This window comes from Nonomuraea fuscirosea, from assembly GCF_035917475.1.
Taxonomy (GTDB): Bacteria; Actinomycetota; Actinomycetes; order Streptosporangiales; family Streptosporangiaceae; genus Nonomuraea; species Nonomuraea fuscirosea.
The window spans coordinates 11,426,014-11,483,377 of record NZ_CP109074.1 but is presented as its reverse complement, the minus strand read 5'-3'; the positions used below and the strand labels follow the sequence as shown (position 1 = coordinate 11,483,377).

Annotated in this window: 55 protein-coding genes (2 of these 55 running past the window's edge); 27 read left to right on the top strand and 28 right to left on the bottom strand. The window is 69.6% G+C overall.

The features are described from left to right. On the top strand, positions 1–91 hold the end of the coding sequence (locus OIE67_RS53015; protein ID WP_326634783.1) for a hypothetical protein. 899 nt of this gene lie to the left of the window's left edge; 91 of the gene's 990 nt are visible here — the last part of the coding sequence; its start codon lies off the left edge, out of view; it ends in the stop codon at positions 89–91. A 168-nt stretch (positions 92–259) separates the two neighbouring features. Here OIE67_RS53015 and pafA read toward each other — a convergent pair whose 3' ends face one another. The 3 genes from pafA to OIE67_RS53000 all read right to left on the bottom strand — a co-directional run bounded on the left by pafA (position 260) and on the right by OIE67_RS53000 (position 3,697). Further along, positions 260–1,618 carry a Pup--protein ligase gene (pafA, locus tag OIE67_RS53010; protein WP_326634782.1) on the bottom strand — a complete coding sequence of 453 codons (1,359 nt, stop codon included), beginning with the start codon at positions 1,616–1,618 and terminating at the stop codon, positions 260–262. A gap of 68 nt (positions 1,619–1,686) precedes the next feature. Then, on the bottom strand, positions 1,687–2,997 hold the full coding sequence (locus OIE67_RS53005; protein WP_326634781.1) for an acyltransferase family protein: 1,311 nt from the start codon (positions 2,995–2,997) through the stop codon (positions 1,687–1,689). 91 nt (positions 2,998–3,088) lie between these two features. Then, positions 3,089–3,697: a TetR/AcrR family transcriptional regulator gene (locus OIE67_RS53000; protein ID WP_326634780.1), complete on the bottom strand. Its 609-nt coding sequence runs from the start codon at positions 3,695–3,697 to the stop codon at positions 3,089–3,091. 87 nt (positions 3,698–3,784) lie between these two features. Here OIE67_RS53000 and OIE67_RS52995 point away from each other — a divergent pair, with 87 nt between their 5' ends. From OIE67_RS52995 to OIE67_RS52985, 3 genes are all read left to right on the top strand, one after another. Further along, complete coding sequence (locus OIE67_RS52995) at positions 3,785–4,519, top strand: SDR family NAD(P)-dependent oxidoreductase (protein WP_326634779.1); 735 nt, start codon at positions 3,785–3,787, stop codon at positions 4,517–4,519. Between the two features lie 95 nt (positions 4,520–4,614). Then, entirely contained in the window at positions 4,615–5,112 is a 498-nt protein-coding gene (locus OIE67_RS52990; RefSeq protein WP_326634778.1) for a SigE family RNA polymerase sigma factor, read from the top strand. Further along, positions 5,109–6,164: a hypothetical protein gene (locus tag OIE67_RS52985; protein ID WP_326634777.1), complete on the top strand. Its 1,056-nt coding sequence runs from the start codon at positions 5,109–5,111 to the stop codon at positions 6,162–6,164. Before OIE67_RS52990 ends, OIE67_RS52985 begins: the two co-directional genes overlap by 4 nt. A 63-nt stretch (positions 6,165–6,227) precedes the next feature. Here the strand turns inward: OIE67_RS52985 and OIE67_RS52980 are convergent, their stop codons facing one another. Continuing rightward, positions 6,228–6,794 carry a neutral zinc metallopeptidase gene (locus OIE67_RS52980; protein WP_326634776.1) on the bottom strand — a complete coding sequence of 189 codons (567 nt, stop codon included), beginning with the start codon at positions 6,792–6,794 and terminating at the stop codon, positions 6,228–6,230. 403 nt (positions 6,795–7,197) lie between these two features. Continuing rightward, complete coding sequence (locus OIE67_RS52975; protein WP_326634775.1) at positions 7,198–7,524, bottom strand: hypothetical protein; 327 nt, start codon at positions 7,522–7,524, stop codon at positions 7,198–7,200. 332 nt (positions 7,525–7,856) lie between these two features. Here OIE67_RS52975 and OIE67_RS52970 point away from each other — a divergent pair, with 332 nt between their 5' ends. Continuing rightward, entirely contained in the window at positions 7,857–9,092 is a 1,236-nt protein-coding gene (locus OIE67_RS52970; RefSeq protein WP_326634774.1) for a serine hydrolase domain-containing protein, read from the top strand. Positions 9,093–9,305: 213 nt separating this feature from the next. Next, positions 9,306–9,914 carry a flavin reductase family protein gene (locus OIE67_RS52965; RefSeq protein ID WP_326634773.1) on the top strand — a complete coding sequence of 203 codons (609 nt, stop codon included), beginning with the start codon at positions 9,306–9,308 and terminating at the stop codon, positions 9,912–9,914. A gap of 163 nt (positions 9,915–10,077) precedes the next feature. Here OIE67_RS52965 and OIE67_RS52960 read toward each other — a convergent pair whose 3' ends face one another. Then, positions 10,078–10,389, bottom strand: a complete 312-nt coding sequence (locus OIE67_RS52960; RefSeq protein ID WP_326634772.1) for a hypothetical protein — start codon at positions 10,387–10,389, stop codon at positions 10,078–10,080. 1,264 nt (positions 10,390–11,653) lie between these two features. Between OIE67_RS52960 and OIE67_RS52955 the strand changes: the two genes are divergently transcribed. From OIE67_RS52955 to OIE67_RS52935, 5 genes are all read left to right on the top strand, one after another. Further along, entirely contained in the window at positions 11,654–11,905 is a 252-nt protein-coding gene (locus OIE67_RS52955) for a hypothetical protein (RefSeq protein WP_326634771.1), read from the top strand. Continuing rightward, complete coding sequence (locus OIE67_RS52950; protein ID WP_326634770.1) at positions 11,902–13,962, top strand: hypothetical protein; 2,061 nt, start codon at positions 11,902–11,904, stop codon at positions 13,960–13,962. Before OIE67_RS52955 ends, OIE67_RS52950 begins: the two co-directional genes overlap by 4 nt. Before the next feature lies 1 nt (position 13,963). After that, a complete protein-coding gene (locus OIE67_RS52945; RefSeq protein ID WP_326634769.1) occupies positions 13,964–14,539 on the top strand; it encodes a hypothetical protein in 576 nt (191 codons plus the stop codon). Positions 14,540–14,842: 303 nt separating this feature from the next. Beyond that, on the top strand, positions 14,843–18,265 hold the full coding sequence (locus OIE67_RS52940) for an ADP-ribosylglycohydrolase family protein (RefSeq protein ID WP_326634768.1): 3,423 nt from the start codon (positions 14,843–14,845) through the stop codon (positions 18,263–18,265). A gap of 102 nt (positions 18,266–18,367) precedes the next feature. Beyond that, the gene (locus OIE67_RS52935; protein WP_326634767.1) at positions 18,368–18,730 is read left to right on the top strand and encodes a hypothetical protein; all 363 of its coding nucleotides are present in this window, start codon (positions 18,368–18,370) and stop codon (positions 18,728–18,730) included. Here the strand turns inward: OIE67_RS52935 and OIE67_RS52930 are convergent. The 3 genes from OIE67_RS52930 to tgmB form a co-directional block, all read right to left on the bottom strand. After that, entirely contained in the window at positions 18,652–18,924 is a 273-nt protein-coding gene (locus OIE67_RS52930) for a PadR family transcriptional regulator (protein WP_326645766.1), read from the bottom strand. The two genes, OIE67_RS52935 and OIE67_RS52930, sit on opposite strands and share 79 nt — an antisense overlap. 312 nt (positions 18,925–19,236) lie before the next feature. Further along, positions 19,237–20,421 (bottom strand): protein-L-isoaspartate O-methyltransferase family protein, encoded by a 1,185-nt coding sequence (locus OIE67_RS52925; protein WP_326634766.1) that lies wholly within the window; start codon positions 20,419–20,421, stop codon positions 19,237–19,239. Then, positions 20,418–21,407: an ATP-grasp ribosomal peptide maturase gene (gene tgmB / locus OIE67_RS52920; RefSeq protein ID WP_326634765.1), complete on the bottom strand. Its 990-nt coding sequence runs from the start codon at positions 21,405–21,407 to the stop codon at positions 20,418–20,420. Before tgmB ends, OIE67_RS52925 begins: the two co-directional genes overlap by 4 nt. Positions 21,408–22,173: 766 nt before the next feature. Between tgmB and OIE67_RS52915 the strand changes: the two genes are divergently transcribed. Continuing rightward, on the top strand, positions 22,174–22,401 hold the full coding sequence (locus OIE67_RS52915) for a winged helix-turn-helix domain-containing protein (protein ID WP_326634764.1): 228 nt from the start codon (positions 22,174–22,176) through the stop codon (positions 22,399–22,401). A 772-nt stretch (positions 22,402–23,173) separates the two neighbouring features. Here the strand turns inward: OIE67_RS52915 and OIE67_RS52910 are convergent. Then, positions 23,174–23,716: a hypothetical protein gene (locus OIE67_RS52910; protein ID WP_326634763.1), complete on the bottom strand. Its 543-nt coding sequence runs from the start codon at positions 23,714–23,716 to the stop codon at positions 23,174–23,176. A gap of 55 nt (positions 23,717–23,771) precedes the next feature. On the opposite strand from OIE67_RS52910, the gene OIE67_RS52905 reads away from it, so the two are divergent. Next, entirely contained in the window at positions 23,772–24,275 is a 504-nt protein-coding gene (locus tag OIE67_RS52905) for a hypothetical protein (protein ID WP_326634762.1), read from the top strand. Between the two features lie 129 nt (positions 24,276–24,404). On the opposite strand, the gene pcp is transcribed toward OIE67_RS52905, so the two are convergent. The 6 genes from pcp to OIE67_RS52875 all read right to left on the bottom strand — a co-directional run bounded on the left by pcp (position 24,405) and on the right by OIE67_RS52875 (position 30,422). Next, positions 24,405–25,049, bottom strand: a complete 645-nt coding sequence (pcp, locus tag OIE67_RS52900; RefSeq protein WP_326634761.1) for a pyroglutamyl-peptidase I — start codon at positions 25,047–25,049, stop codon at positions 24,405–24,407. Between the two features lie 23 nt (positions 25,050–25,072). Continuing rightward, positions 25,073–25,549, bottom strand: a complete 477-nt coding sequence (gene rraA / locus OIE67_RS52895) for a ribonuclease E activity regulator RraA (protein ID WP_326634760.1) — start codon at positions 25,547–25,549, stop codon at positions 25,073–25,075. A 154-nt stretch (positions 25,550–25,703) separates the two neighbouring features. After that, a complete protein-coding gene (locus OIE67_RS52890; RefSeq protein WP_326634759.1) occupies positions 25,704–27,302 on the bottom strand; it encodes a hypothetical protein in 1,599 nt (532 codons plus the stop codon). A 203-nt stretch (positions 27,303–27,505) separates the two neighbouring features. Continuing rightward, a complete protein-coding gene (locus tag OIE67_RS52885; RefSeq protein WP_326634758.1) occupies positions 27,506–28,135 on the bottom strand; it encodes a TetR/AcrR family transcriptional regulator in 630 nt (209 codons plus the stop codon). Positions 28,136–28,146: 11 nt separating this feature from the next. Continuing rightward, complete coding sequence (locus OIE67_RS52880; RefSeq protein ID WP_326634757.1) at positions 28,147–28,797, bottom strand: hypothetical protein; 651 nt, start codon at positions 28,795–28,797, stop codon at positions 28,147–28,149. A 752-nt stretch (positions 28,798–29,549) separates the two neighbouring features. Then, on the bottom strand, positions 29,550–30,422 hold the full coding sequence (locus tag OIE67_RS52875) for a helix-turn-helix transcriptional regulator (RefSeq protein WP_326634756.1): 873 nt from the start codon (positions 30,420–30,422) through the stop codon (positions 29,550–29,552). A gap of 132 nt (positions 30,423–30,554) precedes the next feature. Here OIE67_RS52875 and OIE67_RS52870 point away from each other — a divergent pair, with 132 nt between their 5' ends. Continuing rightward, positions 30,555–31,484 carry an NADP-dependent oxidoreductase gene (locus OIE67_RS52870; protein ID WP_326634755.1) on the top strand — a complete coding sequence of 310 codons (930 nt, stop codon included), beginning with the start codon at positions 30,555–30,557 and terminating at the stop codon, positions 31,482–31,484. Positions 31,485–31,518: 34 nt separating this feature from the next. Beyond that, entirely contained in the window at positions 31,519–32,571 is a 1,053-nt protein-coding gene (locus tag OIE67_RS52865; protein ID WP_326634754.1) for a Kelch repeat-containing protein, read from the top strand. Positions 32,572–32,613: 42 nt separating this feature from the next. Here the strand turns inward: OIE67_RS52865 and OIE67_RS52860 are convergent, their stop codons facing one another. Next, positions 32,614–33,642: a GlxA family transcriptional regulator gene (locus OIE67_RS52860; protein ID WP_326634753.1), complete on the bottom strand. Its 1,029-nt coding sequence runs from the start codon at positions 33,640–33,642 to the stop codon at positions 32,614–32,616. Between the two features lie 115 nt (positions 33,643–33,757). On the opposite strand from OIE67_RS52860, the gene OIE67_RS52855 reads away from it, so the two are divergent. Beyond that, complete coding sequence (locus OIE67_RS52855) at positions 33,758–34,711, top strand: NADP-dependent oxidoreductase (protein WP_326634752.1); 954 nt, start codon at positions 33,758–33,760, stop codon at positions 34,709–34,711. Positions 34,712–34,794: 83 nt separating this feature from the next. On the opposite strand, the gene OIE67_RS52850 is transcribed toward OIE67_RS52855, so the two are convergent. Beyond that, the gene (locus OIE67_RS52850) at positions 34,795–34,956 is read right to left on the bottom strand and encodes a hypothetical protein (RefSeq protein WP_326634751.1); all 162 of its coding nucleotides are present in this window, start codon (positions 34,954–34,956) and stop codon (positions 34,795–34,797) included. A 274-nt stretch (positions 34,957–35,230) separates the two neighbouring features. On the opposite strand from OIE67_RS52850, the gene OIE67_RS52845 reads away from it, so the two are divergent. Further along, complete coding sequence (locus OIE67_RS52845) at positions 35,231–35,725, top strand: MarR family winged helix-turn-helix transcriptional regulator (RefSeq protein ID WP_326634750.1); 495 nt, start codon at positions 35,231–35,233, stop codon at positions 35,723–35,725. After that, complete coding sequence (locus OIE67_RS52840) at positions 35,722–37,032, top strand: alpha-amylase family protein (protein ID WP_326634749.1); 1,311 nt, start codon at positions 35,722–35,724, stop codon at positions 37,030–37,032. The genes OIE67_RS52845 and OIE67_RS52840 overlap by 4 nt, the downstream gene beginning before the upstream one ends. Positions 37,033–37,102: 70 nt before the next feature. On the opposite strand, the gene OIE67_RS52835 is transcribed toward OIE67_RS52840, so the two are convergent. Further along, complete coding sequence (locus tag OIE67_RS52835; protein ID WP_326634748.1) at positions 37,103–37,615, bottom strand: NUDIX hydrolase; 513 nt, start codon at positions 37,613–37,615, stop codon at positions 37,103–37,105. A 179-nt stretch (positions 37,616–37,794) separates the two neighbouring features. Next, positions 37,795–39,189, bottom strand: a complete 1,395-nt coding sequence (locus OIE67_RS52830) for an ATP-binding protein (protein ID WP_326634747.1) — start codon at positions 39,187–39,189, stop codon at positions 37,795–37,797. Between the two features lie 156 nt (positions 39,190–39,345). Between OIE67_RS52830 and OIE67_RS52825 the strand changes: the two genes are divergently transcribed. From OIE67_RS52825 to OIE67_RS52815, 3 genes are all read left to right on the top strand, one after another. Next, on the top strand, positions 39,346–42,855 hold the full coding sequence (locus tag OIE67_RS52825) for an nSTAND1 domain-containing NTPase (protein ID WP_326634746.1): 3,510 nt from the start codon (positions 39,346–39,348) through the stop codon (positions 42,853–42,855). A gap of 91 nt (positions 42,856–42,946) precedes the next feature. Then, positions 42,947–43,531: a hypothetical protein gene (locus tag OIE67_RS52820; protein ID WP_326634745.1), complete on the top strand. Its 585-nt coding sequence runs from the start codon at positions 42,947–42,949 to the stop codon at positions 43,529–43,531. After that, entirely contained in the window at positions 43,528–45,987 is a 2,460-nt protein-coding gene (locus tag OIE67_RS52815) for an NACHT domain-containing protein (RefSeq protein WP_326634744.1), read from the top strand. Before OIE67_RS52820 ends, OIE67_RS52815 begins: the two co-directional genes overlap by 4 nt. A gap of 2 nt (positions 45,988–45,989) precedes the next feature. On the opposite strand, the gene OIE67_RS52810 is transcribed toward OIE67_RS52815, so the two are convergent. Beyond that, positions 45,990–46,505: a hypothetical protein gene (locus OIE67_RS52810; protein ID WP_326634743.1), complete on the bottom strand. Its 516-nt coding sequence runs from the start codon at positions 46,503–46,505 to the stop codon at positions 45,990–45,992. A gap of 110 nt (positions 46,506–46,615) precedes the next feature. Here OIE67_RS52810 and OIE67_RS52805 point away from each other — a divergent pair, with 110 nt between their 5' ends. From OIE67_RS52805 to OIE67_RS52785, 5 genes are all read left to right on the top strand, one after another. Beyond that, complete coding sequence (locus OIE67_RS52805; protein WP_326634742.1) at positions 46,616–47,506, top strand: helix-turn-helix domain-containing protein; 891 nt, start codon at positions 46,616–46,618, stop codon at positions 47,504–47,506. Between the two features lie 51 nt (positions 47,507–47,557). Continuing rightward, complete coding sequence (locus OIE67_RS52800; RefSeq protein WP_326634741.1) at positions 47,558–48,157, top strand: dihydrofolate reductase family protein; 600 nt, start codon at positions 47,558–47,560, stop codon at positions 48,155–48,157. Positions 48,158–48,235: 78 nt separating this feature from the next. Then, positions 48,236–48,628, top strand: a complete 393-nt coding sequence (locus OIE67_RS52795; protein WP_326634740.1) for a hypothetical protein — start codon at positions 48,236–48,238, stop codon at positions 48,626–48,628. Between the two features lies 1 nt (position 48,629). Then, positions 48,630–50,717 (top strand): DUF4132 domain-containing protein, encoded by a 2,088-nt coding sequence (locus OIE67_RS52790; RefSeq protein WP_326634739.1) that lies wholly within the window; start codon positions 48,630–48,632, stop codon positions 50,715–50,717. 187 nt (positions 50,718–50,904) lie between these two features. Then, entirely contained in the window at positions 50,905–52,203 is a 1,299-nt protein-coding gene (locus tag OIE67_RS52785) for a serine hydrolase domain-containing protein (protein ID WP_326634738.1), read from the top strand. A 13-nt stretch (positions 52,204–52,216) separates the two neighbouring features. On the opposite strand, the gene OIE67_RS52780 is transcribed toward OIE67_RS52785, so the two are convergent. The 6 genes from OIE67_RS52780 to OIE67_RS52755 form a co-directional block, all read right to left on the bottom strand. Continuing rightward, positions 52,217–53,437: an RNA polymerase sigma factor gene (locus tag OIE67_RS52780; RefSeq protein WP_326634737.1), complete on the bottom strand. Its 1,221-nt coding sequence runs from the start codon at positions 53,435–53,437 to the stop codon at positions 52,217–52,219. Positions 53,438–53,450: 13 nt separating this feature from the next. Then, complete coding sequence (locus tag OIE67_RS52775) at positions 53,451–53,828, bottom strand: YciI family protein (protein ID WP_326634736.1); 378 nt, start codon at positions 53,826–53,828, stop codon at positions 53,451–53,453. A gap of 17 nt (positions 53,829–53,845) precedes the next feature. Continuing rightward, positions 53,846–53,992, bottom strand: coding sequence for a hypothetical protein (locus OIE67_RS52770; protein WP_326634735.1), 147 nt, complete (start codon positions 53,990–53,992; stop codon positions 53,846–53,848). Continuing rightward, positions 53,971–54,243, bottom strand: coding sequence for a hypothetical protein (locus OIE67_RS52765; protein ID WP_326634734.1), 273 nt, complete (start codon positions 54,241–54,243; stop codon positions 53,971–53,973). The genes OIE67_RS52770 and OIE67_RS52765 overlap by 22 nt, the downstream gene beginning before the upstream one ends. A 103-nt stretch (positions 54,244–54,346) precedes the next feature. Then, positions 54,347–55,498 (bottom strand): esterase/lipase family protein, encoded by a 1,152-nt coding sequence (locus OIE67_RS52760; RefSeq protein WP_326634733.1) that lies wholly within the window; start codon positions 55,496–55,498, stop codon positions 54,347–54,349. 442 nt (positions 55,499–55,940) lie between these two features. Further along, positions 55,941–56,258, bottom strand: a complete 318-nt coding sequence (locus OIE67_RS52755; protein WP_326634732.1) for a hypothetical protein — start codon at positions 56,256–56,258, stop codon at positions 55,941–55,943. Positions 56,259–56,380: 122 nt separating this feature from the next. Between OIE67_RS52755 and OIE67_RS52750 the strand changes: the two genes are divergently transcribed. Next, positions 56,381–57,325, top strand: coding sequence for an acyltransferase domain-containing protein (locus OIE67_RS52750; protein WP_326634731.1), 945 nt, complete (start codon positions 56,381–56,383; stop codon positions 57,323–57,325). Positions 57,326–57,338: 13 nt separating this feature from the next. On the opposite strand, the gene OIE67_RS52745 is transcribed toward OIE67_RS52750, so the two are convergent. After that, positions 57,339–57,364: the 3' portion of a DUF418 domain-containing protein gene (locus OIE67_RS52745; protein WP_326634730.1), read on the bottom strand. Its footprint extends 1,090 nt past the window's final position; 26 of the gene's 1,116 nt are visible here — the last part of the coding sequence; its start codon lies off the right edge, out of view — the gene reads right to left on this strand; it ends in the stop codon at positions 57,339–57,341.

The window sequence follows — 57,364 nt, the reverse complement described above, 5'->3', positions numbered from 1 at the left end:
GCTAAAACGGCTGACGGTGGTTCAGCCGCCGTGGTTGCAGCGCATCTGTGACCGGGTGAAAGACCGTCCGTACGCGGACCCGTTCTGGTAGACGTCAGACCTCGCAGCTCTGACCCTCCTCAGCTGTCGCGGAGGGTTACTTGACGGCGAACTGCGGGGACGCCCTGTGGAGATCAGGCGTGCTCTCGTCTCAGGTGGGTGGGCGTTCGTCGATGAGGAGCGAGCTGGTGCTCGTTCCCCACGCTCATCGCCGGCCTGGTCACATGTCCGCGATGAGCTTGTCCACTCGCTCGTCCACGCTCCGGAACGGGTCCTTGCACAGCACGGTCCGCTGCGCCTGATCGTTCAGCTTCAGGTGGACCCAGTCCACGGTGAAGTCGCGCCGCTTCTCCTGCGCCTTGCGGATGAACTCACCGCGCAACCGCGCCCGGGTCGTCTGCGGCGGCACCGACTTCGCCTCGAAGATCTTGATATCGGCGGCCACCCGCTCCACGGCCCCGCGCCGCTGCAGCAGGTAGAACAGCCCCCGATTGCGATGCACGTCGTGATAGGCCAGGTCGAGCTGCGACACTCGCGGAGACGACAGCGGCAGATCGTACTTCTTGCGATAACGCTCGATCAGCTGGTACTTGATGACCCAGTCGATCTCGCGGGACACCAGCCCCAGGTCCCCGGTCTCCACCGCGCGCAAAGTGCGTTCCCACAGGTCCAGCACCCGGTGGGTGATCGGGTCGCCGCCGTGCCGGTCCACGAAGTCCATCGCCTTGCCCAGGTAGTCCTGCTGGATCTCCAGGGCCGACGCCTCGCGTCCGTTCGCCAGCCGGACCCGCCGCCGCCCGGTCATGTCGTGGGAGACCTCGCGGATCGCCCGGATCGGGTTCTCCAGGCTCAGGTCGCGCATCATGACTCCGGCCTCGACCATGCGCAGCACCAGGTCGGTCGCGCCGACCTTGAGCAGCATCGTGGCCTCGCTCATGTTCGCGTCGCCGACGATCACGTGCAGGCGGCGGAACCGTTCGGCGTCGCCGTGCGGCTCGTCGCGGGTGTTGATGATCGGCCGGGACCGGGTGGTCGCCGACGACACGCTCTCCCAGATGTGCTCGGCGCGCTGCGACACGCAGTAGACGGCGCCGCGCGGCGTCTGCAGCACCTTGCCCGCCCCGCAGATGAGCTGCCGGGTGACCAGGAACGGGATCAGCACGTCGGCCAGCGCCCCGAACTCGCCGTGCCGGCCCACGCAGTAGTTCTCGTGGCAGCCGTACGAGTTGCCGGCCGAGTCGGTGTTGTTCTTGAACAGGTAGACCTCGCCGGAGATGCCCTCCTCGCGCAGCCGCCTCTCGGCGTCCACCCGCAGGCCCTCCAGGATGCGTTCCCCCGCCTTGTCGTGCGTGACCAGCTCGACCAGGTTGTCGCACTCGGGGGTGGCGTACTCGGGGTGACTGCCGACGTCCAGGTAGAGGCGGGCGCCGTTGCGCAGGAACACGTTGCTCGACCGGCCCCAGGACACGACCCCACGGAACAGGTATCGGGCCACCTCGTCCGGGGACAGCCTGCGCTGGCCGCGGAACGTGCAGGTGACGCCGTATTCGGTCTCCACGCCAAAGATGCGCCGATCCATCACCTCACACTACTCTGATCCGTCCCGCACCGCCGTGGGGATGATCTTGGATGGGGTACGGGTGCCGTTCACCAGGACGCAGGCGCTGAGCGACGTCGTGCGACGCGCAGCACAGCGGCGCCGCACAGGTACAAGAGCACCCCGCGCCAAGGGAGCCCGGTCGGGCCGTGGTAGCCGGGGCCGGCCACGGCGACGAGGAGCAGCCCGGCCACCACGGCGACCGATCCGCCTACGGTCGCGCCGTCACGCCACAGATCGCGTTCGACGGAACGCAGCCTTGTCACGCGCAGTTCGATCCGCGCGAAGAGCGCGACCAGGACGACGAGAGCCAGGACGCAAGCCGCTATCCACGGCGCGCGCCACAGCACCCACGCCGCGGACTGCGGCGGCGGCTGCCGCAGCACCCCGGTCGGATACAGCAGCGCGGCCGCGATCGCCGCCGCCGTCATGTGCCAGAGGAACACGGTCAGGATGACCGCGTTGACCGCGACGACCACGCGCCACGGGCCGGTCCGGCGAAGCCACCGGTTGGCCGCGGGCGTGAGAGCCAGGATCAAGGCGATCTGCGTGATGGCGAGCGTCATCAGCGCCAGGGTCGGCGGAGCCGTGTTGTGCCCGACCATGGCGACCGGGTACGGGCCCACCACGGTCAGCCCGACCAGGGCGACCAGGCCACCGGCCACCACCGCGAGCGCCTTCCCGGTGCTCAGCCGCAGCAGCCCGTCCCGCCAGCAGAAGCCGAGCTGGTAGATCGCCATCCAGGCGAGCAGATAGGTGCTCAGACCGACGACCGGCACGTGCAGGCCCCTGCGCAGCAGGTCGGCGATGGCGACGAGCAGCACCATCACGCCCGGGACGGCGAGCCCCGCACGGCGGTGCAGCGCGTGCAGCAACGGCGTGAGCAACATCAGGACGAGGTACGCCAGCAGGAACCACAGCGGAATGGAGGCCAGCCACGCCGCGTGACCGACCAGCTGGCTGTTCACCCCGGCTGCCATCGCGGCCAGTGACACCAGCGGCAGCACCAGGAACAGCGCGGTCGCCGGCCGGAGCAACCGGTCGGTCCGCTTCAGCACCCAGCCGACGCCGTCACCTCCGGAGGCGCGGTGCGAGGCCATCGAGGCGCCGGCGGCGTAGCCACCGACCAGGAAGAAGATCGGCATCACCTGGAACAGCCAGGTGACCGGATCCATCCACCGCAGGAGGTCCAGCGCGTTGTAGCCGGCCAGCCGCCCGTCCCGGTAGGTCACGGCGACGACGAACCAGTGCCCGAACACCACCAGGCAGATGGCCAGCGCGCGCCACAGGTCGACGCCGCGCTCGCGGCTGTCCGGCGTACGTACCGCCAGGTCGCGCACCAGCGCCGCCAACCCCCGCATGACTGCAACCCTCGCCCACCTGGATCATCGCGCGACACTTCGCCACCGAAGCGAGAGGCGCTGTTGACCCTGTCCCCCTGACCTGCGGTTTCTAACCGCGGTCGGCGGCCGGCGGGCGGGGCAGTACGGCGAGGGCCGTCGCGGCTATGCCGGTCAGCGTCTCCTCGCTCGCTCCCGCCTTGCCCAGCGCCTCGATGCCGCGCAGGACGGCGAGCACCAGCGCGGCCAGCTTTCCCGGATCCGCGTCCGCGTCGATGTCGCCGTTGCGCTGGCAGGCGGCGATGTCGTCCTCCAGTAACGCCCGCAGCGCCTCGATGGTCGCGTGCGCCCGCTTGGCCACGGTCTCGTCGTGTTCGGCCAGCTCGGCAGTGCCTTTGGCCAGCAGGCAGCCGCGGCGGGCGGTGTCCGCCGCGGTCGCGGCCGCCACCGCGTGCACGTGGGCGGACAGCCGCGCGTAGGCGTCCGCGTCGCTGCCGCACAACTGCTTGCTCACACCGTCGACGACGGCACCGCAGTAGTCGTCGAACACGCGGTGGAACAGCTCCTGCTTCCCGCCGAACGCCCCGTACAGGCTGCCCTTGCCGAGTCCCGTCGCCTCGGCGATGTCGTCCATGCGGGTGGCGGCGTACCCACCCGACCAGAACCGCTCCCGAGCGGTGTCCAGCACCTGCTGCTCGTCGAATTTCCTGGGACGCGCCATGGACACAGCCTACCCATTCTTGACTCACTCGTCCAGAACGATTAGCGTTCTGGACGAGCCAGTAAAGAACTCAGCATCGGGGGCATCATGACGGACGTACTCGCCGGCAAGGTAGCGGTGGTCACCGGAGCCAACAGCGGCATCGGGCTGGCCATCGCCAAGCAGTTCGCCGCGGAGGGAGCACGGGTGTTCCTGACGGGCCGCCGCCAGGAGCCGCTCGACGCGGCCGTCGCCGAGATCGGACCGGCGGCCACCGGTGTGCGGGCCGACGTCTCCGTACAGACCGACCTCGACCACCTCTACTCGGTCGTACGCGAGCAGGCCGGCCGCATCGACGTGCTGATCGCCAACGCCGGTAGCGCCGTCCCGCAGCGCCTCGGTGAGATCACCGAGGAAGCCGTCGACGCCACCTTCGGCACGAACGTGAAAGGCACGATCTTCACCGTCCAGAAGGCACTGCCGCTGCTGTCGGGCGGCGCCTCGATCGTCGTGATCGGATCCACCAACTCTCTGCGCGCCGGCCCTGGCCTGGAGATCTACGGCGCGTCGAAGGCGGCGGTACGCAACCTGGTGCGCAGCTGGGCGCTCAGCGCGCAGGAACGGAAGTTCCGGGTGAACGTCCTGAGCCCCGGCCCGACCGAAACCCCTGGCCTGAAGGGCGCCGCAGGCCCGGAGTACCGCCGGCTCGCCTCGGTGGTGCCGCTCGGCAGAATCGCCGACCCGGACGAGATCGCCGCCGTGGCGACGTTCCTCGCCTCGGACGCTTCCAGCTTCGTCAACGGCGCCGAATGGTTCGTCGACGGCGGCCAGGCACAGGTCTGACCGCCTGCCGGGCAACCGTTGGCGGGCTCCAGCGGGTCATTACGGGAGCCGGTACGACGGGAAGGGCACGGCTGATGCGAGACAAGGCGGATTTCGTGGCATTTGTCGAGGCGCGCTCGCCACGGCTGTTACGAACCGCGTACCTGCTCTGCCGTGACTGGACGCAGGCCGAGGACCTGCTGCAGACCGCGCTGGTACGCGCGTGGCGGGCCTGGGGCCGCGTGGGTGAGCACCCGGACGCCTACGTGTCCCGGGTCCTGGTCAACACGCATCTGTCCTGGCGGCGCCGGTTATGGTGGCGCGAGCTGCCGACAGACACACCGCCAGAAACCGTCGTACCGGACGACGAGATCGGCATGACCGACGAGCGGGCGGTGCTCTGGGCGGCGCTGGGCCGCCTGCCGCCCCGCCAGCGGGCGGTCCTGGTGCTGCGCTTCTTCGAGGACCTGCCCGAATCCGTCGTGGCCGAGATCCTGAACTGCTCCATCGGCACCGTCAAAAGCCAGAGCAGCAAGGCGCTGGCCAAGCTGCGCATCGACCCCGAGATCGCGCCGCCGGCGGTGGCGTCCCGTACGGAAGGAGATCGGCGATGACGCCGGCCCTGCGCAAGCTGCGTGATCTGTTCGACGACATGAGCGCCGACGCGCCGGACAACCATCGGCGTATCGCCCAGCTCGAACGGCGCATCCGCGACGACAACCGCCGCCGCGCCTTTGCTGTGGCAGGGGTGACCCTGCTCACCGCCGCCGGCGTCCTCATCCCCGCGTTCCTCCTTCCCGGCCTGGCCGCCCCGCCGCGCGAGACGACGACGGCCGTCCAGCCGGCGGCTGAGCTGCCGCCCCGGTTCACCTCGGGCGACGGCTCCGCCTACCGCCGTCTGGCCTCGGCCACGCTCAAGGCGAAGTCGAAGGGAGAGAAGAAGGCGTCGCTCACGGTCCCGGTCTCGGGCAAGCCGTTGGAGGTGGCCGCGCTGTGCCCGGAGGGCAACCCCGCCGACCTGGCGAGACCGCGGGTCATCGTGAACGGCGAGCCGTCCAGCAACGGGTTCCAGCAGTGCCTGACCAGGCAGGGAACGCGGATGGTCCTGGGCTCGGTGAGCGCGCCCAAGGGGGCCGAGCAGGTCACGATCACGTTCGACATCACCGATTGGGGCTGCGTCCGCAAGAAGGACGAACCATGCCCGACCCGAACATTCTTACAGCCCACCGACTGGCCATTGGCGGTCTACGAGTACACGCCGCCGGCCCGGCCGGTCGAGCCGGACCCGGTCGAGGCCTTTCCCGCCAGGCGGGAGACCCTGAAGCTGGCCGGCCAGGCGTCGGGGGTGTGGCCGCGCAAGTCGTCCTTCGCGCTGACGGTCACGAGTCCGGGCGGCTACTTCGGCATCGATCACCTGTGTACGGGCGATCTGGTGGATCGGCTCTCCATCTCGTACCAGATCGGCGACGAACCCTCCCAAGGGGAACGGGTCTGCGGTCACCGGACCCTGAACGACACGAACGCGCTGCTGTGGAGCGAGAAGGTCCCCAAGGGCACGAAGATCACCATCTCGGGCAAGGTACGGATGCGCGGAGGCCACCCCAACCGGCAGACCCGCTGGTCGGTGGGGGTGTATTCGAGCAAGATAGTCAAGCTCGCCCGCTGAGCCCCCATATCCAGCAGCCGCACGCCCCGGCCCGCCGTAGCGGGCCGAGGCGCCCGGCGTCGCCTATCCGATGCTCTTGCGCGGCGCGGTCCACGTGTTGCAGGAGTCGAGTCGCCCGCTACCGAACCCACGATCCAGCCATACTCCGTACGCCTTGAGGTCCTTCTCCCTCTTGTACATCACCATGAAGTCGGACCACGACGGCAAGGTGGCGCGGGTCGCTCGCAGCGCGACCGCGGCGAAGCAGCCCGCCTGGTCCTCGTTCCTGTTCTCGGCCAGCGCCTCCTCGTCCTTGTTCGCCGCATCGGCCTGGACCTCACTCAGGTATTCCAGAATGCCGGCCAGGTGCTGGATGTAATGAGCGTGCTCGTGGGCGACGAGATGCGCGGCCCACATCCCGTTCCAGGAACCCCAGGTGTCGGGCTCGGCGAGTACGTAATACGTCTTGTTGGCCGGGCAGTAGGTGCCGTGTGCGCCTGGTGCGGGCATCTTCCCGGCACAAGCTTTGACGCTGATCCGCGCCTTCAGAAATCGACGCTCAGGCGCTTTGTAGGTCTTACGCATCTTGGCGAACTGCTTCGCCCATATCCGATCGAGGCAGCCACTCATGCTCTTCATGTAGCGTCGCATCGAGTCCCAGTCATCATCTCGCAGACGGGGTAACTCGCACTTCGTACTGGCGATACGAGACGTCCGGTAGAGCGGATTTGTTGGCCCCGCATCTTCCGGAGAAACTGAGAACTCAGCGTGCACGACCGGTTTCCTGGGCGCCACCTGGAGGCTCGGCGGCCGTTCCTCCGTCGGAGTACAACCGAGCAGACCGCCCAACGTACCAAGCAGAACCAAGCCGCTGATGGGCTGCCTTAGCGATGTTGTGGCCTTGGGCGATGCCGAAGGGAGTCGCCTGCCCGTTTGATCCCTTGATTTCACGAGAAGACATGATCCGGCATCGCGACCTACAACGAGGAGAAACTCACCGTCACATTCAGGTCACGGAAGCGAAGCGAGAACCACCCGGGAGCGCGGGTCCGACTCATACATCTCTGAGGGTAAGAGTCTCCGCTACGAGCGAGCACTGGATCTCGTCCATGTCTATATCGAAGCAAGTTTGGCCGGAAATATCCTGATAGAAGATTCCCTCTAAAGAGGTTGCCGCTCGTGGTTCATAGTCAGCGGGAAGCTCCATCTTCAGACTCCTGATCCCACCGAACTCCAACTCGACAGGATGCGGCTGAACACCGGTCGCTCGCCAGTCGCCATAATAGGCGAAACCGATCGTCAGCGTCGAACTTCCGGGAGAGATCGTCAACCTCTCGATCTCGGCCAGATTATGGAGATCTACGAGTCCCTCGTCCGTCATGAATTCCACTTCAGGACCCGGCGCCCATCGCCGCAATCCAATAAACGACGCCATCGCAGATACTCCCCATGTCGTTGCAGTAATGTGTTACGGATCTCAGATTGTTCCAGCCCCCAGAACGGGGTGTCACTTCTATTTCGTGCTCGACCGAAGCGGCTCACCTACGGGTGTCGTCCTAATCGCCCCCACCGGACCGTCTCCGAGCGAGACCGCCAGCACCGCACCAGTGCAACTGGCCCGTTACGCCGTCTGCCGCCCGCTCCGCTTCGCCCAACACCATGACATCCGTAAGATGTGTGACCCACGTATCGGATGTGACCTAAGGGGCATAAGTGACCGGCCTTTCCCGCAGAGCCCTTCTCGCGGCAGCACCGGCGACGCTGATCGCCGCGCGACCGGCCCAGGCGGCGCCACCCGCCCCTGTCGTACGCACGTCGGGAACCGCACCGACGCAACTGGCGGGATACGACAACGCGGTCAAGAAGTTCGTCCTGGACCGCCGGATCAGGGCCGCCCAACTGGCCATCATGAAGAACGGCAAGATCCTGCTCGCACGCGGCTACACCTACGACGACTACTCCAGGGCGCCGGCCGTACCCACCCCGACGTCGCTGTTCCGCATCGCCAGCCTGAGCAAGAACATCACCTCGGCCGCCATCATGCGCCTCGTCCAGGACGGCAAGCTGAGCCTGTCGGCCAAGGTCACCCAGCTGCTCGGCCTCACCCCGGCCGACGCCCGGATGGAGCAGGTCACCGTGCTCCGTCTCATGCAGCACCTCGGCGGCTGGGACCGCGACGTCTCCAAGGACCAGCTCTGGCTCGACCACACCATCTCGGCCGCGCTCGACGTACCGCTGCCGATCGGGCACGACGACATCATCCGGTACGCCACCGCCCGCCCCCTCGACCACGCCCCGGGCACCAAGATGGTCTACAGCAACTACGGCTACCTCCTGCTCGGCCGCATCATCGAAAAGGCCTCGGGGCAGCCCTACGAGACGTACATCAAGACCAAGCTGCTCAAACCACTCGGCATCACCCGCATGCGACTCGGCGCAAGCCTCAGAAGCGACGCCGCACCCGGCGAAGTCGCCTACGAGTCCCAGTACACGAACAAGACAGTCCTGGACACTTCCGGCACCACCGTCCCGTACCCCTACGGCGGCTTCAACATGCCCAACCAGGACGCCAACGGCGGCTGGCTCGCCTCCGCCGTGGACCTGGTCCGCTGGACCCTCGCCTTCGACCGGCCGGGCACCGTGCTCAGCTCGACCTCGATCGCCAAACTGGTGGCCAAGCCGGAGACCGGCGTCAACGAGTACGGCTCCTGGTACGGCGGCGGCTGGTGGTGCCGCCAGGTCACCGGCCACCTCAACACCTGGCACAACGGCTCGATGCCGGGCACGTTCACCTACCTCGCCCGGCTCCAGAACGGCTTCAGCTACGCCGTACTGTTCAACCGGCGCGAGGAGAGCGGCACCCTCGACTACGACACGATCGACGACGACATGAACAAGGTGACGGTGTCCTCCTGGCCCACCACCGACCTCACCTCGAAATACTTCTGACCTAAGCAACTCCGTCCCGGCGGATATGCCGTCACGCCGTGCGCATCCGCCGGGACCGCGCCGGACGAACCTGCACCAACACCGGATTGCGAACCGCAGGCGCTGCCCCTGCCCCAGCGCGGGCACCCGTCACCCACAGCGCTGTCCTACGCGCGGACCCTCTTCCTGCGCGCCGAGCCGATACGAACAGTGATCGCATGGATACTGGATGCCATGCGCGTCGACTTCGATCCCGCAGCGGTAGGCCCAACGGCTTTCTACCGGTTCCTGACATCGGTCGTTGTTCCCCGCCCGATCGCCTGGGTCTCCACCATCACCCCCGATGGAGCGGTGGAGAACCTCGCCCCGCATTCGTTCTTCAGCATCGCCAGTACCGACCCGCCGATCGTGCAGTTCACGTCGATCGGCCGCAAGGACTCGCTGCGCAACGTCGAGGACACCGGCGAGTTCGTGGTCAACTTCTCCCCCGAGCCGATGCTGCACCTGATCCGCGACACTGCCACCGACTTTCCCCGGACCGTCAGCGAGTTCAACACCGCCGGCATCGAGCGGGAAGCCAGCCGCTGCGTGCGGCCCTCCCGTGTGGCCGCCGCTCCCGTCGTCCTGGAATGCCGTTCCCACACCACCTTGCGCATGGGAAACTCCACCCTTGTGTTCGGCCGGGTCTTTTTCGCGGCGGTGCACGAGGAGTACCTCCTCAACGGCCGCCCCGACGCCAGGCGGCTACGGCCGCTGACCAAGCTCGGCGGTGACGAGTGGGGCACGCTGGGCGAAATCCTGCACCTGAACCGCATCCCTTACGAGGAGCCTCAACCCGGCTGACCCAGGCCGAGCGCTAGGCGGGATGTAGCCGTAACGCCAGGCGAAGATGCTGTCGGCGCCGTGGCGGGTCTCGACCAGACAGAGGCCGTCGTTCGTCAGGTGATGAAAAAAGTGATCTTTCAGAAAGGCCTGATCTGAACGGTTTCAGACCAGGCCTATGGGTTTAGTTGTGGGTTGCTTCCTGTCTGGCTAGGTTGATGAGTCGTTGGAGTGTGATAAGCCAGTTCAGGTTTTCGCGATGTAGAGCGGTGAAATGGTCGTGCATGTGCCAGCGGAGGCCGCCGACTTCATCGCCGAGGGCGGCGGAGTCCTGTCGCACCTCGGTGCACTGGTTGGCGATCTCGGCGCGGAGTTCGGCGAGCTCGTTCAGCACCAGAAGGAAGCCGATCGCGGTGGCGTCCGCGCCGGCGCGGGTGTTCGTCTCAAGCGTCCCGATGCGTTGCATCAGCTCGAGGAACCGTGCTTCTGAGTTCACGCACATCCTTCCCTTACCAGGTGAGATAGGGGATCCCGGGTCGGCCTTTTGACGACGCCGGGCCTGTTGATGAGCACAGTGACATACGTCTGGACGAGTGCGGACGCACAAGCCACGGCGGGTGTGAATTTTTCTCCCGAACTTCGGCGTGTTTTCCTCCACGGGGTGCGTTCTTCCGCCCAGAGATGCGCGGGCGAAATAGCCCAAGTAGGGATAAAGATGAGGCAATTGCTGGACGTTCTTGAGAATGAGGGCTAGGTAAAATTTTTTGTGAGCCAGTCCGTACGGTACGTCGCCCAGCCGGATGTGTCTGGCGTGCCGGTGATCGCGGAGTTCCGGACGATCCTGCAGCCAAGGTGCCGCATGACGAGCACCATGCTGGAGTACTACTGCGGTTCCCCAGAGACGACGCCCCCGCTACTCTTTGGGCGACCAAGCGATGCGGCCCGACGGGCTTCCGCATTCGTCCGTATGCGTACGGCTCCGGCCGGAGCGGATAGGCCCCTACCCGCACGGGTATTCTCGTGCTGCCCTGGGGGACATCTGTGACGGCGCTGCGGCTGTCTGTCGAGAACCTACTCGCCTCTCCCAACGAGGCCATCCTGGCGGAAGCCATCTGGTCGAGATGCTCGTGAAGTACGGACTGCCGCCGACCAGCAAGCGTGCCGACGTAGTGTTCGCCGGCGTGCATCCGCGAACCGGCGAAGACTCCTATGTCGTGATCGAACTCAAGCAGTGGAGCCGCAGTGAGCCCACTACTGCCCTGGTACAGACAACGCAACGCCACAGGAGCGCTCCTTCGGAACGACGGCCGACGTAGCGGTCGGCAGACGGACGGGGGCGAAGGGTGGTGCGAGCCGTACTGTAGCGATCATTGCTTGACAGATTAGGACAGATCAGGCCAGTAGCCGTGCGCAGCCATAAACTGGCGTCTCCTCTGGCCGAACCGCGGACCCGCGTTCGAAGCTGACGCGGTGGCGCTGGTGGTCGAACCGGAAAAGCCGGTCACATGATCAAGAGCCGTCGCGAAAGCGAGAAGACCTGGAGGCCGAATTTCCGCGATCGCAGGCCAGAGAGTCGAGGCTGCGCTCAAACTGGTGCTGGAGCCATTCTTGAGGCCGACTTCCAGCCGGTCGCTTAGCTCTTTGTAGGTGTACGCACGCAACCCGCCGTTTGGATCGATTCCCCAGCAAGAATTGCGAATCGGATGGTTGGCGGGGCAATCAGCTCGGGTGAGGTTATCGTCAGTTGGGGCCCTTGACAGTTGCACGAGGAGATCGGCATGCCTGGTCCTGATCGCGAGCTCATGCAGGCAGCGGTGCAACGCATCCAGAAGCTGTCCGACGACAACTGGTGGGCTCTGCATGCCTCCTGCCAGCTCATGGAAGCCGAAGCATGGGTGGGGCCGACGGGCGACCGCTTCGGGCAGTCAGTGCACAACTGTCAGCGTGAGCTGCGTGCGCTGCTCGCTCAGGCCGTCGCGATGGCCAGGGATGAACTGGTGAAGACGAGATGAGCTTCAGTGGGGTCAAGCTGCCGGAGTTCGATACCCTCGTCGCCCGGCACACGGCGGTCGCCAGGCAAATGGAAGAGCTCGCTTCCCAGTTGTACGGGGAGCTTACGAGCGCGGGACTAGACACCACTCCCGCGGAGCGCATCAGAAAACTTGCCGCCCAGGTCGGCCAGGAAGCTGAAGACCTCCGCAAACGGCAACGCATTGTCCGCGAGATAGAACGCCACAAAATCACCCTTGGAGCGTCCATAGCGACAGGATCCCTCATCGCGGTGCCGGACTCGCTCCGCCAGGCCCAGGGCCAGCTTGACGGCGCGCTGGCCGCCAAGGCGGCGATCGCCGCCGGCCGTGGTGACGCAAAGGCCATGGCGGAATTGCAGAGGTACGCGGGCAGGGTCAATGACCCGGACTTCGTCAAGGCCTTTCTCGCCGGGCTGGGAGCCAAGGGCATCACCGAGCTCCCGGCTGCACTGGGCCTGCAAGTTCGCGCCAATGTCACTTCGACACGTGACCCCCAGCAGGTGAAGCAGGTCCAGCAGGTCATGAAACTGCTGTCCACCGCACTGGCGAAGGGCACCGATCCCCAGAACGAGGCCTTCATGGGAGAGGCCTACCTGGATCAGTTGGTCAAGGAAGGGCGGGCGGAGCACAAGGCGCTCGAAGTGACCTACGTCGGCTACCAGGCTCAGGCGCTGATCTGGAGAGCCGGCGACGGCAAGCCGCCTTTCTCCGAACGGTTCATGGAAGTGGTCGGCAGAGATGCGGTCGTGCACCAGAAGGAGTTGTCCGATTCGCGAACTCCCTACGCCAACAGCATGGACCTGGCCACCGTCCTCGGAATCAGTGACAGCATGCAGCCCGGCGGACCACGTATGGGGCAGCCAGGAGAGCCGATCAAGGCGAGCGTCATCGATGACCTTTCGCAGGCGGCGCAGTACTCGCTGCCGGCGGCGCAGGCGCTGCTCTTCCACACCCCCAAGGGCTGGAAGAAGTCCATCATGGAGTACCTGCTCACCGACCGACTGGACGGCTTCAACAAGACCGGGAACCACGCCCCCTTCGCCGCTCTGTTGCAGAAGGCGTTGAGCGGCAAGGACAAGGAATCACTCAAGTACACGAATGATGCGCTCGTCATCCTCAAGAAGGAACTGGACGGCGTCTTCGCAGCAGGCGAGGACGGCAGGCTCGAAGTCAAGGATCCGGCGAAGCTGGAACGGCTGTCCTTCCTCAGCGGTCCTATGGGTGTCGTCATGGCTGCTCACATCGATCAGATCTTCGGCGTCTTCGATGATCGCCATCCCGAGATCAAGGACATCAGCAGAGCCGACATGGACCGACTGCTGCTCTTCGCAGCACGCCACGAAGGCGCGTCGAAGGCGCTGATCGGAGCGGAAGCCCAGAGGATGATGGCGAAGATCCAGGAGTCCTACAGGCGGGACGGCGGCAGGAGTATCGAGAATCTGCTGCCTCCTGAAGCACGTTTCATGGGACACCTGCTCGAAACCCGACGACTGGTTCTGCTGGCGCAGGCGAAGAGCGATGAGCAGGCCAGGGCGGAGGTGAAGAGCATGGTAAGCGGAGTGCTGGGCGAATTGACCGGACCGGTCGGCAAGCTCGCCACGCGGTTCGGGTTCCTCGGCGACAAAGCACACGAGAAGCTGACACCGGCGGCATTCGAGAAACTGTCGGCACTGATGGCTGAACAATTGATAAGAGGAGGCCTCAGCATGGACGAGGCCCTCAACCGGGCGAGCACCGAGCGCGGGATGACCATGTGGATGATCGAACAGATGATCGCCGGCGCTGCCCTGGCACATGGCAAGTTGAGCGATCAGGCACGCGCGGAGATGAAGGGCGCGCCCTTCGCTACAGACGATGATCCGCCTGCCTTCAAACCATTGGACGAGATCATCGCTGATCCAGCGGCGTATGACGCCTTCATCGAGTGGGCGCGACTTCATTTCGAGATCGAGTCGAGAACCCAAAAGGTCCGACTGGACATGGACAACAGCGCAGCCTTCGACGTCCACGACCATCTTGGCATCATTCGGGGTTACTGACATGCCGAAACGCGCTCTGCTAATCATCGGGATGACCCTTACGGTGGCGCTCAGCGCAGGGTGTACGCCGGAGCCTGCCGCGACCCCTCCTGAGAAGAGCCCCGAGGCGACTCCTGTCATCGACGCCGCCCCTTACTGGTGCGAAGTCATACCGCAGCAGGGGGTTCGCGCCATCAGCGGTCTCACCATGCCTCTGGAGGAGAGCAAGTGGGGTGCTCTGGCCTCACATGGTGGGTGTTCGTTGAGAAACGAGTACAGCAGGTTCTCGCTCAACTGGTCCATCAACGGCGGAGAAGAAGCGCTCGACCTCGCGCGTAAGAATTTCGGATCAACGCGGCTGTCGGAGCTTCCCGCGGATCTCGGAAAGGGCTTGATCGCGTACACGGGTGGGATTCCCAGGAGCAAGCCATACGTCGCCTTCATACTGTTCCGGTGCGGCAAGAATCAGCCTTGGATGGGCACGTCACTTTCGCAGGTCGCGAAGGAGCGGAACGTAGTCAAGGACCTTACTGACTTGCTTCACATAGCTCGGGACCGGTACGGAATGGCACACAACTGCACGCCTGAGGCCGCGTAATACCTGATCGGCAAAAGAGACATATGCTGCGATGGCTCCGACATAGGCGTTTCCGCCCCAACCTTCGATGTGCGACATATTCCCCTCAGGGATGAGACCGACCAGATTGATCGATCTTTATAGTGTGCGTTCCTGGAATGCAGTCGAGGGATTGGGCCAACCTGATGGAAACGTTCCGCACCGCGGTGTAAAAAAGTTTGGAACGGCTCGCGTAATCAGACCTGGGCCATGCAACCCCGTTGCATCACTCGTCTACCTGAGGCGGGACACCACATTGCTACTCACATCCGTACAGAGCTGACCGTGCCCATCTCCCAAGAGGGCACCCCCCGTTCGGCCGTCACGCACGACCGCTCGCTCGACCGGTTCGTCAACCGCTTCAAGCTGACCCGCCACATCGTCACCCTCATCAACGACGACCCTCCCCCAGACCGAATCCTCTATCTCCACGGCCCCGACGGCACCGGCAAGTCCCTGCTCCTCCGCCACCTGGAAACCCGGGCTTGCCTCCGGGCGGACCACTGGCCGGACATCAGCGGCACCCCCGATGCCGAGCTGCTCGACCGTCTCGCCGAGCACGGCCGCAGCGTGCCCGTGGCCAGGATCGACTTCGGTGCCCGGCCAGCGGGTGATGACCGGCCGCTGGAGGCGTTCTCGGCGCTGTTCATGATCAAACGCCAGCTTGCCCACCACCGCATCGCCACCCCACGCTTCGACTTCGCCGCCATCACGTACCTGCACAAACTGGGCTTCGACCTCGCCCACCGGATCCGCGAGCTGTTCCCGAGCAGCGAGGTCGGCATCGCGCTCGACATCGCCGACGCCTTACTGATCCTGCCGATCCTGCGCGGCGGCCAGGATCTGCTCACCTCTCGCATGGACGAGACCTTCACCCGCCGACGAGTGCGACGCCGTCTCTCCCAGGAAGACGCCGACCACATCCTGGCCCTCGTCCCCGAGCCTGACCTTCTGTATGAGCTGCCACGGCTGTTCGCCAAGGACCTCAACGACGCCGCCGCCGAGCACGACCGGATCGCGCTGCTCTTCGACACCCACGATGCGTTCTTCGGCGACACGGACGACCTGTTCCACGCCGACAAGCCGATACGCGACGAGTGGCTGCGCTGCCTGCTCGGCCAGCTCGACCTGGGAGCCGGCATCGTCGCCGTCGTGGCGGGCCGCACCCGCCCGCCGTGGCCGTCCGCTCCGGTCTTCCCCATCCCCGAGCGGTACGTCGATCACCGCCTGGTCGGTCACCTGACCACCGCCGACGCGACCCAGTACCTCACCTTGGCCGGCGTTACCGATCTAGCCATGCGGACGGCACTCGTCACTTACGCCTCCACCGCCCCGAACGAGGTGCATCCTTACGTCCTCGGCCTATGCGCGGACGTGGCGCTGGCCGCCGGCCCCCGGCTCAGCGCTGGAGACTTCGGAACGCTGATCAAGAGCAGGGAACACGACCTCGCCCGCAGGCTGCCGACCGAAGCCGAGTACGGCATCCTGGCCGTCAGCGCCTGCCGCTCCTTCACCGCCGACACCTTCTACCACCTCGGCGAAGCGCTCGGCTTCCCCTGCGACCGCAGCGCCTTCGACAAGCTGACGGCCTTCTCCTTCATCTCACCGTTACGAGGCGGTACGGTCGGCGGGTCGGGCGCGTACACCATGCACTCCCTCCTGCGCCGATCACTGGGACACGTCCGTCCGGACGAGGTACGGCAGGCCCACGACGTCCTGGCCAGGCACTTCGCCGCAGGCCAGGAGTTCACCGCCGAGCTGGAGGCCGCGTACCACCTGAGCCACCTCGACCCCGACCAGGGCGTGGCCGCCTGGATCGCGCTCATGGACCGCAGCCTCGCCACCGGCCGCTTCGACCGCTGCCGCACCCTGACCAACCTCCTCCACGACCTGCCCATCGACAGCGACGAGGGCAAGGGCCGCTGCCTGTACCGGGTGGCCAGAGCCCATCTCGGTCTCGGCAACCGGGCCCACGCCGAAGCCCTCATCGAGGGTCTCCCCTTCAGCTCCCCGTACGCCGTACTCGTACGTGCCGAGGTCGCCTTCTGCAGTGGCGACTTCGACCACGCCGAGCACCTGGCCCACTCTGCTCTGGCGCTCACGGACGAGGACGCCCGAGGGGACTCGCTGTTGCGCCTGGCCGAGATCGAGCTGTACCGGGGCCGTTTCGCCGCAGGCCGTGAGCACGCCACCGAGGGCCTGAACTCCACCACCGACCAGGCGCCCTGGCTCAAGCTCCTCGGCGAGATCGAGTATTTCTCCGGCAACACGGAACGCGCGGACACGCTGATCAGTCAGGCGCTCAGCGACGTCGCCGCCCGTCCCGTCCACCAGCGCGATCAAGCCCTGCACGCCGGCCTGCTCCAGGACGCGGCACTGATCGCCGAGGCCACCGGAGCCTGGGAAACCGCGCTGACCAGCCAGACAGAAGCCCTCGCCATCCGCAGAGCCGCAAAAGACGCCCGCGGGATCGCCCAGTCCCTTCACGGTCTCGGCAAGGCCCGATGCGGTCTGGGTCTGGAGCAGGAAGCCGTCCAAACCCAGGAAGCCGTCCAAACCCTGGCCGAGGCCGGCCGCATGGCCCGAGACCTCGGCGACGGCCTGCTCGCGGCGAGAATCACCCACAGTGAAGCCGACGTCCACCGGGCCGACGGCGACCATACGAAGGCCCGGCAGCTGACCGTCCAGGCGCTGCGGGAGTTCGAGCACCACGGCACCCCGTACGACGTCGCCTCCGCCTGCCTCTCCCTGGCCCGCCTCACGCACGGTCGCGAGCGCGTCCGGTACGCCGACCGCGGCCGACGCGCCAGCGCCTCGGGAGGCTTCGGCGTCCTCACCCTGCTGTTCCCTGACCAGACGGTCCCGCCGGCACGCCGCATCCTCAACGGGCTCACCGGCTTCTGCTGCGGGGACGCTTTCGGTGTCCCCTGGGAGGGCAAGCCTCCCCAGGACATCCGCCTGACCGAAACGCTCACCCCCCGAGGCGACTGGCCACTCGGCAGTACGTCGGACGACACCGAACAACTCCTCCTGCTCGCCCGCAACCTGATCGACACCGGCGGCTCAGAACTGGCCTTCCTCCAGGCCCTGACCGCAGCCCTCCCGACCATGCGCGGAGCCGGCCCCACCACGCGCGGAGCCGTGCAGCGGTTCGTGACCACCGGATCCGCGGTCGCCGACGGCGGATCCACCAACGGCGCCATGATGCGGGTGCTCCCCATCGGCTGGGCTTTGCCGGCCATCGAAGCCGAACGCCGCCGCGAACTGGCCGTACGCATGACCAAGACCACCCACGCCGACCCACGCGCCGTCGCCGCCGCCTGCGCTGTGGCGGCCATGGGATCGTGGGCGCTCGAAGGTTGTCCCGGCGAGGAGCTGATCACCGTTGCCCGGGAAGAACTGGATCACTTCGGTGTCTCCTTCCCCACGCCATGGCAGCCCCCGCCCGGCGGAGTCTCCCTGGACGTCGCGGATACCCTGGGCGCGATCCTCCATCTACTACGCCTTCACGACGAACCGATCGAAGCCATGCGGTACGCGGTCGGCCTCGGCGGAGACACCGACACCGTGGCCGCGATCATCGGAGGCGTCCTGAGCTGCCGGCAGGACACGGCGGACATCCCCTGGGCACCTCAAGTCGCGTTCCCACCAGGTCTGGACACACTCGCCGAAGGGCTCCGCGCCATGCGACAGGCAGCGTACGGCTGACTTCTGGATCAGCGACCCACGGGCGGTGCGGCGCTCTGCCTGGGCGGCGCGCTGCTGCTGTGGGTCGCTGTCACCGCACGCCGCGCGGCCCGGGTCGGCTGGTTGGCCACCACGGCGCTGACGCTTGCCGGGCTGTTCCTCAGCATGCTGGTGGTGTGCGAGGACGTGTGCTGCATGTACGGCTACCATCGCGGACTGGGCTATCCCTGGGCATGGCTGGACAGTTACACCACCACCGACAATGTGGCCGCGATCGATGCGATCAGGTCCGATCCGGCAGCGCTGGAGAAGAGCGTCGACTGGTCGAAGGTGGTGCTCGACGGACTGTTCTGGTGGCACGTCGCGCTGCTCGTCGTCGTACCGGCCATGCAGGCGCGGCGCCGATCTCACCTGAGCGCGCGTGACCGCTCGGCTCGGTCGAGAGCGGCACGCGCCTTCACCGCGCCCTCGTCGGTCAGCACGTAGTAGTGGCGAGCCCGGCGTCCCTCAGCCAGGTGCTCGGCCGGAGCTTCCTCGTGACGCTCAAGCCATCCGAATTCGCGCTCCAACCTGGTCAGGATCGGGTACACCGTACCGGGATGCTGGCGAGTCTCCTCGCAGAGTTCCAGGCCGTAACGACGCTGGGCTGGATCGGACAGCAGTACTTGCAGCACCAGCATCGTCTGCAAGGTCATCCGGGGACCATCTGCCATATATCGAACTCTAGATATCCAGCACGCAGCGTGACATTAGCCTGTCGGCCATAACAGCCTGACCCAGCTCTCCGGGCGCCGCCCGCAGGTCACCGGCTGGACATCTGATCAACCAGCTCACCGGCAAGGCGATGGGCACCCTGCGGCCCGTTCCCGGTCACCAGGTCGATCGGCGATACCTGGCGTACCACCGCAGCCTGTACTGAACCCACAGAGCGGCCCGCGTACCGGGGCGCAAACTGGCATGGCAGTCAGCCGGGGCGCGGGCCTTGATGCTCGTCAGGTCTGCACCCGCCACTTCCGGGCGCTGGGGCGGTCAAGCCACAGGTGGGTGCCGGCCGGATCGAGCATCAGCCCGAACCGGTCGTAACCGGGACTGCCGAGCGAGACCCATTGCCGATAGGCGGACGACAACTCATCCCAAAGCCGCCGCTCACCATACTGCGCCACCTCCCCCTCAGCCGCTTCAGGCCTCCGGTCGCAGGCCGCCCAAGCGCCTTCGCCGGTGTGGTCGTCCAGCTCGTACAGGAGCAGGGAGTCCTCACCGTCCTCGCTGACGTCGTGCCAGCCGACACGAGGAACCAGGGCATGGCACAGCAGTTGCGCCCCCAGGTCCATGTTCCAGAAGGTACGAGGGTGGATTTTCGTCGTGGAACGGTGTGCCGCCTCGTGGTGGTGGCTGGTCCATCTGGTGTTGTAGCGCTGGTCGCGGAGCATCATGTAGCTGGCCGTCCCGTGGAAGCAGCCGACCGCCGTGGTCTCGTTCAGCACCTTCAGGCGTAGTCGGTGACCGACCAGGCCGCCGGCGTGCCAGGGCAGCACGATGACGCCGCCCGGCCTGGTCTGCTCGATCCAGGCCATCGGGATGTCGGAGACTCCCACGGTCACGTGCACCCGATCGAACGGGGCCGGCTCGGGCCGGCCTTCGGTTCCGTCACCGACCACCAGCTGCGGGGCGAATCCGGCCTCGCCGAGATTGGCCGCGGCCCGAGCCGCCACCTCAGGATCCACCTCGATGGAGACGACACCGTTCGCTCCGGCAGCCCACGACAGCAGACCTGCCGTCCAGCCGGAGCCCGTACCGATCTCCAGGATGCGATCCCCCTTCTGCGGAGCCAGCAGTTCCAGGAAGGGGAACACGATGCCGGGAGCCGAGACCGACGACGAGAAGAGGCCCTTGCCGCTGAGCGGGTCGCCGGCCCCGTCGTCGGTCTGCAGGATGATGGAGGTGTCGGCGTACACGGCCGTCCACCAGCCCACCGGGTCCTCGTCGACGGCGAACCTGCCCCGCGGCGCGCCGGCATGGTTCGAGTTGAACCACGCCGCGGCGGGAGCGAACAGGTGCCTGGGCACCGCACGAAGCGCCTCCTCCCAGCTCTCGTCTGTCAGCGAGCCTCGGGTGCGCAGGTGGGCGGCCAGTTTCGCGATCAGGTCGTCGAACGTGAGGCCGTCCGGGGGCGTCACCGGGCCCATGCCGGGCCCCGCTGCAGGATGTCCGCCAGCGCCTCCGGCACGGGCAGGCCCGCCCGCTGGTTGAGCCAGCCCCACTCCCCGCTCTGGTTGGTCTCCAGGAAGTGGTAGCGGCCCTGCGGGTCGCAGATCAGGTCGGCGGCGCCGTACACCAGGTTCAGCTGGTCGTGCAGCTCCACCAGCCGATCACTGATCTCGGTGGGAAGGTCGATGCGCTCGTACGTGAGGGAGTCGTAGTCGCTGCGCCAGTCGATCGTGCCCTGCTCGCTGGCGCTGTCGATGCGCACCGCGAGCACCTGGGCGCCGATCACGAGCGCCCGCACCTCGTAGGCCTTGTCGACCCACTCCTGGAACAGTTGCGCGGTACGAGCCACGGCCGGATCGAGCAGCGCATCAGAGTCATCCAGGGGCTTGGTGTAGATGACCCGCACCTGGCCCTCGTCCGCATGCCAGATGCCACCGACCGCCTTGTAGACGAACGGCCCGCCGAGCTCCTTCGCCCACGCGTGCGCTTCCTGGGGATCGTTGGTGATGATCGTCTTCGGTACGTTCAGCCCGATGCGAGCGGCCGTGACCAGCTGGATCGGCTTGCACTCGGCCCGCATCGCGGCCATCGGATCGTTGACCCACAGGCAGCCGCTCTGCCGCAACGCGGCCAGCACGCCGCCGAACCCGTTACGCGCTTCCGCGTAGGCGAAGGCACGTTCCGGGGACGACATCCGCTCGTCCATCCGGAACTGGGTCGGACGCCTGCTGTAGACCGCGCCCACGCCGGCCAGGTCGAGCTCGCCGCGTACCGTACCGACGACGCCTGACCAACCGCGGCTGCCCGTCTCGATGTGAGCCGCCATCGAGACGTGTGCCGGGAAGTCGGCGGTGTCCAGAGTGACGACGGGAACCCCGCGGCCGGTCAGCTCGGCCGCGACGCGTTCGGCCGCGGTGTCGGCGTCGTCGGTGATGATCAGGACGGTGTGCGTCACGTCAGTCCTTGACCTTCTCCTCGTTGGGGCCGTTCCCGTCACTGGTCGTCTCGCCTGGTGCTCGTAAGCATCGAACTGATCCTCCTTGCGCGGGTATGCAGGTATTTCCGGACAGTGCTTCTCTCCTGGCGCCAGGGGGCCGGGGCGTCAGGAGTACGGGAAGTTTTCGGTGACCGCCTGGAGCGGTGACGACGGCTTATCTCACTTGTCCGCTGATGAGCTGGCACCACAGCGTTTCGGCCTCGCCGACCTTCACTCGCGGGCTCTCCTCGATGACCCACGGCTCGACGGACCGGTCGTACCGCCGGATGAACCCCATCCCTCCGGCCCGGCAGTCCTCAAAGACCAGCGGAAAGCACTCGCAGGTGCATCTCCGGACATGGACTGGATCCGGACGACGCTCGACCGGCCTCCACTGGATCTGCACAGCGTCCGGACCAGGCGGAGCGGGGTGCGTGCTGTGGAAATCGTCATCATCGGTCACAGGAACTCACCGTCCTTCCTGACGAGCGATCCCCACGGCGCCCCGCGAAGATCGCTATCGATGAACAGGCGTTGGTGAGCGAGGAGCCATCTCAGTCGCTTCGTGCGCCTCCATAGGCGGCGACCTGGAGCGCACCACACAAGCCGCAGCCGGAGGAGCCAGGGACTGGCGCTCACCAACGCCACGCCGCTCAACCTAACTCAACCTGTCCCATGCTGTCTATAGACTTCTTAGCCATGCCTGTTCTATGTCGGAAAGTCCACTAACACGTATGGTCGTCCTGTGATCGAGTGGGACCCCAGGCTCTACAAGTGGGAGCAGATAGCGAACGTCGTCGCAGAACGCATCGACGACGGCACCTATCCGCCGCTCACCTTGATCTCGGAGGTGAAGCTTCAGGAGGAGTTCGACGTCGCCCGCGTCACCGTACGCAAGGCGATGGAGGACCTCAGGGGCAGGGGACTGATCACCACCAAGCCCGGCAAGGGCTCCATAGTCGTGCCGAAGTAGGATTCCGGCCGCTACTCAGAGGCGGCTTTGGTAGATCTTTTCCCATTGTTCGCGGTGACTGAGTCAGCGGCAGCGCTTCTCTGGCTTGGGGTTCACTCCCGGCAGAGCTGTCGATCACGCCTGCTTGAGCACTTGGCCTGCGAGGACGTCAGGTACGCTCGCTCCACCCACAGGCTTCCGGTTTAGACCTATCAGTCCTTCATTGTCACTTTTGTCATGGTCTGCATGGTTGAATCCGGCCTCGTCCAGGGAGGTCCCCCGCTTCCATGACGCCAGAGATCCAGAAGTTCATCGACTCGGCCTTTTTCTTGACCTCGTGGCATCAGCCTGCCGAGGCAGAACCTGGCGCCCATACGCCTCTTGCTCAGGCTTCCGGCCAGACCTCCGTGGCTGACTCCAGTCCGTACGTTGCCAAGGATCAGCAGGGCCACCGGCCTCCCGGCGATCAGGACGATGCGGAGTTCGGCGATTCGCAGGACCATGAGGACCATGCGGGCCCGCCGGCGGGCGGACCTCATGATGGGCCGCATACCAACGCGGACGACTCCCAAGATGCTCAAGGCGGCTACCAGAGCCCGCATGGGAGGGGCTCGGGGTCTCAAGAGCTGGGCCAAGGCTCTCCGGAGGAGCCGTACACCTCGCAGCCCCCGGAGCGAGACAGCGACAGCCAGAGCGGTGGGAACCCGAACGGGTCTCATCACGGCGGATCGCATCACCACCAAGGGGGTGCCGACCCGTCGGCCGTGGCGACCCGGCCCGTGCCAGGGTCGACTCATGGCTCGGACGACACTCCGCCGTCCGAAAGCACGCCACCGTCCGAAAGCACGCCACCGTCCGAGACGCCAGAGGCCACTCCCACCTCAACGTCGGACGGGCCTGACGGCACGACTACGCCGCAACCTACTTCGGACTCACCGACTCCCACTGCGACGTCGTCATCCACCCCGACTCCCACGTCGTCGGACTCGTCCTCCCCCACCCCCACGACGTCCGAGTCCCCCTCGGCCACTCCCACCCCCACGGCATCCGAGTCAACCTCGCCCACTCCTACGGCATCCGACTCGTCATCGCCGACAGAGACCGCTACGGCCTCCGAAGCCCCCTCCCCAGGGGACACCGCCACGGCATCGGAGTCACCGGCCGCTTCGACCGGCGACGAAGCCGAGCCGTCTGCCACCTCCACTTCAGCAGCGGCAGAGGGCGCCTCTCCTTCGCCCGCACCGGAGGCCGCAGCCGACGAGAGCACGGCGGCCACGCCGGAGGTCGAAGCCGACGAGGGTGCCGCCGCCTCGCCGCCGGCGTCCAGCACCACCACTTCCAGCGCTGTCCCCGCGCACGTCAACACCGCGGCGTCCAGTCAGCAGTGGGGATTGTCCACCACGACGACGGTCACCTCGGCTGTGCTGCTCCTGGTCGCCCTGCTGGCCGGGCTCGCGGTGCTCGTCGCCAGGTCCCGGCGGACGCGCCTGGCCACCCCGGAATACGTCGAACCCGTGCCTCCGGCTCCGGCTCCCCTCCCCGCCAGGGCTCCCGGGGAGGAGAACCCGTGGACGCGGCAACTTCTCGAAGCCCTCGACAACGTCATCGCCCTCGACAAACAGGACAGCGCCCCATCCGGTGCGGACGATCCTCGTCCTGGAACCGATTCGCCTGCGCACGACTCCGGCGCCGACCCTGAGGCGACCGCCGCCTGGAGCCCGCCGTTCAAGTCGTCCGCCTCGCCCGGGTCGCTGGAAGCCCTCTTCGAGCCTGCGGACGCGTCTCCACCTGATGGCCTCGCCGAGGACGACTCCGAAGGCGAGCAGGTCAACGAACAGCCGGCCGGCGATGACGACGACACCAGGCCCGGGAGCACTGGCGACTCCACTCCGTAGTCCTGCGGCCGAGGTGACCAACCGAGGACGCCGGGGTGAACGCCCTGCTCTGGCGCCCCGCTCGCGTCGAGCTGGGCGCACGACTCAGGTGGCCGGCCTCTGGACGCCTCAATCCGGACGGAGGCTGGGTCAGTGGAGGGAGCCGCCGGTTTCCTTCAGGTCTGAGGTCGTGGTGGCCGCCGCGGACACGATCGCGGTCAGGGCCGCCGCGATCGAGTCGACGGGCATCGACGGCTTGTCGCCGTCCGGGACCTGTTCGGGCAGGTACGGCACGTGGACGAAGCCTCCGCGTACCCCCGGCCGGCCGGACGCGATGAGATGCATCAGGCCGTAGAAGACGTGGTTGCAGACGTACGTGCCCGCCGTGTGCGAGACGGACGCCGGCAGGCCGGCCTCGCGGACGGCGGCCACACAAGCCTTCACCGGGAGGGTGGAGAAGTACGCCGCCGGGCCGTCCGCGACGACGGGCTCGTCCACGGGCTGGGTGCCCTTGTTGTCGGGGATGCGGGCGTCGTCGAGGTTGATGGCGATGCGTTCGACCGAGATGCCCGGCCTTCCGCCCGCCTGGCCGACGCAGATGACGACGTCGGCGCCGAACTCCTCGACGGCCGCGCGCAATCGTGCGATGGCGTCGTGGAAGACCACCGGCAGCATCGCCGTCGTCAGCGATGATCCGTCCGGCGGCGTGGTCGCGACGCGCTGCACCGCCTGCCACGACGGGTTGACGCCGGCGCCGTCGAAGGGCTCGAATCCGGTGAGCAGGACGTGGGTCATGGGTTTCCTCTCGTACGCCTGTGTCATGGTCGGGCGCGGGTTACGAGGATGCCGTCGTCGTCGCTGAACAGTTCGGCTCCGGGGTGGAAGGTGGCGCCGCCGAAAGTGACCGGGACGTCGCGTTCGCCGGCTCCCGTTTTGGCGCTCTTGCGGGGGTTGGAGCCCAGTGCCTTGATGCCCAGGTCCAGTTCACGCAGGGCGGCGACGTCTCGTACCGCGCCGTTGATGATCACACCCGACCAGCCGTTGGTGACGGCGAGGCCGGCGATGACGTCGCCCATGAGGGCGGTGTGCAGGGAGCCGCCGCCGTCGACCACCAGGACGCGTCCCCCGCCGGGCTGCTCCAGAGCCGACCTGAGCAGGACGTTGTCCTCATGGCAGCGGATGGTGGCGACCGTGCCGGCGAAGGCGCGGCGGCCGCCGTACTGGGAGAGCTGGAGGTCACAGGAGTCGAACTGCTCGCCCCGCTCGTCGTAGAGGTCTGCGGTCACAATGGTCACGGCGCGGCCTTTCAGCACGGGTTGGAGCAGTCTGGTGAGTGACCGTATCGGCTCAGCCGTCCAAGGCCGGGACCGGGCAGGCCGTCGTACGCGATGCGGCAGGTGGCGCGGTGCGGTCTGAGCACTCCGGCCACCCACCGCAGGAGCACGTCAGCTATTCCTGCTGCTCCAGGACCGTGACGTCGCGTTCGACCCAGGTTCCCCGATGGGAGGTGTCGCCTTCCCACTCGACGGCGTAGGTGTACTCACCCGGCCCGGTGGGGGTGTCGGTGAAGCTGCAAGAGCCGTCAGGAGCGGGCGTCAGCTCGAACAGCTGGGTCAGGTCGGCGCGGGCGAGCGCGCGGTGCACCTTGAGCGTGGTGGTCGGCGGGAAGACCCGGTCACCGGCCTTCAGCACGCCGCTGAACTGGAGTTGTTCGCCGACGGACCCTTCTGACGGGCCGGACAGGGTCAGTGACGAAGAGGGCAGAGTGATGGATATGGTCCTGTGGGCCTTGCTCCACCGGTGATCTGTGCTGCCGTTCCAGAGCACGTCATACGTGACCTTGGTGGGCGGTTGTGTGTCTGTGATGGTGAACGTTCCATCTGCCGCGGTTGTCACATCCGGAAGTGGTGTCACAGGACTGCCGCTTATAGGCGACCTACGGGTCAGGGTGAGCGTCTGTACGCCAGGGGCCGAACCATCGCTCAGCGTGAGGCGTCCTGTCAGGGTGAACTCCTCGTACGCGGTCGCCCTGGACGGCCCCGTCAAGGTCAGCTGGGACGGTGGGAGGGTCACTCCGTGCAGCCGCCACAGCCGGAGCCGCTTGTCATTGTTTCCCCGCAGCACGCCGAAGACGTCGGCCCCGGAGAAGGCGAGACTCCCGAGGGAATTGGCAGCCGGTGGGGTGGTCTGGTGCAGCGTCGTCGCCGTGGGAGTGCCGTACAGGGTGAATGCGCTCTTCCAGCCGCCTGCGATGTGGGCGCCGTCCGGGCTGATCGCGACGGCCGCCGGGGAGTCTGCCGCTTCCGTGGCGTAGTCGCGGACCTTGGCCAGGCTGGTGGCGTCCCAGGCGGCGAGCTGGTGGGTGTCGGCATCCACGGAGATGACGGTCGAGCCGTCGGGCGTCAGCGCGAGGTCGTTCGGGAGACCCTGGTCGTTCGGGTGGCTCTCGATTGTGCCGCGCAGGGTGGCGGAGGTGCCGCTGACGTCGTATATCAGCAGGTCGGACGACTCGGCGGAGGTGTTGGCCACCGCCAGTGTGTCCCCTGCGGCGGCGACCCGGGGTGCGTCGAACGTGTCGGCGTCGATGGGGACGGGCACCGGCACCGGCACCGGCGCTGACAGGTCGAGACCGATGACGCCGCCTCCGGTCTCGCGGTAGCAGCCGTGGCCGACCCACAAGCGGCTGCCGGACAGCGACAGGTTCACCGGGCACGGGTAGGCGGTCAGGTCGATGCGCCGGATGATGGTGAGGTCGGCGGTGTCGACTTCGGCCACCTGGTGCGAACCGCCCAGCGCGGCGTACAGGCGGGTGCCGTCGGGGCTTAGGGCCAGGCCGGCCGCGGCGGACAGGCCGGTGATGCTGCCGGTGAGCACGCCCCGGGTGTCCGTGACGATGATCCGGGTGTTCGCGGAGACGAAGACCTTGCCGCCGCCTGCGGCTACGACACCGCTTCGAGATGCGACGGACGGCATGAGCACGCCGAGGTCGGTCGTGGAGTCGGCGGCTGAGGCGACCGGCGCGAGTGAGGTGAGCAGGCCGGCCGCCACGGCTAAGGCTCCGCTGAAGGCGAGCAGGCGGCGCGTCACTGATGAGCCGGCACCGCGTTTCGGTAAGCGCACGTGTCCTCCTGGAGGTACGTATGGGAACATGAGTTCGATGCAATGCGATCATGAAGGCGGGGGCTCCAAGAGTCAAGCCCCGGCAATGGCGTCGGCTCAATGGCGAGTGGGGGCAGGCCGGGGGCGCGTCGTCAGAGGTTCAGGAGTTCGCGGGGCAGGGCTTCGGCCCACCAGTGTTCGACGCGGTCCGGGGGCCAGCCGCGTTCGGTGGTGAGGGTGGCGTAGACGTCGATGTTGCAGATGGCCGCGTAGATGTCGGCGGCGGTCGGCACGTCCAGGCCCGGGCGGAGGGTACCGGCCGGCCACGAGGAGAACACCGCCACGCGGGTCTCGGCGGCGCGGGCGCGGCTGTCGCGGTAGAGGGCGGCCAGTTCGGGTTCCGTACGGGCGGCTTCGCGTAGCGGGACGATGATGTCTCCGGCGTCTTCGTACAGGCGCCGGTCGAAGGCCGCCATCACGGCGAGTTGCCGCTCGGGCGTGGCCCCCGGGCTCTCCAGTTCGGCGAGTTGGCGCGAGGGGTCGGCGGACAGGCCGACGGCGTCCGCCAGCGCCCGGGTCAGGCCGGCCTTGTTGCCGTACACCGAGTAGACCGTCGGCACGGAGACGCCCGCCTCGCGTGCGACGTCGCGTACCGTCGTCGCCGTCCACCCGCGCGCGACGAAGAGGCGGCGCGCGGCCTGGGCGATCTCGGCGCGGGTCTCCATCGCCTGCGCCGTACGGCGCAGCGAGTCGTAGCGGCGACGGGTCCCCTCTGCGCTCATGCTGAGTGACGTTATCGCAGCAGCAGGGAGACGCTGTAGGCGACGATCCAGGTGATCCAGCCCAGCCAGCCGATCAGCCCGGCCAGCCCGAGACGGTTGCCGCCTTCGACGTTGTACGGGGCGGCGAGCGCGGACAGCAGGAGCAGGGCGGCGCTGACATATCCCAGGCCCGCCTGCCAGACGGGGACGAGGCCGGCGCTGACCCCGGCGGCGGTGAAGCCGAGCAGGGCCATGGCCAGGAATGCCTGGTTGAAGCCGAACAGCACGTTGCTCATCCCCCACAGGCCCGCCATCTCGCCGCGTCCGTGGCGGGCGGCCGTTGCCATGCCGAAGCGCAGTGCCTCGACACAGGTGAACGTGGCGTTCTGCAGCAGCACGCCGGCGAAGCCCACCAGCGCCCACGCGCTCTGATCTCCGTTTTCGTGCCACAGCACGGAGAGGAGTCCGGCGGCGAAGAGCGTGAGGCACAGCCAGGTCAGCGGCATGAGCACCGACGGCTTCTTCAGGGCGTCCGCGATTCCGCTGTACGAGTCGGTGGTCGCGTCCAGACCCTTGCCGGAGGTCGGGAGAGGGAGGCCGGAGCGGAGGTAGACGGCGTTGATGACGACTCCTACGAGCACGAACCCGATCCCGCCGAGCCCTCCCAGAACGGTGAACTCCATGCCGGCACTCCTCTGATGTTTTGAGTTAACGCTCCTTATAATCAATATATAGTACGTCAACCTGTTCGGAGGGAGACGAGTTTGCACCCTGGCGGTGGACAGGAGGGCGAGCCGCGATGGGCGGGGCTGTGGATCGAGCGCGGGCATCGCTCAGCATGCTGTCCGTGCCGCATGCAGGCCGGGGGCTCGCGGGTCGGTCCGGAGTTCAGGACGCATATCGTGCTGTCGTCACCGGCCCAGCATGCGATGGTCATTCGCGGCGAGACCGACTGCCACCATCTCCCACATCAGGTCGGTACGGGGGCGACGCGGGTGAGCGCGAGATCCTCCGCGGTGAACACGATCCTCAGCACGCTTCCGACGTGCCCTCTCACCATCGTTCCCTTCCTGGGTCCGAGCTGACGGCGACGACCTGAGGATCAGTTCTTCTTGCACCGGGCGGGCTTCGTCGCGTTGAGGTAGACCTCGTACACCAAGGACTCACCGTCGCAGAAGTAGCGGGGGTCGTACTCGAAGCTGTAGACGGCGCCGGACCAGCCGCCCGCTGTGAAGCTCGCCGAGATCGAGGGCGAGATCTTTTTCGACCCGTGGCAGTTCCAGCGAAGGTCGGAAGCATGGGCTGTCCTTCCTGCGTCAGCTCAGTGGGGGACGTCTCCTGTTGCAGGAGGCCCACTGGTTGTCCAGCGAGGGCGAGAGGCGCTGGACAATCAACGCACGGACCGGCCGGGGCAGTGACCTGCGGTGAGACGTTGTCAGGAGCCCGCGGGTCCCAGGGCTCGACTGGCGTCGAGGCTCATGTCCTGGGTGCCGATGACGGACAGGAGTTCCAGCTGGGCCGCCCCTCGGGTGCCGGCCGGCGCGGTGAACCACAGGAGGCGTTGCCGGCCGTCCTCGCTGAAGAGGCTGTGGCAGTCGACCTCGATGATGCCCAGCGTCGGGTGGACCAGGCGCTTGTGGTCGGCTCGGCGGAGGGCCACCCGGTGGTCGTCCCACAGGGTCGCGAACTCGGGGCTGCGGCGTCGCAGGGTGGCCACCAGGCGCAGGACGTGGGGGTCGCGGCCGCGGCGGGCGGCGACCGCGCGCAGGTCGGAGACGAAGACGCGGGAGTGGTGCGGGTGTTCGTCCGGGGGGTAGAGCGTGCGGGCAGCGGAGTCGGTGAACCAGCGGTAGACGTAGCTGGCCTGCGGGCCGGTCCGCATCGGGTGGCGGCCGATCAGGGCGGCGGCCAGGTCGTTCTGGGCCAGGGTCTCGTGCAGGTCGGTGATGATCATCGCCGGTGTGGTGGCGAGGCGGTCGAGCATGGCGAGCATGGCCGACTGGACGTGGGCGGTCGGGCCGTGTGCCGCCGGGACGGGGCGGCCCGCTAGGTGGAACAGGTGGTCGCGTTCGTCGCCCTCCAGGCGTAGCGCGCGGGCGAGTGCGGCCAGGGTCTGGGCCGAGGGCTGGGCGCCGCGGCCGCGTTCCAGCTCCGTGTAGTAGTCCGCCGACAGGCTCGCGAGCTGGGCGACCTCCTCGCGGCGCAGCCCGGGCACGCGGCGCCGGGGGCCGGTGGGCAGGCCGACGTCGGACGGCCGGACGCGGGCGCGGCGGGTCTTCAGGAACGCGGCCAGTTCGGGGAGGTTCACCTTTCCATGGTGACTCCTGGCGCAAGTCGTAGCCAGGGGGTGGTGACCCCTGGGTGAGCTCAGCCCTGGTGGGCGGGCGGACTTCGGGCGAGCGTGAACGGGAAACCGTTACCCCAAGCAGGAGGGCTCCTCATGCGTGTCATCATTCAGCGCGCGCTCGGCGGGCCGGGCGTGCTCGAACTCGCCGAGGTCGAGCGGCCGGAGCCGGGCTTCGGGCAGGTGCTCATCGCGACCGGGGCGATCGGGGTCAATCCGGTCGACGTGCACGTACGCTCGGGCGCCCTGCCGCTGCTCGGCGAGCCGCCGTTCACGCTCGGCTGGGACGTCGCCGGCGTCGTCGAGGCCGTCGGCCCCGGCGTGTCCGCGTTCTCCGAAGGCGACGAGGTGCTCGGGCTGCTCGCCATGCCGGGCGCGGGCAACACCTATGCCGAGTACGTGCTCGCGTCGGTCAACGAGATCGTGCCCAGGCCCGCGGGGCTGAGTGTCGAGCAGGCGGCGGGGCTGCCGATGGCCGGTCTCACCGCCTGGCAGGGTCTCGTCGGTCTGGCCCGGGTCGAGCCAGGGCAGCGGGTGCTGGTGCATCGTGCCGCCGGCGGTGTCGGGCATCTCGCTGTGCAGATCGCCAAGGCCCGGGGTGCTCATGTCGTCGCCACGGCGAGCGCGGGGAAGCATGAGCTGCTGCGCCGGCTCGGTGTGGATGAGCCGGTCGATTATCGGGCCCGCGACTTCACCGAGGTCGAGCCGGTCGATGTGGTGCTCGATCTGGTCGGCGGCTCGTACGGTGACCGGTCGGCACGCGTCGTTCGCCCGGGTGGGGTGCTGGTCAGCGCCTATCCGCAGGACACCGGGGTCACGCCGGAGCTGGTCGCCGGGCTCGGCATCCGGCATGCCGTCCTTGTCGTGCATTCGTCCGCTCCTGATCTCGCCCGGCTGACGTCGCTGGTCGGGGAAGGGCGGCTCACCGTGCACGTCGATCAGGTGTGGTCGCTGGCGGAGGTGGCCAAGGCGCACGAGGCCGTCGAAGGCGGGGCGGTCACGGGGAAGCTCGTGCTCGTGCCCTGATGAAGATCCCGTACGGACGAAGGTGAGGAGAATCATGAGACGTGGTATCGCCCTGTTCCTCGGTGCCGCACTGGCGGCGGGCCCCGGTCTGCCCGCGTACGCGCATCCCAGCCATCCGACGCCCACGACGACCGCTGCGGCCGATCCGGTCTACGGGAAGGGGTGGTCGCGGCGGGCGGCGATCGGTGGCGGGCCGCGGCAGGAGCACAGTGTCGCCGCGGTCGGTCACCGGGTCTACCTGCTGGGCGGCATCGTCCCCGACCCGGCCGGTGGTGTCGTGACGACCGGGCGGGTGGAGGTGTACGACACCCGGCGCGACACCTGGTCGGAGGCGGCCCCGCTGCCCGTCGTGATGAACCATCCCAACGTGGCGACCGTCGGCGGCCGGATCTACGTGCTCGGCGGGCTGTCCGGCGGCGCGTCGTGGCAGGCGGTGCGGGACAGCTTCGTGTACGACCCGCGTACCGGCCAGTGGACGCCGCTGCCGCCGATGCCCGCCGGCCTGGAGCGGGGCAGCGCCGCGATGGGCGTACGCGGGACGAAGATCTATCTCGCGGGCGGCATGCGCACACTGACGCCCGGTCCCGGGGGTCTCCAGGACACGGTGGACCTCGTGTCGTCGTACGACGTCGTGACCGGCCGGTGGGAGAGCCTGCCGAGCCTGCCGCAGGCGCGCGACCACGTCGGCGGCGCCGTCGTCGGCTCCACCTTCTACGTGCTCGGCGGGCGCGACCGGGGGCAGGTCAACGTGCGTGACACCGTGTACGCGCTCGACCTGCGCTCGCGTCGCTGGTCGGAGCGGGCGCCGATGCCGACGGCCAGGGGCGGGATCGCCGCCGCGGCCGTGGGCGGCCGGATCTACACGTTCGGCGGCGAGGGACGGCACGACGGGACGAACCCGAACACGGTGTTCTCCGAGGCCGAGGCGTACGACACGGCGCGTGACCGGTGGGTGCGCCTGGCGCCGATGCCGGTGCCCCGGCACGGGACCGCGGCCGTCGCGGTGGGCGGCACGATCCACATCCCCGGCGGGGGTACCGCCGCGGGCGCGGCCCCGGTGGACGTCAACGACGCCTACCGGCCGTAGAAGGCCGGCTCACAGCAGGCGGGAGCCGATGACGGTACGGGATCAACGTGCCGTCATCGGCTCCGGCGCGCGTGCCGTCTGCGGTTCCGAAGCCCGTGCCCCCGCCGGCTCCGGTGCGTGGTGGGCGCGGCGGTAGGCCAGGGGTGACAGGCCCACGTACGTGTAGAAGTGCTTGCGCAGCGCGACCGGGTCGCCGAAGCCGCAGGCGGCGGCGATCCGGGCGACGGGCAGGTCGGTGGACTCCAGCAGCAGCCGCGCGTGCGCCAGCCGCCGCAGCGCCAGCCACTTCAGCGGGCTGCTGCCCACCTCGCCGCGGAAGCGCCGGGTGAAGGTACGCACGCTCATGTGCGCGTGCCGGGCCATGTCCTCCAGCGTGATCGGCTCGGCCAGCCGGTCCAGCGCCCACTGCCGGGTCGCCGAGGTGGAGCGGTCGGTGTCCGGCGGGATCGGGTGCTCGATGAACTGCGCCTGCCCGCCCTCGCGCCACGGCGCCACCACGCAGCGCCGCGCGGCGGCCGAGGCCACCGCCGCGCCGTGGTCGAGGCGGACCAGGTGCAGGCACAGGTCGATGCCGGCCGCGCCGCCGGCGGAGGTCAGGATGCGTCCGTTGTCGACGAACAGCACGTCCGGATCGACCTCGACCTCGGGGAACAGCCGCGCCAGCGCGTCGCACAGCGCCCAGTGCGTGGTGGCCCGCCGGCCGTTCAGCAGACCGGCCGCGGCGAGCAGGAAGGCGGAGGTGCACAGGCTGACGATGCGCGTGCGCGGCCCGATGCGGGCCAGTGCCGCGGCGACCTCCTCGGGGAGCGCGCCGGTCGCGAGCAGGTGCTCGCCGGGCTCCTGGGTGGCGAGGACGACGGTGTCGGCGCTCTCCAGCGCCGACTCGTCGTGGTCGACGACGAGGCGATAGTCCTCGTGCGTGCGGACCGGCCGGCCGCCGAGGGAGCAGGTGGTGACGGAGTACAGCCGGGTCCCGTCCGGTTCACAGGCCTCGTTGAACACCCGGGCCGGGATGCCCAGGTCCAGCGGCAGGACTCCGTCGAGGGCGAGTACGGCGACACGATGCGGCATGGCTGGAATAGTACGATGGATGACTCTCCGGCCACTCACCCGCCTCCACGAACGCAGGCCAGTCTTGCTTCTGCCGGGACCGAGGAACGTCCCGGCGGGAGAAAGGTGAGACGAGATGATGCGAGCCGTCACCATTGAGGAGTTCGGCGGGCCGGACGTGCTGACCGTGCAGGACGTCGCGCGCCCCGAGCCGCTGCCGACCGAGGTGCTGGTACGGGTGCACGCCGCCGGGGTCAACCCGGTGGACTGGAAGACCCGCGTGGGTCACGGCATGGCGGGGCTGCAGACGTTCCCGCTGATCCTGGGCTGGGACGTCTCCGGCGTCGTCGAGGAGGTCGGCTTCGGCGTCACCACGCTCGCGCCCGGGGACGAGGTCTACTCCATGCCCTGGTTCCCGCGGGCCGCCGGCGCCTACGCCGAGTACGTGACCGCGCCGGCCCGCCAGTGGGCCCGCAAGCCGGCCACCCTCGACCACGTGCACGCGGCCGCCGTGCCGCTGGCGGCGCTGACCGCCTGGCAGGCCCTGGTCGACACCGCCCGCGTACAAGCCGGGCAGCGCGTCCTGATCACGGCCGCGGCCGGCGGAGTGGGTCACTTCGCGGTCCAGCTCGCCCGGCACCTGGGCGCCCACGTGATCGCCACCGCCAGTGCCGCCCGTCACCCCTGGCTCAAGGAGCTCGGCGCCGAGGAGGTCGTCGACTACACGGCCACCCCCTTCGAGCAGGCCGTCGAGGACGTGGACGTCGTCATCGACCTGGTGGGCGACGGGCAGGACCGGACCGGCACCCGTTCGATCGACGTCCTGCGTCCGGGTGGCCTGCTGGTCGCCGTACCCGGCGGGGTCTCCCCCGAGCTGGCTCAGGCCGCCGGGACGGCCGGCGTGCGCGTCACCCCGTTCCTGGTCGAGCCGGACGGTCCCGCGCTGGCCACGATCGCCGGCCTGATCGACGAAGGTCAGGTCGCTGTCGAGGTGGAGGAGACCTTCCCGCTCGACCAGGCCGGTACGGCGCACACCCGGGGCGAGGCCGGCCGTACCCGGGGCAAGCTCGTCCTCACCGTGGCCGGCTGAGCACGCCTGCCGGCCGTCCGGAAGACCGTCGTCACACCCACTCCCGCGCGCTGGTCCGGGGCCCGGCGCCGGCCAAGGAGCCCTCACCCGGGCGCGGGAGCCGGTCGATCCTCGGGCCCGCCCTGGACGGCCCGCGCCACCTGCTCGCGCAGCTCGTCGAAGCGTTCGGCGTGACGGCGCGCCCCGGGCGACCACCTGCCCACCAGCCGCCGCCACGCCTCGAACGGCGGGGCGATCTCCTCCATCCGGGCGACGGCCCGGTCGAGGCGTTCGCGCCGCTCGTCCAGCCGCCCGTCAGCGGCCCCGGCGGGCCCCGGCGGGCCCCGCCCGGCGGACCTGCCGATAGGCGGCCAGCGTGCACCACGACCGCCGTGGCGCCGACGCTGGACACCATGGCCGTCGTCGTGACCATGGCGGCCTTCACGCGAGCATTCATGGTCATATATTAAGACATCACTTATAAAAATCAGCGTTTTAACCGGCTATCTAGTGCTAACTAGTAAGTGTTAGCGTAGCGACATGCGGCGACTGGAAGTGGCGGCGGAGACCCGCCGGGCGGTGATGGGCCTGGCCCGGCGGCTGCGCGCCGAGCGCCCGGCCAACGCGCTCAGCAGTAACAAGCTGAGCGTCCTCGGCCATCTCTACCGCAACGGTCCCAGCACGCCGACGCGGATCGCCGCCGCCGAGCACCAACAGCCGCAGTCGCTCACCCGCGTGTTCGCCGAGCTGGAGGCCGAAGGGCTGATCGCCCGCAGGCCGAGCGAGCTCGACCGGCGCGCGTCCGTGCTCGACCTCACCGACGTGGGCCGCGACCTGCTGACGCGCGACATGGCCACCCGCGACCGCTGGCTCGCCACCGCCATGGAGACGCTGAACGAGACCGAGATCCAGGTCATCGGCCTGGCCGCGGCGCTGCTGGCGGAGCTGGCCGAAGACCGGAGGCCGCCCGCCGGCCCAGGAGACGGACCGGTGACCGGGGCGGCCGCCCGGCTCACCGAAGTGGAGTCGATGTGACCTCCTGGCTGGACCACGCGATCTGGTGGCACGTCTACCCGCTCGGCTTCACCGGCGCGGAGGCCACGGCCCCGGCCTCCGGCACGCCGCCGCGCCACCGCCTGCCGCAGTTGGAGAAGTGGCTCGACTACGCCGTCGACCTGGGCGTCTCCGGCCTGCAGCTGGGCCCGGTCTTCGCCTCCGAGACGCACGGTTACGACACCGTCGACCACTTCGCCATCGACCCGCGACTCGGCGACGACCACGACTTCGACCGGCTCGTCCAGGCCGCGGCCGACCGGGGGCTGCGCGTCGTGCTCGACGGCGTCTTCAACCACGTGGGCCGGGGCTTCCCGCAGTTCGCCGACCCCGGCCGCGCGCACTGGTTCCGGCCCGCGGCCGACGGCGGCCACGAGACCTTCGAGGGCCACCACTCCCTGGTGCGGCTCAACCACGACTCCCCCGACGTGCTCGACCACGTCGTCCGGGTGATGAACCACTGGCTCGACCGCGGCGCCGCCGGCTGGCGGCTCGACGCCGCCTACGCGGTGCCGCCCGCCTTCTGGCGCCAGACGCTCGACCGCGTACGCCCGGCCCACCCCGGCGCCTGCTTCGTCGGCGAGGTGATCCACGGCGACTACGCGGAGTACGTGGCGGCGAGCGGCCTCGACTCGGTCACCCAGTACGAGCTGTGGAAGGCCGTCTGGAGCTCGTTCAACGACCGCAATCTGTTCGAGCTGGCGTGGGCGCTCGACCGGCACAACGGCTTCCTCGAGTCCTTCCTGCCGCTCACCTTCGTCGGCAACCACGACGTGACCAGGCTGGCGAGCAGGCTCGACGACGAACGCCACGTGGGCCACGCGCTGGCCGTGCTGCTCACCGTGGGCGGCCTGCCGAGCCTCTACTACGGCGACGAGCAGGGGCTGCGGGGCGTGAAGGAGGAGCGCGCGGGCGGCGACGACGCGATCCGCCCGGCCTTCCCCGAGCACCCGGGCGACCTGGTGCCCACGGGCCGGTCGACGTACCGGCTGCACCAGCGGCTGGTCGGCCTGCGCCGCCGGAACCCGTGGCTGGTTCGCGCCCGCACGACCGTGCACCACCTGACCAACACGACGGCGGCGATCGAGGCGGCCGACGGCGCGGGCCACCGGCTGGTGACCCTGCTCAACCTCGGCGACCGGCCCCACCGTTTCGACTTCCCTCTCGGTTCCCCTCTCGACAGGGCCGGCCTCGCGACGGCCGACGCCTCGGCGCGGACGTCGGACCCGTGCCTGGTTCCCGCGCACGGCTGGGCGATAGTGCAGCGATCACCCGAACAGACGTCATAGCGGACGCCCCGGCCGTTTCGTTATTCGCGGCACGCTCGTCCTCACCGTGACCGGCTGATCGAGATCGCCGTCACAGCAGGCCCGCCTCGGCGAGGGCCCGGTGGTCGAACCTCCTGTTCACGACGTTGGGGTCGCGGACGTGGTGGCGGGCGACCGCGGCCGGGACCAGGCGCCGGTGCCTGATCTCGAACCGCGGCTCCCACGGGTGCGGCAGTGTCGCCGCCCGCCAGAAGGCGCGTACCAGGACCAGTCCCTGCTCGTGCCCGCGGACGCACTCGCTGCGGACGTAGCCGAGCAGCCGCGCCGCGGTGACCGTGACGCACGCCTCCTCCCACATCTCGCGGCGCAGCGTCTCCTCGTAGGTCTCCTCCCCTTCCGGGCGTCCTGCCGGGAAGCCCCAGTGCTCGCCGTCGTGGCTGATCAGGACCAGCTCGTCGGCGTCGGTCAGACAGACTCCGGCGGATCCGTGCGGTCTGCCCGGCGGGGGGTCGCCGGCGGGATGCCAGGACGCGAGCCAGCTCTGTCCCTGGCTCTGGACCGAGAGGGGTTCGTGGTCCAGGGCGGGCACGATCGGTTCAGTCATGGTCTACTCAAGCTTGCCCGGCCCTGGTCGGCGACCTCATCGTTGGATTATCCAACACCTTTTGAGGGGTCGGCCATGACGTCTCCCCTTGGTGCTCCGCAGCCGGCACGAGGTGCTGCACGCGGCCGCCGGGCTCGGCGCGCGACCCTGACTTCGGCCCGCCCGCCTCTGACCCGCGGTCACGTCAGGGAGGCGGTGCGGCAGCGGACGCGGACGGCGGGTCTGGCGCCGTGCGGTGGCCGCAGGGTCGAGGCGTGCGCGTGGACCAGGTCGTGCAGCCGGTAGCGGCCAGGGGCCGGCTCCTGGAGGAGGTGGGCGTGCACGAGGTGGTCCAGCAGCCGGCTCGCCCGGGCCGGAGTCGTGTTCAGCAGGACGGCGGCGGTGCCGAGGGTGAAGGACGAGTGGGGGGCCGCGCCCAGGAGGCGGTAGGCCCGCTGCTGGTCCGGGGGCAGGCGTTCGTAGGAGCGGTTGAGTGCGCCGGTGACGCTCTGGTGGCCGGCCGCCAGCTCGGCGAGGCGGTCGGTGGTCAGGCGGTCGAGGAGGTGGCGGGCGTTCCATGAGGGGTGGGCCTGGAGGCGGGCGGCGGCGAGCCGGATCGCCAGGGGCAGCAGGCCGCAGCGGCGGACGATCTCGGCCAGGACGTCAGGAGGCGTCTCCGGGGCGCAGACGGAAGTGACGGCTGGGTCGCCGCCGGAGGTGGCGTCGAGGGCGCAGCCGGCGGTGCGGACGAACAGGGAGACCGCCTCGGTCAGGGGCAACGTGTCCAGGGACAGGACGCGGGCGTCGCCGGGGCAGGTCAGGCGGTGGCGACTGGTGACGATCACCCGGCAGCCGGGCGTGGCGGGCAGGAGCGGGTGGAGCTGGTGTTCGTCGGCGGCGTCGTCCAGGACGATCAGCAGCCTGCGGTCGGCCAGGACGCTGCGGTACAGCGCGGCGCGGTCGTCCAGGTGCCACGGGACGTGCTCGGCGGGGACGCCCAGGGTGCGGAGCACGCGGGCGAGCGCGTCGCCCGGATCCACCGGCGCGGTCGCCTGAGCGTGGCCGTGCAGGTCCACGAAGAGCTGCCCGTCGGGGAAGTGGGGGGCCAGGCGGTGGGCGGCGTGCACGGCCAGCACCGTCTTGCCCGTCCCGGCCATGCCGGTGACGAAGACGACCGCCTGAGTGGTGCGGCTCGCCACGAAGGCCGCCTCGCGCTCCCGTACGCCGGACACGGCGAGGTCGGCGGGCAGCTGACGCGGGACGGTCCACGGGCGTGCGTCGGCAGCGTGGTCGGCGGGGCGGTGGGCAGCGTGGTCGGCAGGGCGGTCCCTGGCGACCGCGTTCAGGGCCGCCCGTTCGGCCCCGTCCAGGTCCAGGGCTTTGGCCAGCAGCAGGACCGAGGTGGTCCGCGGCCGGAGCAGCCCGTCGTTCTCCAGCCGGCGTACCGTCCTGACGTTCAGACCGGCCCGTTCGGCGAGTTGTTCCTGAGTCAGCAGCGCCCGCCGTCGCCACGTGCGCAGCAGTTCCCCCATCGACATCCCGGCACCGGGATTCATGGATCCGACACCCCCGTTCTTCTCGTCGGCCTGGCTCACGACGTATCCCCCGTCGTTCCTGACCATCGAAACCGCGTCCCGCCTGTTCAGGCCACCGTTCGGACGGCATTGGACGGAATCGGACGGGAGGGGCGAGCCAGGCATCGCGCGCAAAGATGATTGAGAGCGTGCGGGTCATTGGCCAGAATGAGCGCCATGGGCGAGCGAGGCGGGGGCGGCCGATCTCATGACGTGTGCCCCTACCAAGGGCTGGTCCCGTTCGAGAGCACGAAGGCGGAGCTGTTCTTCGGGCGGACGCGGGCGACCCGGAGCCTCCTGGAGCGCCTGGCCGGCCGGCTGGGCCGGCACGGGTCCGTCCTGCTCGTCTCGGGCGCCTCGGGGGTGGGCAAGTCGTCGCTGCTGCGGGCAGGGCTGCTGCCGGCGCTGGCGGAGGGGATGGCGCCGCTGCCCGGGTCGCGGAACTGGCCGCGGCTGCTGGTGACGCCGGGCGCGGATCCGTTCGGTACGCTCACCGCCGCGTGGGTGCGGCAGTTCGGCGGCACGGCAGAGACGACGGCCTCGCGATTACGCCACGCTCCGGCCGACGCCCTCACCGAGCGGTGTGTGCTGGTGGTGGACCAGTTCGAGGAGCTGTTCACCCTGGTGAGCGACGAGCGGGAGCGGCAGGCGTTCGTCCGGACGCTGCACGCCCTGGCGCGGGGCCGGGACGGCGCCGCGGTGATCGTCGGGGTGCGCGCCGACTACTGGGACCGGTGCGCCGCCTACCCGCAGTTCGCCGAGGCGATCCAGGACGGTCAGGTCATCGTCGAGCCGATGACGGAGCCGGACCTGCGGCTGGCCATCACCGGCCCGGCGGCCACGGCGGGCCTGCGGCTCGAACCGGGGCTGGTGGAGATCATCCTGGCGGAGCTGGGGGCCGGCGACCGGTACGAGGCCGGCGCCCTGCCCCTGCTCTCCCAGGCCCTGCGCAACACCTGGGAACGGCGCGAGAAGGACACGCTGACGGTCCGCGGGTACGAGGACTCCGGCCGGGTGCGCGACTCCGTACGGCGTACGGCCGACGAGGTCCTCGACGCGCTGCAGCCGGACGACCGCAAGGCCGCGCTGCGCATCTTCCGCCGGATGACCACGATCACCGCGGGCGGCCGGGTGGCGCGGCGCCGGGCGACGCTGTCCGAGCTGCACACCGCCGCGTCCGTCCATGACACGAGGGAGCGTACGGCGGCGCTGCTGTCCGCGTTCGCCGACCGCCGCCTGCTCACCCTGCACGAGGACAGCGCCGAGATCGCCCACGACGCCCTCCTGACCGCCTGGCCCGCCCTGCGTCAGTGGCTCGAACCGGATCTGGCCGCGCAGATGGTGTACGACGGGCTCGTCGAGGCGGCGGCGCAGTGGGCGGACAACCACCGCGACCCCGCCTTCCTCTACCGGGGCCCCCGGCTGCTGGCGGTCCAGGACAGCCGCCCCCGCTGGGAGCGCGACCCCGACAGCTTCCCTCCGCCCGGCGCCACCGTGGAGAGCTTCGTCACGGCCTCCGAGCGGGAGGCGCGGCGGGTGCACCGGCGCCGCCGGCTCGTCATGTCGGGCCTGGCGGCGCTGTCGGTGATCGCCCTGATCGCGGCCGGCGCCGCCGTCAGCGCGGCGGACACCGCGAACCGGCAGCGCGGCCTGGCCAGCTCCCGCCAGCTCGCGGTGCTGAGCGAGGTCACCGGCGACACCGCCCTGGCCTCGATGATGGCGGTGGCTGCGTGGCGGATCGCGCCCACCGATGAGGCCCGCAACCGGGTGCTGACCGCGGCCACCCGTACCGGCAGAGGGACCCTGACCGGGCACGAGCGAGGCGTCGAGGCGGTGGAGTTCAGCCCGGACGGCGCGCTCATCGCGACGGGCAGCGACGACGGGACGGCGCGGCTGTGGGACGCGGCGACACGGCGGCAGCTCGGCGCGCCGATCACGCGGGCGAAGTACGACTGTTCGAGCGTGCGGCTGGCCTTCAGCCACGACGGCCGGACGCTGGCCACGGCGTGCCTCGGCAACGTCCGGTTCTACGACGTGGCCACCCGCCGCGAGCTCGGCCCCGAGCTGAAGGCCGGCGGGGTCGTCAACGCGATCGCGTTCAACCCGGACGGCAGGACGCTGGCGACCGGCGACAGCGGCGGCGTGGTCCAGCAGTGGGACGTGGCCACGCGCCGCCCGCACGGGGCTCCCATGGGCCGGCCGCACGGGAAGGCCGTCTTTGGCATCACGTACGGCAAGGACGGGAAAATGCTGGCCACCGCCGGGGAGGACAAGACCGTGCGGCTGTGGGACACCGCCACGTCCCGGCAGCTCGGCAAGCCCTTCACCGGGCACACGCAGGCCCTGACGGACGTCGCCATCAGCCCGGACGGGTCGACGCTGGCCACCGTGAGCTGGGACCGTACCGGCCGGGTGTGGGACGTGGCCACGCGCGAGCAGAAGGGGCGGCTCAAGGACCGCACCGCCGGCTACCACTCGATCGCCTTCAGCCCGGACGGCACCAGGATCGCCACCGGCGGCGACAGCGGGCGCACCGTGCTGTGGGACACGGCCACCAGGGAGCAGCTGTTCGCGCTGTCCGACAACTACGCCGGGGTCGACGACATCACGTTCAGCCCGGACGGGACGGTGCTGGCCGCCGCCAGCGGCGACGGCGTGGTCCGGCTGGCCGACCCGCGGACGCTCCAGCAGAAGGGGACCCGGGTGCCGGCGTCGGGGGCCGTCGCGCTGAGCCCGGACGGGCGGATCCTGGTCACCGGCGTCGCCGACCCGAAGAGCCCCGACCTGCAGCTGTGGGACGCGGCCGGCCAGCGCCCCCTCGGCCCGCCGCTGCGTCCCGTGACCGCGCGCAGGTCGGCCGCGTACCAGTTCGCGTTCACCCCCGACGGGCGCAAGCTCCTGTCGGAGGGCCTGGACGGGATCCGGCTCTGGGACGTCGAGACCCGCCGTGAGATCGCGCACGAGAAGTCGCTGCACCACGCCAGGATCAGCTCCGACGGCAGGTTCGTCGCCGCCCAGCGGGACAAGTCGCTCGTGTTCTGGGATCTCGCGAGCGGCAAAGACTTCGGGCCGCGCATCACCGTACGCGACGCGACCGACGTCATCACCGCGATGGCGCTCAGCCCCGACGGCACGATCGTGGCGACCGCGGGCTTCGACAACCGGATCCGCTTCTTCGACGTCGCCACCGGTGCGGAGCGGCCCGGACCGACGTTCAAGGCGCACGGCGGGTTCGTCAACGACCTGGCCTTCAGTCCCGACGGCACGCGGCTGGCCGTGACGGCGTACGACAGCAGCGTGCGGCTGTGGGACGTGCCGCGCCGGCGCGCGGTCGGCATCGGCCTGATCGCCGAGGAGGGCACGGTGGGCGCGCTCGACTTCAGCCCTGACGGGAAGATCCTGGCCACCGGACTCACCAACGGCGAGGTGCAGCTCTGGGACCTGCTGACCTACCGGCCGCTCGGCGCCCCGATGACCGGCCACGACAAAGGTGTGACCGACCTCGCCTACGGCCGCGACGGGACGACCGTCGCGACGGCGTCGGGAGACAGGACCGCGCGGATGTGGAACGTCCGCACGCCTCCCGACCTGGTGGCCGCGGCGTGCGCCAACGCGGGCCGCTCCCTCACCCGCGAGGAGTGGGAGAATCTCGTGCCCCAGGAGGAGTACCGCCAGACGTGCCCCTGAGCTCGACCCTGAACCGACCACGGAGACGACGAGGATGTTCCTGCGAGGCTTACGGCGGCGGACAGGCAGGCCGGTCCCGGAGCTGGTCGCGTTGTTCCGTTCGATCGTCGAGGGCGGCCGCGACTTCCATCCGATCGCGTCCGACTTCCTGGAGCACTTCATGGACGGCGCGGGCGCGTCGCGGACGATGTCGCGGCGGTGGCTGCGCTCGTTCAAGGTGATCAGGAAGGCCGAGCGCAAGAACCAGCGCCGCTTCGAACGCCAGCTCATCCGGAGCGCCCGGCAGCTCCGGGAGGGAGAGTCGAGCTGGCTGCACGACCACTGGGACGCGCGGATCAACGCCTTCATCGGTACGGAGCTGTTCTACGTCAGCAGGATGAGCCTGCTGCGCTCGCAGGGGTCGTTCGTGCTGACCAGGGACGGGCCCGACGTGAGCGTGTCCGGCACGGTCCGGCACCGCTGGTTCGACCCCTACGACTGGGACCGGGGCCGCTGGGTCTACATCCCGCGCCACGGGTTCGTGCCCATCGCGGTCGGCCGTGACCTGGTGGAGGCCGACGAGGCGCGCAACTTCCTGATGGAGTCACGGCACGTGCAGACACTGGAGGGCCGCTGCCGCGACGGCCGGCGCGGGAACGAGTTCGTCTGGTCTCTGGTACGGGCGGGAGAGGGATGATCGAGGAGCGTCCCCGGCCCCCGGACCCCTCCGGGGCGGGCGGCACCGCGGACTTCGTCGGGGCGCTGGTCCGGCTCAAGCAGTGGGCGGGCGAGCCGTCCCTGAGCAGGCTGCGTGCGCTCGGCGGCCAGACCACGGCCGCCGACGGGGCCACGGTCGACACTCTGCCCAAGAGCACGGTCTCGCACGTGCTGCGGCAGACCGACCGGCTGCCGCGCTGGGACTTCGTCCGGGCCTTCGTCACCGCCTGCTTCCGCTACTGCGAGTACCCGGCCGAGCTGATCCCCGGCGAGCTCGAACGCTGGCGCGCGGCCAGAACGGCCCTCGCCGAACCGTCCGCCCCCGCTGTCGTATCGCCTCCTGAGCTGCCTCCCACCACGCCCGACCCCGCTGTGGAGCTGCTGATCCGCCGCGTGCTCCGCGAGGAGGACCGGGCCCGCAAGGGGCTGCTCGGCGGCTACAACCTCGCGGCGCTCTCCTTCAGCCGGTACGGCGACCCCGCCGAGACCACCCACGACCTGCACACGATCGGCCGGTTCTTCGGCGGCCTCAGTCCGCGCCGCCTGCTGGTCGTCGGCGAGTCGGGGGCGGGCAAGACGGTGCTGGCGATCGAGCTGGTGCTGCAACTGCTGGAGCCCGTCCTGGCCGGCCGCCTCGACCAGGGGCAACCGGTGCCGGTACGGCTGAACGCGGCCCGCTGGACCCTCGGCAGGCCGTTCGAGACCTGGCTGGCCGAGCAACTGGCGCAGGACTTCGGGCTGGCGGCCGGGGACGCGCAACGGCTCGTCCGTGACCGCCGGGTGCTGCCGGTGGTGGACGGGCTGGACGAGCTCGACCCCGAGCCGGGCTGGGGCCCGCCACGCCGGGCGATCGGGCTGCTGGCCGAGCTCAACCGCTACAGCGACCTGTCCGGCCGGCGTCCCGGCGCGGTCGTCGTGACCTGCCGCGCCGACCGGCACGCCGAACTGCGCGAGGCAGGGGCCGGGCTCGCCGACGCCGCGCAGATCCACCTGCACGCCCTGACCGACCAGCAGATCGGCGCGTACCTGCGGGCCCGCTGGCCGGACGGGCACCCGCACGCCTCGAAGCGCGAGGCCGTGCACGAGACGCTGTCCGGGCCGGCCGGCAAGGCGGTGCACGCCGCGCTCTCCACGCCGTGGCGGCTGGTGCTGACCGTGACCGCCGTGGAGTCCGGCGCCGATCCGGACAAACTGCTGCGGGTGGAGCCGGGGCTCGACAGCGGTGAGGGGGCGGCGCGGATCGTCAGGAGGCTGCTGGAGGCGTACGTGCCGGCGGCGACCGTGCTCACGCCCCGTACCGCGCAGGGGGCCGCGTACCAGCCGGATCAGGTGCGGTCGTGGCTCGTGCTGCTGGCCGGGCACCTGCGCCGGCAGGCCGCGCGGGGAGCCGAGGCGGACCGGCCGCCGCCGGGACTGACCGCGATCGACATCGTCCCGCACCTGCTCTGGCCGATCGGCGGGCGGCGGATCGTGCTGATCGTGCACTTCCTGGCCTGCGTGCTCTTCGCGTGCGTCGCGATGCTGGCGTTCTGGACGGGGTCGGCGGCCGGCGTCGCCGGGACCGGCGCCGAGCGGCTGCTCACCCTGACGCTCATGGTGAGCTGGGTGAGCCTGGCCACCGGCCTGTCGCTGTCGCCCTGGCCGGCCGCCGCCGGCGGGCGCAGCGAGGTCCCCCGGCGGCGACGGGTGATCGGCGGCCTGCTCGGCGCCCTGGCCGGAACGCCCGTCGGGGTGCTCGGCGGCCTGGCCGGGCTCATGCTCACCGGCGGCAGGGCCTTCGGGCCCGGCTTCGCCGTCACCGCGGGCGGCACCGGCGGGCTGGTGCTCGGAGCGGTCATCGGGCTGACGGCGGCCGGGCGCAGGGGTGCGGAGCGGATGACCGTCTCCGAGGTGGTCCGCGCGGAGCCGTTCACCCTGCTCGGCTTCGGGCTGTGCGGCGCCCTCACCGGCCTCGCGCCCCTGCGGCTGGCCCACGCGGGCCCGCTGCCGCTGGCGGCGGGGGTGGCCGGCTCCTTCGTGCTCGCCTTCGCGCTGGGGGTCGTCTTCAAGATCGCCACAGGCGGCTGGAGCAGGGACGCCGAGCTGGCCCACCCGCGCGAGGCCCTGCACCGCAACCCCCTGATCGGCCTCGCCTTCGGCCTCACCGGCGGGGTCGCCGCCTTCCTGGTGTTCATCATGAACACCGGCGTCGTGGAGTCACTGGTGTGCGCCCTCGTCGGCGGGGTGACGTTCGGCCTGGCCTTCGGCGCGGTCGCCTGGGCCCGCACGATGATCGGCCTGGTCGTGGCGGCCATGCGGCACCTGCTGCCGCTGCGCCTGTGGGCCTTCCTCGACTGGGCCTGCGAGGCCCGGCTGCTGCGGGTCAGCGGCGCGACGTACCAGTTCCGGCACCGGGAGCTGCAGAACTTCCTGACACCGCCCGACGGCGGCGGATGAGTTCACCCCTCCAGGGGTTCGACCTCGTACGGGTCGACGACGAAGTAGCCGTCATGGGCGGTGCACGCGCCGGGCGGCTCGGTGAACGTGGAGATCCTGGGGATGGGCGGCTTCAGAACGGGCGGAAAGTTCGAGCCGCCCGCGTCGATCAACGTACCCTCGAAAACCCCTCCCACCTGGGGAATCTCGACGCCGCGCCGGCCGTCCCCGGCCCGGGCCGGCTTCGTGCCCTCGGGCCACAGCGGAATCAGCGTCCTGTCCTGCCGATCGGTTTCATGCCTCGTGACCACCAGGCATCGCTCGTCCTCCAGCCATTCCAGCCGCGCCGTCAACGGCATCAGGTTGGAGTAGAACTCTCCCCGATACACGACGATGGCCGGATCGGTGCCGATGACGGAGTGGCACACCTCGTCCGTGGGACACGGTGCGGGCCGGGTGGCCTCGGGTGCGTCCAAGGTGCAGGCCGTCGTACTCACGACCGCGACGAGCAGGGCGACGGCTGCGGATAGTCGCCTCACGGGGCGGCCTCCTTCCGGCGAGCGTTGGCTAGACCGTCCCGCATGGGCGGCGGTGGCCGCAAGGAGTCGGAGGGTGTGCGTTCGCGCGTGGGTCGGCGATGCTGGGGCGTGTGCAGTACGTGTCCCTGGTGCCGCGGCCGCCTCTGGACGGGCTGATCGACGACCTCTACTACCTGGAGGGCAGCCCGCCGTACCCCCGGCTGCGGTTGCCGCCGATGCCGGCGGCGTTGTTCGTGCTCAACCTCGGGCCGCCGTTCCGCATCCGCGCCGGCGCCGGGACGGACGGGTACGACGACGGTTGCGTGATCACCACGCCCACCCGCGCCTTCGAGTTCGGCTACCCGCCGGGCACCAGGTCGGTGGGGGTGCACTTCAAGCCGTGGGGGCTGGCGCCGTTCCTGGGGATGCCCGCGGCGGAGCTGCGGGACCTGCCGGTGACGGTGGAGCAGATCTGGGGGCGGGCCGCCGTCGCCGAGCTGCGCGAGCGGCTGGCCCTGGCGGCCGGGCCGGGCGAGATGCTGGCGCTGCTGGAGAGTGAGCTGCGGCGGCGGCTCACCGGGACCGGCGGGCTACGGCTCACCGCGACCGGCGGGCTGTCACTGCGGCGGCTCGACGAGACCAGCGGGCTGGAGCTGGTCCGGCACGTGAGCGGCGTCATCGTGGCGACGGGTGGCACGGCGGCGATCGGGGATCTGAGTGAGGCCGCCGGAGTCAGCAGCACCTATCTGGCGCAACGGTTCAAGGCTCTCGTCGGTGTCACGCCGAAGCGGCTGGCCCGCACCTACCGTTTCGCCAGCACTCTGCTCTCGATCGATCCCGCGCGGCCGGTCGACTGGTCCGAGCTCGCCGGGCGGGCGGGCTACTTCGACCAGGCGCACTTCGGGCACGAGTTCCGGGCGTTCACCGGGCTGACGCCGACCCGGTACCTGGAGATCCGGCGGCGGTTCCTGCGTGAGCATCCCGGCCACGTGCTGGACGGCTGGCCGCTGCCGGCCGATTGATTTCTTACAAGAGCCGGCACCCTCCGGCACGCCAGGATGAGCACTCCCCCGATGAAGAGGAGAGAGCTCGTGGGCAAGGTGGTCATGTACAGCTCGGTGTCGGTCGACGGCTTCATCGCCGACCGGAACGACCAGGTCGGGCCGCTGTTCGAGTGGCTGTCCAACGGTGACGTCCCGCTGGACGAGAGCGGGCAGGTCAAGGTGTCTCAGGCGTCGTACGACTACACCCGCCCGTACTGGGACGAGATCGGCGTGACGATCGCCGGCCGCCACGTCTTCGACCTGACGGACGGCTGGGGCGGCGAGCCGCCGAGCGGGATCGCCCACGTGGTCGTGGTGACGCACCGGCCGAGCCCCGAGGGCTGGGACCCCGAGGCGCCGTTCCACTTCGCCGACAGCGTAGCGGCTGCCATGGCGAAGGCGCGGGAGCTCGCGGGCGAGCGTACGGTCGAGGTCGCCGCCGGGGACGTCGGCGGCCAGATGCTGGCCGCGGGGCTGGTCGACGAGGTGGCCATGGACGTGGTGCCCGTGGTGTTCGGAGCGGGCAAGCGCTACTTCGGCTCGGTCGGCGGGCAGCACCTGCTGGAGGACCCCCACGTGGTGATCCAGGGGAACCGGGTGCTGCACCTGCGTTACCGCGTGCGCCGGTGAGCTCGTCCTCGGAGATCTGTCGTTCGCCGCTGCTATAGATGAGGCCGGTACCTGATCTCCACGACAAGAGGATGGCCGATGGCATCGGTGACGTTTCGCGACGAGTCCGCGACCGGGCGGGCGTTGGAGGAGTTCTCCGTGCCCGGCCTTCCCGAGCGCATCTCGGCCAGAGAGCTGGTACGGCTGCGCGTGCGCGAGGAGGTGGCCCGGCACAACGCCTCCCCCACGGCGCACTTCCGGGGCCTGGTCAAGCCGACCGACGCCGAGGCCGAGCTGAACGGCTACCGCTTACGCACCGCGCGCCGGCTCGACTGGGAGCGGCAGGCCGACGCCACCGAGGCCGCGTTCGCCCGCAACGGGTTCCTGCTGCTGGTCGGCGACCGGCAGATCGAGGACCTGGACGTGCTGATCGATCTGGCCGCCGACCCCGTCGTGTCGTTCGTCAAGCTCGTCCCGCTGGTCGGTGGCTGAGATGAGCGTGCTCGACAACGTGCTGTCCCCGCTCGCGCAGCGCCTGCTGCACCTGGTCACCGGCACCGCGAACGATCCCACACACTGGCCGGGGGCCTCCCGGCTGAGCGTCGGCTTCGCCGGGCTGGGCAGCGGGGCGATCATGGCTCCCACCTCGTACTACGCGCTCGACGAGCGGGCCAGGAAGCGGCTGGTCGAGCCGGCCCGCGAGCTGGTCGGATTCCTGCTGGAGGAGGTCAGGAGACACGCCTACGGCCGTCTTCCCGTGCTGGTGGCGGCGGGGTTGGCGGGCCTGGACGCCGACGTGCGCGCCGTGCTCGCCGAGGGATGCGGGCCGATCGCGGTCGCCGAGATGGACCTGCTGCTCAGCTGGGACGTGGAGCTCAGGGCGCTGTTCAGTGAGGCCGAACGTTTTTCCGAGCCGGTGCCCAGCCTGCCCGAGTGGCTCGCCGGGCTGCCCGGATACCTGGGCTTCGCCCGTACGGCGCTGGAGACGGCGCGCGACCGCGTCGCGGCGATCCACGCGGGCGAGATCCCGTACCGCGCGGAGAAGGCGTTCGACGACGGCGAGAAGCGGACGCTCGGCAGGGCGGTGCGGCTGGCGCTCTTCCGCGACGAGACCTGGCTGCCCGAACTGCTGGACGAGCTCGTACGCGGGATCGCGGTGGCCCCCACCCAGGCCAAGACCCTGCCCTCGCAGGCGTTGCTGTTCGAGATCGCCCGCGCGGCGGAGCAGTATCCGACGCCCGAGGCGATCTCCGCGCTGCGCACCGCCCGCCGCATCACCCGGCACGGCGGGGTGCCGATGCAGCTCGACCGCAAGTTCAAGCGCATGGAGCCGGCTCTGGCGGATCGGCTGGAGGTGGCGTTCAGGATCCCCGACGGGCGGGTACGCGAGACGTTCGGCGAGCACACGGCGGTGATCTCGACCGACGACGGGGTCGAGCTGTCGTGGTGGCACGGGGACAAGAAGCTCAAATCGGTCCCGGCGGCGGTCAGGCGGGAGCACCCCGACGAGGTCAAGCGGCTGCGCGAGCTGGCCAAGCTGACCCAGCAGCAGCAGGCGACCCTCGGCCGGGCGCTGGAGGCCGGCTACACCGGCGACACGGCCGCACCATACCGGCGGCTCGACGGCCATCCGGTCACCGAGCGGCTGATCTGGGAGTTCGAGGTCTCCCCCGGCGTGTGGCGCGCCGAGCTGGGGCTGAACGTGCCCGACCTGCCGGTGCGGCTGTGGCATCCGGCCCGCGCGTCCGTCGCCGACGTACGCGGCTGGCGGGAGGTGGTGCAGGGCAAGGAGCTGCGGCAGCCGTTCAAGCAGGCCTTTCGCGAGATCTACCTGCTCACCCCCGCGGAGGAGGCGGCCGGCCACTGGTCCGGCCGCTTCGAGGGGCACGTGGTGCACTATCGCCGGTTGCGGGCGCTGTTCAAGGACCGGGGCTGGCAGTCCAAGTTCCAGGGCCACTGGGAGGAGGACTGCGACGCGCACCGCGTCATGGCGGGCGGAGGATGGCGGGCGTCGCTGGAGCACTATCTGTCCGGTGACGACTACGCCGAGATCGGCCGCGCCCGCTTCCAGCGGATGGCCGGCGGGGCGTGGCACGACGCGCCGCTGACGGAGGTGCCGCCGCTGGTGTTCAGCGAGGCCATGCGGGACATCGACCTGTTCGTGGCCGTGGCCTCGATCGCGACCGATCCCGAGTGGACCGGCCAGGGGCCCGACCGGCTGCGCGACTACTGGCAGGCCGGCCCGTTCGCGCCCCTGCCGCCCTCCGCCGAGGTGCGCAGGGACGCGCTGTCCCGCCTGATCGGGCGCACGGCCATCGCCGACCGGTGCACCCTCACCGATCGTCATCTGGTGGTACGGGGTGATCTGCGCACGTACAAGATCCATCTGGGGTCGGCGAACATCCTGATGGAGCCCAACGACGCCTACCTGTGCATCGTCTCCGCCCGCGGCCCCCAGCCGGGGTTGTTCCTGCCGTTCGAGGAGGACGGGCGGCTGGCACTCATCCTCAGCAAGGCGTTCCTGCTGGCGAACGACACCGCCATCACCGACCCCTCCATCACCCGCCAGCTCCAGGGATGATCGCCGGATCAATCGACGTCGTCTGCCCTGCCGGATTCTTCGGCTGCCACATCACGCTCCCGTCCCTGCGTTGCGGTTCGCCGGCTTTCGCCCGTACGACCGCCGCGGGTTCGCGGCGCAGGACATGATCTCCATCACACGGCTTCCGGACGATCGGCGGCACTAGCCTGGTGCGGTGGGATGGGATTTGGGTGAGCTTGTCGACAAGTACGACGTGCCGGGTGCGCAGGTCGCCGTGCTGGCCGATGGGGAGATTCGCGACGAGGCTGCGGGTGTGCTGAGTCTGCGTACCCGGGTCGAGGTCACGACCGACTCGGTGTTCAAGGTCGGCTCGATCACCAAGATCTGGACGGCGACGCTGATCCAGCAACTGGCCGGCGATGGCGTGCTGGATCTCGACCGCCCCGTTCGCGACTACCTGCCCGGCTTCCGGCTGAACGATCCGGCCGCCACCGCGTCCCTGACCGCCCGCCACCTGCTCACCCACACCGGTGGGATCGACGGCAACCATTTCATCGACACCGGTCGTAACGACGACGCGATCGAGAGGTTCGTCGCCACCCTCGCCGAGGCCGACCACCTCTTCCCGCCTGGCACCATCCTCTCCTACTCCAACAGCGGGTACGTGATCCTCGGCAGGCTGGTGGAGGTGTTACGCGGCAAGCCCTTCCATGACGTGCTCCGCGAACGTCTGGTGATGCCACTGGGCCTGGGCACCGCCGCCTTCGACGCCTACGAGGCGATTCTGCACCGCGCCGCCGTCGGCCATGTCCATACGGGCGGAGGGGTCGTTCCCACTACGACGTGGGCGGTTTCCTACTATTCCGCTCCCAGCGGCTCCCACTTCGCGATCAGCGCACGCGAGCTGCTGGAGTTCGTCCGCCTGCATCTCACCGATCCCGCGCTGGCGGCGCTGCGTGAACCTCAGGTCGGATCCGTTCCGGACTTCGGCGGCGGTGTCATCGGCTGGGGGCTCGGCTGGATGCTCTACCGGGACGGTGTGGTCGGCCACACCGGCGTCTCCAAAGGGCAGAAGGCCTTCCTTCGTGTCGTTCCGTCGGCGGGGGTGGCGGTGGCCGTACTGACCAACAGTTCGGGCGGCGAGCCGCTGGCGTACGAGATCTTCGATGCGGTGCTCAAGGAGCTCGCCGGTGTCGAGACGGCGCCGCTGCCCGTGCCGCCCTCGAACCCGGCCCGGATCGACGCGGACCGGATGTGCGGCACCTACCGCTCCACGCTGTACGACTTCACCCTCACCAGCGAGCACGACCGCGCGTTCCTCAGCTATCACCCACGCAACGACATCGCCGCGACTCTTCTTGGCGGGCCTGGGAAGCGTGTCGAGGTCGTCCGCCTGAACGACAGCTCGATCATCACCGCCGAGCCGAGATCCGGGGGCCACCAGGTCTTGTCTCTGGTGGGCTGTGACGGACGCGGACGCGCCCGGTTCCTGCACGACGGCGCTGCTGCCTACCGGATCTCCTGAAGGCGCGGTCACGTCACCCAGAGTCGATCTCCGTCTGAGCGCGGTCTTCGAGGAAGGCTCGGGCGGCTGGGTCTGTGGTGAGGGTGGATGCTCGGGTGTAGGCCGTGGCTGCTTCCCGGTGGTGGCCGAGGCGGGTCAAGAGGTCGGCGCGGGCTGCGTGGTAGGGCTGGAAGTGTTCGCGTTCGACGGGCAGTGACTCCAGGAGTGACAGGCCCGTTTCGGGTGAGCGGGTGCGGCCGATGACGGCGGCGTGGGCCACTCGGCTGCCCAGGCTCGGTGCGATCGCCACCAGGGCGGTGTAGAGGGTGCACAGGGCGTTGTCGTCGGTGGTGCCGGTGCGGGCGCGGTCGCAGTGGACGGACTGGATGGCGGCCTCCAGTTGGAAGCGGCCGGGGGCTTGGCCGGGGCGGGCGGCTCGGCGGAGGTAGGACTCGCCCTCGGCTATGAGGTGGTGGTCCCATTCGTGGGGGTTCTGGGCGTGCAGGGGGAGGTAACGGTCGCCGGGGGGTGTGGCGCGGGCAGAGGCGAGGGTGAGGAGTGCGGCCAGGGCCCAGGCCTCGGGTTCGTCGCCGAGCAGGGTCGCGGTCGTGACGGCCAGATAGCGGGCCTCGCCGGCGAGTGATGCCGCCTCGCCTCTCTCGGGGAAGGCCAGGGCGTAGCAGCCGTACACCGCTTCGAGGACCGGGGGCACTCGCTCGGGCATGGCCTGCCGGCCGGGGACGACGAAGGGGATCTTGGCGTCCCTGATCCGGCGCTTGGCTCGTACCAGGCGTTGCGACATCGCCCCTGCGGGCACCGCGAAGGCGTGCGCGATCTGGGCGGAGTCGAAGCCGAGCACGGCCTGCAACATCAGCGGGGTGCGGACGTTGGCGGCGATGGCCGGGTGGGCGCAGACGAACAGCAGGGCCAGGCGGCGGTCCGGGATCCCGTCCGGGTCGAGGTCGTTCAGTGGGTGAACGACGCCGGTGGCCGCCTCCAGTGGCTGGTTGCGGCGGTGGGCGGCGGATTTCCACAGGTCGCGCTGCCGGTTGCGGGCCACCGTCAGCAGCCAGCCGTCGGGATTGTCCGGTACGCCGTCGCGGGGCCAGGTGGTCAGGGCCTGCTCGAAGGCGTGTGCCAGGGTGTCCTCGGCGAGTTCTACGTCGCCGGTCGGTGCGGCCAGGAGGGCGAGCAGCCGGCCGTACGAGGCCCGGGCGCTGCGTTCGGCGACGTGAGCAGTGTTTTCATCCGTCATGTCGGCTCGCCCGTCATGACGACGGGACCCAGGTTCCCGCCTCCGTGTGTACGGCGCCGGGGCGGATCTCGACGGTGCCCCATGACAATGGCGGGGCCTGGCGGGCCCAGTCCAGGGCGGTGTCCAGGTCCGGGACGTCGATGACGATCACACCCCCGAGCTGCTCCTTCGTGTCGGCGAACGGGCCGTCCTGGATTCGCGGCTCCCCGTCCACCAGCGTGAGCGTGGTCGAGCTGGACGACGGCTCCAGCACCTGGCCGCTGACCAGGATCTCGGCCTGCTCCAGCGTGGCGGCGTAGGCGGCCATGGCCCGCATGCCCTCGGCCATCGCCTCGGCCCCGATCGACTCCTCGGTGGCCTCGCCGTAATGGAACAACAACATGTACCGCATGTCTGGATTCTTCCTCTTCAGCTGGTCAGGTAGCGCGCGATCAGCACGCCGGTCGTGGTGGTGATCGTCTCCTGCAAGGCCAGGTCCGTACGTTCTCCCGCGCCGAACAACCGCGTGCCCGAGCCGAGCACGGTCGGGTGGATCAGCAGGACGTACTCGTCCACCAGACCCGCCGCGTGCAGGGAGCGGACGAGATCGCCGCTGCCGAGCACCCTGATGACGCCGTCGAGCGGTGCCCGAAGAGCATCGCGGCGGCCGGGTCCATGCCGCCGACGTACTTGGCGATCACCTCGTCGGCGCACCCGATGCCCCAGCCGCCGTGACGGAAGCCGCCCCTGGTGTCCTCGTCCGCCCGGCCCGGGCCCTGCATGACGCCGTCCAGGCTGAGGTTCGCCAGAACGCTGATGGTGCCCATCTTCTCTCCTCGTGATCGTGCCGGTCGCAGGAGCGGCCGGCACAGTGATGACGAGGTCGGGAGGGGTGAACAGACACGCGGTCGCGCGATGGGTGGAAAAGGTTCAGCCGAGCCAGGTCGCGAGCTGGGACATGGCGCTGGAGGACCAGCCGAGTTTGAGGTGGTTGAGCGGGAGGGTCACCGTGGCGGCGCGGTTGGCGATGCCGTCGGTCGCCGTACAGCTCGCCACGAAGACGGCGCCGTCGGACGGGCCCGTGTGCTCGTTGTGCAGCAGCGCCATGTCCGGCATGTTGCCGCACAGCTGGTAGACCGGCACGCTCGACGCAGTCCCCGCGTTGATGAGGGGCTGGACGAGGGAGCCCCGGTCGATGGCCCACTGGATGCCGCGGCCGGCCGTGTAGAAGCCGGTGCCGCCGTAGTAGGTGGTGTACCAGTCCTGTTCGGCGACGGGCAGCGGGTAGACGTCGTCCCAGCGGTAGAGCATGTCGTCGGAGCCCGGGTAGGCGTTGCCCTCGTAGCTCAGCTCGGGGTGGTTGCGCCACAGCGCGTAGCAGACCATCTGGGAGTGCGGCGCGGGCGCGTTCAGCGAGCCGCCGCATTCAGGAAATATCGCGAAATCGTGGGTCCAGCCGTGCCGGTAGCCCCAGTCGAAGCCCTTGTTCGGCCCGCCGACGAGGATCAGCTTCCTGACGTCGCCCGCGTACGCCGTGCCCCAGGACTTGCGCAGCGACGAGACGTACATCCGCGCGTTGAACGCCCCCTTCGACCAGCCGATCACGTCCACCTGCGCGGCCCCGGTCTTCGCCCGGATCCTGGCGACGGCGTCGTGGATCTGCTCGGCCCAGTAGTGGCCGTCCCCCGTGATGTGCGGGAAGCCGATCGCGAAGACCTTGTAGCCCCGGCCGTCGAGGTGCTGCATGAGCCCCGTGGTGGGGCAGCTCGCCTGGCCGCAGCCGTACGCGCCGCTGGCGTTGGGGTTGGCCCAGGCCAGGTCGGCGGTCTGGTTGGCGCCGTGCACGAGCAGCACGGGGGTGGTCTTGGTGCCCGCCTGCCAGCCCGGCGCGTGGTACAGCAGGAAGCGCGAAGAGTGCGGGCGGGCGACGTCGCCGAAGAGCCGCCTGGTCTGTCCCTTCTGATCGCCGCGTCCGTCGGACGGGTACGTCTCGGCCTGGAACCCGGTGGAATTGTCCTTGTAGCGCTCGACGAGGGCCCAGCCGTTCTCCAGGCCCGAGGTGTAGGTGGCCTCCAGCGTCACCGATCCCGTCGCGGTCGCCGCCGCGGGTGTCGTGACCAGCGCACCGGCCGATAAAGCGAGGGCCGCGACCATCCACGTCCACGAACGCCGTCCCATCAGACCTCCCACGAAGCTGAAGTTGAGCCATGCTCACCCGGCCCAGGACGCCGGTCAATGTGAGCCGCCCCCATAGCCCGGTGTCGGCCGCCGACGGCTTGGACCTCTCATCGCCGCGGAAAACGGACCCTGGCCAGGGTGGACGGTCAGGTCGCCCCAGTGGGCCGGCCAGGCGATGCGCCGGTCGATCGTCCAGGCGAGCAGGCGGGACACGGCCCGGTGGGACGATCACGGTGCCGTCCTCAAGCGCGGCGGGGCCGGCCGCCGGGTCCAGGGAGTCGATCATGCCGGCCGACGATGACGGCGAGCTCCGACAATCGCGCCAGGCTCGCACGATGTCGTGAGGTCAGGCGTCGTCGCACCCCTTCACCCGCACCGGGTAACGCGCCAGTTCTTCCGTCGTTACGCGCTCCTCGCCTATGGGGGCCGGCCCCTCCCCCGCCTTCACGTCGCCGTAGGCCCAGGACTCGGGAGAGATCTCAGGTGTCGGTGTCGGTGTCGGTGTCGGTGTCGGTGTCGGTGCGTTCTCGGCGATCCAGGCGTCGACCAGCCTGTCCCTGGACGGCGCCGTCATCAGGCAGGACACGCCGACCGGCGCCGCCGCCGGCAGCGCCAGGACCGCGGCCAGCCCAAGGCCGACCAGAACCGCGATACGCCACCCCACCGCCGCCTCCCGACCGCGCTTGGACCAGGCGCCCCAGCATGCCTTACCTAGATCACGAACAGAGCACTCACGGTGCGGGGCAGGAGGTCCGGAGTGGCATCGGGGCGAATAGGATCAACCGCGTGGATCTGCACGAAACCGCTGCCCGGCTCGGGGTGCCCGTCGAAGAGGTCGAGCGCGTGCACCGGCTCGCCGGTGACCGGCCGTCGGCTCCGTTGCCCGCCAAGGCCGACGCGCCGGCGCTGCTCGAACGGCTGGCGGTGCGGGCGGACGACGCGGCCGAGATCATGGAGGGCTGGCCCGGCCCGGGCTCCCCGCTGTGGACGCCCGAGCTGCGCTGGCTGCTCGACCGGTCGATCGCGCTCGTCCGGGCCGACGTCGGCGGTCATGAGTGGCTGTCGCCCGGTCCGTCGCTGCCCCGTGAGCGGGGGCCCGCGTGGCGGCATCTGTACGTGTACGCGTACCTGGCCCTGGTCGACGACGCCCTGGGATACCACCGCGACCACGGCATCGCCGCGGACGTGTCGTGGGCGAGCCTGGCGGATCTGGGCCGCAACCTGGCGGTCGACCGGCGCATGCGCCGCGAGGGCTGGCCGGTGATGCAGAGCTGGCTGACCCTGCACTCACGCGGCACCATCTACGAGCTGGGCCGGCTGCAGCACCAGCACAACGACGAGGCCATCGAGCTGCACATCCCCGAGTCGGGGCCGATGACCCCCGAGGCGGTGGACGCCTCGCTCGACGAGGCGCGGGCCTTCTTCCCGCGCCACTTCCCCGACCGGCCCTACCCCGCGTTCTCCTGCGGCTCGTGGCTGCTCGATCCGCAGTTGCTGGAGTACCTGCCGGCGGACTCCAACATCGTCAGGTTCCAGCGCAGGTTCGAGCTGGAGCCGGACGAGGAGCAGGAGGGGAACGACGCCGACGTCGAGGTGCTGCGGTTCGTGTTCCGTACGCTGACCACGCCGCTCGACGAGCTGCCGCGCCGTACGGTGCTCCAGCGCGCGATCGTCGATCATCTGCGGGCCGGTCGCCACTGGCGCGTCCGCCGTGGCCACCTCCCGATGTGACCCGTCAAGGACATCAGCGGTTGGTGAGGCGGCGCAGCA

Bases quoted from the DNA above. Each gene is read 5' to 3' on its own strand.
- pafA (WP_326634782.1), bottom strand. From the start codon at position 1,618: ATGGATCGGCGCATCTTTGGCGTGGAGACCGAATACGGCGTCACCTGC.
- OIE67_RS53005 (WP_326634781.1), bottom strand. From the start codon at position 2,997: ATGCGGGGGTTGGCGGCGCTGGTGCGCGACCTGGCGGTACGTACGCCG.
- OIE67_RS53000 (WP_326634780.1), bottom strand. From the start codon at position 3,697: ATGGCGCGTCCCAGGAAATTCGACGAGCAGCAGGTGCTGGACACCGCT.
- OIE67_RS52995 (WP_326634779.1), top strand. From the start codon at position 3,785: ATGACGGACGTACTCGCCGGCAAGGTAGCGGTGGTCACCGGAGCCAAC.
- OIE67_RS52985 (WP_326634777.1), top strand. From the start codon at position 5,109: ATGACGCCGGCCCTGCGCAAGCTGCGTGATCTGTTCGACGACATGAGC.
- OIE67_RS52980 (WP_326634776.1), bottom strand. From the start codon at position 6,794: ATGCGACGCTACATGAAGAGCATGAGTGGCTGCCTCGATCGGATATGG.
- OIE67_RS52975 (WP_326634775.1), bottom strand. From the start codon at position 7,524: ATGACGGACGAGGGACTCGTAGATCTCCATAATCTGGCCGAGATCGAG.
- OIE67_RS52965 (WP_326634773.1), top strand. From the start codon at position 9,306: ATGCGCGTCGACTTCGATCCCGCAGCGGTAGGCCCAACGGCTTTCTAC.
- OIE67_RS52950 (WP_326634770.1), top strand. From the start codon at position 11,902: ATGAGCTTCAGTGGGGTCAAGCTGCCGGAGTTCGATACCCTCGTCGCC.
- OIE67_RS52945 (WP_326634769.1), top strand. From the start codon at position 13,964: ATGCCGAAACGCGCTCTGCTAATCATCGGGATGACCCTTACGGTGGCG.
- OIE67_RS52930 (WP_326645766.1), bottom strand. From the start codon at position 18,924: ATGCTGGTGCTGCAAGTACTGCTGTCCGATCCAGCCCAGCGTCGTTAC.
- pcp (WP_326634761.1), bottom strand. From the start codon at position 25,049: ATGACCCACGTCCTGCTCACCGGATTCGAGCCCTTCGACGGCGCCGGC.
- OIE67_RS52885 (WP_326634758.1), bottom strand. From the start codon at position 28,135: ATGAGCGCAGAGGGGACCCGTCGCCGCTACGACTCGCTGCGCCGTACG.
- OIE67_RS52880 (WP_326634757.1), bottom strand. From the start codon at position 28,797: ATGGAGTTCACCGTTCTGGGAGGGCTCGGCGGGATCGGGTTCGTGCTC.
- OIE67_RS52870 (WP_326634755.1), top strand. From the start codon at position 30,555: ATGCGTGTCATCATTCAGCGCGCGCTCGGCGGGCCGGGCGTGCTCGAA.
- OIE67_RS52865 (WP_326634754.1), top strand. From the start codon at position 31,519: ATGAGACGTGGTATCGCCCTGTTCCTCGGTGCCGCACTGGCGGCGGGC.
- OIE67_RS52860 (WP_326634753.1), bottom strand. From the start codon at position 33,642: ATGCCGCATCGTGTCGCCGTACTCGCCCTCGACGGAGTCCTGCCGCTG.
- OIE67_RS52855 (WP_326634752.1), top strand. From the start codon at position 33,758: ATGATGCGAGCCGTCACCATTGAGGAGTTCGGCGGGCCGGACGTGCTG.
- OIE67_RS52850 (WP_326634751.1), bottom strand. From the start codon at position 34,956: ATGGAGGAGATCGCCCCGCCGTTCGAGGCGTGGCGGCGGCTGGTGGGC.
- OIE67_RS52845 (WP_326634750.1), top strand. From the start codon at position 35,231: ATGCGGCGACTGGAAGTGGCGGCGGAGACCCGCCGGGCGGTGATGGGC.
- OIE67_RS52835 (WP_326634748.1), bottom strand. From the start codon at position 37,615: ATGACTGAACCGATCGTGCCCGCCCTGGACCACGAACCCCTCTCGGTC.
- OIE67_RS52825 (WP_326634746.1), top strand. From the start codon at position 39,346: ATGGGCGAGCGAGGCGGGGGCGGCCGATCTCATGACGTGTGCCCCTAC.
- OIE67_RS52815 (WP_326634744.1), top strand. From the start codon at position 43,528: ATGATCGAGGAGCGTCCCCGGCCCCCGGACCCCTCCGGGGCGGGCGGC.
- OIE67_RS52800 (WP_326634741.1), top strand. From the start codon at position 47,558: ATGAAGAGGAGAGAGCTCGTGGGCAAGGTGGTCATGTACAGCTCGGTG.
- OIE67_RS52795 (WP_326634740.1), top strand. From the start codon at position 48,236: ATGGCATCGGTGACGTTTCGCGACGAGTCCGCGACCGGGCGGGCGTTG.
- OIE67_RS52790 (WP_326634739.1), top strand. From the start codon at position 48,630: ATGAGCGTGCTCGACAACGTGCTGTCCCCGCTCGCGCAGCGCCTGCTG.
- OIE67_RS52780 (WP_326634737.1), bottom strand. From the start codon at position 53,437: ATGACGGATGAAAACACTGCTCACGTCGCCGAACGCAGCGCCCGGGCC.
- OIE67_RS52775 (WP_326634736.1), bottom strand. From the start codon at position 53,828: ATGCGGTACATGTTGTTGTTCCATTACGGCGAGGCCACCGAGGAGTCG.
- OIE67_RS52765 (WP_326634734.1), bottom strand. From the start codon at position 54,243: ATGGGCACCATCAGCGTTCTGGCGAACCTCAGCCTGGACGGCGTCATG.